At 55.4% G+C, this 57,671-nt stretch carries 28 protein-coding genes (1 of these 28 running past the window's edge); 10 read left to right on the top strand and 18 right to left on the bottom strand.

Annotated features, from left to right (window positions below):
* Positions 1 to 655, top strand: the 3' portion of a protein-coding gene (locus SFX18_18750) for a phospholipase (protein ID MDX1965191.1). 77 nt of this gene lie to the left of the window's left edge; the window shows 655 of its 732 coding nt (coding positions 78-732); the start codon falls outside the window, past its left edge; it ends in the stop codon at positions 653 to 655.
* A gap of 314 nt (positions 656 to 969) precedes the next feature.
* The gene (greA, locus tag SFX18_18745; protein MDX1965190.1) at positions 970 to 1,449 is read left to right on the top strand and encodes a transcription elongation factor GreA; all 480 of its coding nucleotides are present in this window, start codon (positions 970 to 972) and stop codon (positions 1,447 to 1,449) included.
* A gap of 157 nt (positions 1,450 to 1,606) precedes the next feature.
* Here the strand turns inward: greA and SFX18_18740 are convergent, their stop codons facing one another.
* From SFX18_18740 to SFX18_18730, 3 genes are read right to left on the bottom strand one after another with little or no spacing between them, the layout of a single operon-like run.
* Complete coding sequence (locus tag SFX18_18740) at positions 1,607 to 1,909, bottom strand: DUF167 domain-containing protein (GenBank protein MDX1965189.1); 303 nt, start codon at positions 1,907 to 1,909, stop codon at positions 1,607 to 1,609.
* Positions 1,910 to 1,939: 30 nt separating this feature from the next.
* Positions 1,940 to 2,656: a YggS family pyridoxal phosphate-dependent enzyme gene (locus tag SFX18_18735; protein MDX1965188.1), complete on the bottom strand. Its 717-nt coding sequence runs from the start codon at positions 2,654 to 2,656 to the stop codon at positions 1,940 to 1,942.
* 8 nt (positions 2,657 to 2,664) lie between these two features.
* A complete protein-coding gene (locus SFX18_18730; GenBank protein ID MDX1965187.1) occupies positions 2,665 to 4,851 on the bottom strand; it encodes a hypothetical protein in 2,187 nt (728 codons plus the stop codon).
* A gap of 187 nt (positions 4,852 to 5,038) precedes the next feature.
* Here SFX18_18730 and SFX18_18725 point away from each other — a divergent pair, with 187 nt between their 5' ends.
* Complete coding sequence (locus SFX18_18725) at positions 5,039 to 5,866, top strand: YdjY domain-containing protein (GenBank protein MDX1965186.1); 828 nt, start codon at positions 5,039 to 5,041, stop codon at positions 5,864 to 5,866.
* Between the two features lie 26 nt (positions 5,867 to 5,892).
* Here the strand turns inward: SFX18_18725 and SFX18_18720 are convergent, their stop codons facing one another.
* The 7 genes from SFX18_18720 to SFX18_18690 form a co-directional block, all read right to left on the bottom strand.
* Positions 5,893 to 6,372: a hypothetical protein gene (locus tag SFX18_18720; protein MDX1965185.1), complete on the bottom strand. Its 480-nt coding sequence runs from the start codon at positions 6,370 to 6,372 to the stop codon at positions 5,893 to 5,895.
* A gap of 469 nt (positions 6,373 to 6,841) precedes the next feature.
* Positions 6,842 to 8,365 carry a SpoVR family protein gene (locus SFX18_18715; GenBank protein MDX1965184.1) on the bottom strand — a complete coding sequence of 508 codons (1,524 nt, stop codon included), beginning with the start codon at positions 8,363 to 8,365 and terminating at the stop codon, positions 6,842 to 6,844.
* Between the two features lie 149 nt (positions 8,366 to 8,514).
* The gene (locus SFX18_18710) at positions 8,515 to 9,621 is read right to left on the bottom strand and encodes a DUF444 family protein (protein ID MDX1965183.1); all 1,107 of its coding nucleotides are present in this window, start codon (positions 9,619 to 9,621) and stop codon (positions 8,515 to 8,517) included.
* A 110-nt stretch (positions 9,622 to 9,731) separates the two neighbouring features.
* Entirely contained in the window at positions 9,732 to 11,774 is a 2,043-nt protein-coding gene (locus tag SFX18_18705) for a serine protein kinase (protein MDX1965182.1), read from the bottom strand.
* Between the two features lie 856 nt (positions 11,775 to 12,630).
* Positions 12,631 to 13,926, bottom strand: coding sequence for a hypothetical protein (locus SFX18_18700; GenBank protein MDX1965181.1), 1,296 nt, complete (start codon positions 13,924 to 13,926; stop codon positions 12,631 to 12,633).
* A 373-nt stretch (positions 13,927 to 14,299) separates the two neighbouring features.
* On the bottom strand, positions 14,300 to 14,695 hold the full coding sequence (locus SFX18_18695; protein ID MDX1965180.1) for a response regulator: 396 nt from the start codon (positions 14,693 to 14,695) through the stop codon (positions 14,300 to 14,302).
* Positions 14,696 to 14,845: 150 nt separating this feature from the next.
* A complete protein-coding gene (locus tag SFX18_18690) occupies positions 14,846 to 16,675 on the bottom strand; it encodes a hypothetical protein (protein MDX1965179.1) in 1,830 nt (609 codons plus the stop codon).
* Between the two features lie 405 nt (positions 16,676 to 17,080).
* On the opposite strand from SFX18_18690, the gene SFX18_18685 reads away from it, so the two are divergent.
* Positions 17,081 to 17,875 carry a BON domain-containing protein gene (locus SFX18_18685; GenBank protein MDX1965178.1) on the top strand — a complete coding sequence of 265 codons (795 nt, stop codon included), beginning with the start codon at positions 17,081 to 17,083 and terminating at the stop codon, positions 17,873 to 17,875.
* Between the two features lie 1,478 nt (positions 17,876 to 19,353).
* On the opposite strand, the gene SFX18_18680 is transcribed toward SFX18_18685, so the two are convergent.
* From SFX18_18680 to SFX18_18670, 3 genes are all read right to left on the bottom strand, one after another.
* Positions 19,354 to 23,556 (bottom strand): secretin N-terminal domain-containing protein, encoded by a 4,203-nt coding sequence (locus SFX18_18680; GenBank protein ID MDX1965177.1) that lies wholly within the window; start codon positions 23,554 to 23,556, stop codon positions 19,354 to 19,356.
* A gap of 601 nt (positions 23,557 to 24,157) precedes the next feature.
* Positions 24,158 to 28,003, bottom strand: coding sequence for a secretin N-terminal domain-containing protein (locus SFX18_18675; GenBank protein ID MDX1965176.1), 3,846 nt, complete (start codon positions 28,001 to 28,003; stop codon positions 24,158 to 24,160).
* A 489-nt stretch (positions 28,004 to 28,492) separates the two neighbouring features.
* Positions 28,493 to 31,585 carry a secretin N-terminal domain-containing protein gene (locus SFX18_18670; GenBank protein ID MDX1965175.1) on the bottom strand — a complete coding sequence of 1,031 codons (3,093 nt, stop codon included), beginning with the start codon at positions 31,583 to 31,585 and terminating at the stop codon, positions 28,493 to 28,495.
* A gap of 430 nt (positions 31,586 to 32,015) precedes the next feature.
* Between SFX18_18670 and SFX18_18665 the strand changes: the two genes are divergently transcribed.
* The 5 genes from SFX18_18665 (at position 32,016) to SFX18_18645 (ending at position 47,150) form a co-directional block, all read left to right on the top strand.
* The gene (locus SFX18_18665; protein ID MDX1965174.1) at positions 32,016 to 33,065 is read left to right on the top strand and encodes an Ldh family oxidoreductase; all 1,050 of its coding nucleotides are present in this window, start codon (positions 32,016 to 32,018) and stop codon (positions 33,063 to 33,065) included.
* 305 nt (positions 33,066 to 33,370) lie between these two features.
* Positions 33,371 to 39,271 (top strand): Ig-like domain-containing protein, encoded by a 5,901-nt coding sequence (locus tag SFX18_18660; protein ID MDX1965173.1) that lies wholly within the window; start codon positions 33,371 to 33,373, stop codon positions 39,269 to 39,271.
* Positions 39,272 to 39,416: 145 nt separating this feature from the next.
* Positions 39,417 to 39,953, top strand: coding sequence for a hypothetical protein (locus tag SFX18_18655; GenBank protein MDX1965172.1), 537 nt, complete (start codon positions 39,417 to 39,419; stop codon positions 39,951 to 39,953).
* A gap of 11 nt (positions 39,954 to 39,964) precedes the next feature.
* Entirely contained in the window at positions 39,965 to 41,074 is a 1,110-nt protein-coding gene (locus SFX18_18650) for a DUF1559 domain-containing protein (GenBank protein MDX1965171.1), read from the top strand.
* A gap of 673 nt (positions 41,075 to 41,747) precedes the next feature.
* Complete coding sequence (locus SFX18_18645) at positions 41,748 to 47,150, top strand: autotransporter-associated beta strand repeat-containing protein (protein ID MDX1965170.1); 5,403 nt, start codon at positions 41,748 to 41,750, stop codon at positions 47,148 to 47,150.
* Positions 47,151 to 47,310: 160 nt separating this feature from the next.
* Here the strand turns inward: SFX18_18645 and SFX18_18640 are convergent, their stop codons facing one another.
* The 4 genes from SFX18_18640 to SFX18_18625 form a co-directional block, all read right to left on the bottom strand.
* Positions 47,311 to 48,969, bottom strand: a complete 1,659-nt coding sequence (locus SFX18_18640) for a hypothetical protein (GenBank protein MDX1965169.1) — start codon at positions 48,967 to 48,969, stop codon at positions 47,311 to 47,313.
* A 137-nt stretch (positions 48,970 to 49,106) separates the two neighbouring features.
* On the bottom strand, positions 49,107 to 50,384 hold the full coding sequence (locus SFX18_18635) for a hypothetical protein (GenBank protein ID MDX1965168.1): 1,278 nt from the start codon (positions 50,382 to 50,384) through the stop codon (positions 49,107 to 49,109).
* Positions 50,385 to 50,473: 89 nt separating this feature from the next.
* Positions 50,474 to 52,213 (bottom strand): Hsp70 family protein, encoded by a 1,740-nt coding sequence (locus SFX18_18630; protein MDX1965167.1) that lies wholly within the window; start codon positions 52,211 to 52,213, stop codon positions 50,474 to 50,476.
* Positions 52,214 to 52,534: 321 nt separating this feature from the next.
* Positions 52,535 to 53,803 carry a HEAT repeat domain-containing protein gene (locus tag SFX18_18625; protein MDX1965166.1) on the bottom strand — a complete coding sequence of 423 codons (1,269 nt, stop codon included), beginning with the start codon at positions 53,801 to 53,803 and terminating at the stop codon, positions 52,535 to 52,537.
* Positions 53,804 to 54,235: 432 nt separating this feature from the next.
* Here SFX18_18625 and SFX18_18620 point away from each other — a divergent pair, with 432 nt between their 5' ends.
* A complete protein-coding gene (locus SFX18_18620) occupies positions 54,236 to 56,110 on the top strand; it encodes a universal stress protein (protein ID MDX1965165.1) in 1,875 nt (624 codons plus the stop codon).
* A gap of 74 nt (positions 56,111 to 56,184) precedes the next feature.
* On the opposite strand, the gene SFX18_18615 is transcribed toward SFX18_18620, so the two are convergent.
* On the bottom strand, positions 56,185 to 57,671 hold a 1,487-nt coding region (locus SFX18_18615), incomplete at its 5' end, for an ABC-F family ATP-binding cassette domain-containing protein (GenBank protein MDX1965164.1).

Here is a 57,671-nt window from a genome sequence, read left to right as displayed (position 1 = left end):
ACGGGGACCAAAGCAGATCCGCGCCCGCCAAGCCAATGTCGTGTCCGCCGAGCAAAAATTGCAACAGGCCAAGCACGAATTACAAGCCTCCCGCATCGCCGCGGACCAAAAGCAACTGCAGCTAAAAAGCGGCGAAGCCAAGATTTTGGATTTAAATAAAAAGTTTAACGCCGCCCAATCCACGCGCGAGTACCAGGCATTAAAGGACCAGATCGCCGCCAGTGAAATGGCCAACAGCGTGCTGCAGGACGAAATTTTGGAAATCTTGGAGAAAATTGACACCCATAAACGGTTGGTCGGCGAATCCGAGCAAAATATCGTCAAGGCCAAAGAAGAACTGGCCAAGGTGGAATCACTGGTAAAAGAACAAGAACCGGGTCTCCAGGCGGAGTATCAGCGGGTGGACGCCAACCTGAAAACCGCGGAAGCCACGCTGCCCGAGGAATACCGCGATCCGTATCATCGCATTGTCCATTCCAAGGGGGCCGATGCCCTGGCCCAAATCGAAAACGATAGTTGCTCGGGATGCTTTCAGCAGCAAACAGCGAATGTCATGAACAGTTTGCTGTTAAATAAAGTTGTCTTTTGCAAATCCTGCGGGCGGATGCTGTACTTGCCGGAGGATCGGGGACGCAGCCTCAAAAAAAACAGCTAGCAGCCTGTTTGGCCGCGGGCTAAATTGCTGCCATTCATGCTTTCCGCCGGGTGGTCTTCCGGCGAGTTGTATCCCGTAAAGGGGAAAATTCTTGAATGTACCTGGCTGATAAAGGCGGGGGCGACCTTCACGGGGAGGGGGGCTATCTTTACAATCCCGCCTCCAACCGCCAAAATATAGACTGTTCGGTCTCCCCTGTTTTGCGGAGGCCGTGTTTTTTTGCGCTACCTTGTTTCCTTATAGCACAGTTTAGAAAAGTCGCGATAATACCGACCTACCTCACCTGATTGCTGATTGCCAGAGGAGTGAGTGCCATGACGGATTCCGTCCCCATGACCAAGTCCGGCTACGAAAAGCTCAAGGCCGAATTGGATCACCTCAATAACGTCGAAATGCCCAAGGCCGCCGCGCGGATTGCCGCCGCCCGTAGCGAAGGGGACCTGAGCGAAAACGCCGAATACCATGGCGCGCGCGAAACCCAGGGTATGTTGCAGGCCAAAATCAACCTCCTAAGCGATAAACTGAGCCGCGCGCAAATAATCGATACCAGCAAATTGCCCAAGGATGAAGTTTCCTTTGGCTGCACGATCCGCGTCAAGGATTTGGATTTTGACGACGAAGAAGAATTCACGCTGGTTGGCGCGGGGGAGGAAGATTTGGACACGGGCAAGATCCTGGTCACCAGCCCCCTCGCCCAGGGTTTCTTGGGGCGCAAGATCGGGGAAAAAGTGGAAATCTCTGTTCCCAAAGGGATGCTGAATTTTAAAATTCTGGATATCCGCTTTGATGGTTAGATGAGGGATTATTTTCTCCCGGTTGCGCTAGTCCTTTGTCAACGATTCGTTTTCGGATGGGCTGTAGAGCGCTCGCCCACGGTTGGAGCGGCAAAAACCGTGGGCCAACGCGCAGCGGCTGATTTGCCTAACTCGAATCTTTAACTATGACACAGCACTAGGTTAATTCTGTCCGCAATTTATCACGCAGATCCGTTAGCCCCACCCCGGTGATCAAAAACTTTTTATGGTTGGCGGTGTCGCCCGCGATTAAATCCAATTGCCGCTGGGCCAATCCCAATCGCTCGCACAAAAGTTCCCGAATTGCCCGATTGGCCTCTCCCTTTTCGGGCACGGCCGTCACGCACACCCGCAATTCCCCCGCGTGCACGCCACGTATTTCGTTCGCCCGGCCGCGGGGTTGGGCCTTGACCCGTAGAATCAAGCCCGCGGCCGTTTCTTCGATGTCCGGTAATGCCATGGGATACTTTTGAGCTGATAATGGATTTATCTATTCGCGAGGGGCATGGGTGGTTCCTGCGAACAGCCCCGAGCCTATCCGCACCAGGGTAGCGCCGCATTCAATGCCAATTTCATAATCGTCGGTCATGCCTAGCGATAGCTCGGCTAATTGGATATTTTTTGGCGCGGTGAGTTGCAAGATTTCCCGCAAGTCGGCCAGCCCCAAAAATTGACGGCGGATTTCCGCCTCCGTGCTATTCACTCCGGACATGCCCATTAACCCGCGAATTTGTAGATGAGGTAAGTTGGCCAAGCGCGGGAGTAATGCGGGCAATTCCTCCGGCCAAAACCCATGCTTGGCCGGGTCATCGCTCAAGCGGACTTCGATGAGTGCCTGGCAAATTCGTCCCTGCCGGGCCGCGGCGGCTTGCAGGGCTTCGGCCAATTTCCAGCGATCCAAGGAATGCACAAGGGAGACCAGTGGTAGCGTGCGCTCAATTTTATTGGTTTGTAATTGGCCGATGAAATGCCAATTTGGCGGTGGGGATGTGTCCTGAAAGAGCGGCGCCCGCTCCCACAGGCTTTGCGGGCGGCTTTCGCCCAGGTCGCGGCAGCCAGCCGCCAACAACTCCTCGATGGCCTCCAACGGCGCGTATTTAGTAACGGCGACCAATCGCACAGCCGACGGGGGCCTACCTCCGCGCAAGGCCGCCTCAGCCATCCGGGCGTGAATCTCGGCCAAGTTTTCGGCGATGGTGCGCGGCATGGCCGGAACTATTCGACCTCGATAACGCTGGCGACTTCGCCTTTTTTGCTAAAGCGGGCGATCAAAAAATCGCTGCTCAGGTTATGTCCCAGCAAAGTCCGATTTGCCACGCGCCCCAAACTGCGATAGACCAGCCATTGCCGTTGGCCAATTTGGACGCGGTAGCCCGCCGCCACATCAGCGGGGCAAATTTTGCGTGTTTCGGCGACGGTGAGTTGCCGCCAAGTAACCGGTACCGCCAGTTGCTTTTGGGGGGTGGCAAGACAATCCAAATGCCACCAAGCCGGCACAAACAGGCTGCCGCCATAGCCCGTGCCCATCAGCTCCAGCGCGCCGCTATGTTCGACAAGCGCTCCTCCGCGCTTCTCCGATTGCCACTCGGACAATGCCAGGGGGAGCACGACCGCGCGGGGTTTACGCCCGGAAAGCATGATTTCCCGCGTTTCGGGAGGACGCGTCGCGGATATACCCGCATCCAAAAAAAACTTTTGGCGGTACTGCCAGTGGCGAGGCTCCGTGCCGATGACCGCGTCGGCGGTAAACAAAAAACGATCTTTCCGCGCTAGCGCGATCTGACGTTGGACTTTGACTTGACCGGGAAACGGTATCTCAATTTCCAAATAATCCACGTCGGCGTCACTCACCCAGCAGACTTCGCGCCATTCGCCCGTCGGCTGCAACAGCTCCCCATCGGCCTCCAGCGAAAAATCCCATACCCCGCTCCAAATTGTATCCCGGCTGCAGGCCAATTCGGCATGGACTTCTGTCCCTAAAAACTTTATCGCCACGCGCGGATCGCGTTTTTTCCAGGTGGGACGCAAAATCGCCACTTGCGACCATTCGCTATACACCGCGGGCCAATGGGGAGGGAGCGGGACTTCGGGTTCATCCTCGGACGTTTGTCGCTGGGCGGTGGAATTGGGAGTAGCCACGTTGCTGGCCGTTGGCGTGGCGGCGGGACTCTCTGGTGCACCTCCCCCCTCCGACGAAGAACTTGCCTGCCGCGGTAGTTCCCGCGGATCGGGAATCAGGCTCAGAGCCGCCCGACACAAGTCCTCAAAACCAAAATCCTCTCTAGCGCGCTCCCCCCGTCTATCGTTTTGTTTAGCTGAACCCGGCGCGCTCTGGAGCGCATGATCCGCATGGCCATTCTGCAAATGATGGGGGGCGGAGAGGCCAGACCCCGCAACAGCGGGATCCCCGCTCAAAACCAAGGAGCCATCCCTGCGAGTGGTACGCAGCAGTTCCCGGACAACATGGGGGTATTCTTCCACTACGGCATCGGGCAGTAAAGCCAATCCGCCTGCTGTTTCACTCTCGCCCTGACAGGCGATATCCGCCTGGTGCAACGCGACCAGCCTGGTCCAACATGCAACCAAAGGTCGAAAATGTGCCCAATGCCGTTGATGGGGCATTCCCGCTCCGTCCAAAAGTTCATCAAAAGCCCGCTCAACCGCGGCTCGCCCAGCGGGACGAAGCGCCTGGATTTCGCCCAATTCTCCCAACAAATAACCAAGTGTCAGGGGTAACTCCGCTCCCCAGAGTTGCTGGGCCAGGGGATCGGCTTCCAACGGCAAGGCCGCGGCATCCCGTGCTAGCCGGACCAGCGCCGCCAGGCACTGCCACCACAATTCGGCATCTAAAACGCCCAAGAGCCTGGGCAGCGACCAGGCAAACTCGATGGCCGTATAAGCCGTCACGGCCTGACTTATCAACGGCTGGATGGTGATATTGGGCGCGATGGCCGGGGAGCCACCCGCCTCCTCTAACCATTGCCATAAAGGAGCCAGGGAACGCTCGGCCTGGTCATATTTGGCTATTTTACGCTGATTGGCGAGTTGCCGCAGCCATTCTGATAAAGGGGACCGCGCTAGCGAACTGTGGCACCAAGTTAAGGCATGCTTACCCCGTGGCAGCAACTGTGCGAGCTGATCCGGGCGCCGCCGCTTTTCCAGGTATTTTTGCCAGGGCTTATGTAGCTGCCGCAGGGGCAACTGTGGGTCAATGGCCGCTAGTTCCCCGGGGCAATTTGCCGACCAAAGCGGATTCTCTCGCCAATTGGCGATTTCGGCCACCGTGGGACGGGGGATGTTAATGGACACCGTCTGGGGATTAACGGCGGTCTCCGTGGCCAGCATTACCGTGGAGTTGGACTTGGCTTTTTGTTTGCGGGTTTTGACTTCCGACTGCGACATAACAGCGTACTCTTGCATCCGTTCAAAAGGAATTATTTGGCCTCCGCCAGAGTCACGGCCGCGAAAAACCAAAAAGTGAAATTCCGCAACTTGCTCTGGAGTGTTCAGGCGGATTGGTTATCTTAACATGCAGGTGGATGAGCGTCATTCGACCTGTCAAAAATTTCCCTTTATTGGAAACTTCAGTATGCCGTCCCCTCTTTACGCCCGGAAACTGCCGCAGTTGTTGATAATTTGTTGGTTGGCGCTCTTGCCAGGATTGACCAGTGCTTTAGTCCGGGCCCAAGATGGGGAACCCCCGGAAGATCCCATCGACGCCCAGGCGGTCCCCATACCGGACAAACCCGCGGCGGATAAGGGGGACAAATCGTTGATTCGGTTGAACCCAGACTATGATGTCTGGATTGACAAAGAAAATAAGCAACTCATTTTGGAAAGTTACGTCTGCTTGCGGCGGGGACAACTGGAAATGTTTGCCTGCCCGCGCAAAACCAAAGAGCATGAATCAATCCTGACGACCCGCACCTCCGCTGAGGCGGTCCATGCCGCCTTGATCGCCCTGGGGGCCAAACCCGGTAACACTGTCAAATACGATCCCAAATATATCCCCGCCAGCGGCACAGAAATCGAAATTGAACTCTCCTGGAAAGACTCCGAGGGAAAAACCCAGACAATCCGCGCCCAGGAATGGATCAAAGACACCGCCACCGGCAAACCCATGAAACACTCTTGGGTCTTTGCAGGGAGCGGATTTTGGAAGGATGAAATGACCGGCAAACTGACGTATCTGGCCAATGCCGGCGATTTTATTTGCGTGTCAAATTTTAGCAGCGCGATGCTGGACCTGCCGGTTAAAAGCACCGATATGGCCGACGTGGGCCTGCAGTTTGAGGCCATGACCGAAAAAATTCCCGCCAAGGGAACGCCAGTCACGATGCGATTGATCCCCAAACTGCCAAAGGAAGCCCCCAAACCGCCAGCCCCGAACAAATCCGGGGATCAAAAATCTAACTAGGGATCAACTTTTTATAGGAGGGCATGTTATGGCGCCGCGTTGGCAAAATCCTCCGCCAACCGGGCAAAAACTTCCCGTGTGACTTGGGCGGGAATTACCTCGCGGGGGGCATCCTTGGCTTTGTGATACCTTACCAAGGAAAGCGTGCCCCCTCGTCGCACTAAAATTTCGTAATATGTGCTACCGTTTTCATCGCGCTGGGGGGGGACTGACCGCAATTGCACCAGACATTGGTCGGCGTCGACTTCGATGGGGCTGATTGGCTCTAGCAAATATGTTAATTTGCGCGAGAGAGACTCGGCCACGGCCTTTAATTCCGTCAGATTTGCGCGGGATAGTCGATCCAGCGTCACGGAAAAATCTTGAAACGCGACCGCCAATTGATCGGCGGCCGTCAGCTCCGCTTGGAACCGCACTGGTCCCGCCGACACTTGGAGTGTCCGGGGAAACGCCAGGGGCAACAGCCAACTGGCTAATTCACTCTGAATGGATTGACGTAATAACATGGGACGCCCCTACCAGGAAAGGCAGCCCGCCCTCACAGGTCTGTATCGGCCGGGGGAAGGAACAGGCTGCAACATTGATGCCAAAAATCTCGTTGAATGACTCTCCTCAATTCCATCATACGCACAACAGGCGCGGATAACGGTAAAATATCCACTTGCGGTTATGCGCGAAATCACACCAGGGAAAAGCTTAACCCCGGTCGCCGCCCAGTGAATAATTTCACAGAGTAGGCGAACCTTGTCCTAAGCTCTGGGTTATCCAGGATGACCCTGGTGTTGTCCGGGTTCACGCGGTTGCCACACCGCTAATTGAGACGAGCCGCCATTCCCTTCTCATATATTTTGACACGGCGAATAGTAGTCCGGGGACTACCCATTGACCGTGCCGCGGGCCATCCTGACCCGGGCTGATTGTTCGCTGCCGCCTTCGCACCGCCGCGCTTTCGCGCGGGAGTAAATTTGTTGACGATTATGCCGCCTCCGACAAATGTTCTTTGCCGTCATAGCTAAACACGGTCACTTTATCCTCGATGATCGTTTCGATGTGGACCGGCCGCCGCCACAGCCGCTCTAGATTTGCCAAGGTATCGCGGGCGTAGCTAATTTTTAAATCCACGCCGCAATGTTTGTGCTCGAGATACAGTTCCCCGCGGTTGCGGTAGTTGCCGTCGCGCACCTGGATGATGGGCCTTCCTAAATTTGTTAATTGGAACAGCAGCCGTTCTTTGATTTTAGGAAATTCCCGGCTCTCGATTTCGTAATTTTCGTGGTCCTGGTTATAGCCAAAGGAAAACAATTTATGCTCGCGGCAAAAGTCCAGCGTCAAAAATTCATCGATAAACGTCAGATCGTTATGCACGCGGCGGACTTCAAAGATTTTTTGCCGCCCGAGATTGGTTTCGGTATTCCAGCGGCGTTTGCGCTCATAATCGTCGCATTCGTCAAATTCCTTGCCAAAGCGACCCCGATTCCAGCGATCTTCGATATCCCGAAAAAGTTCGATGCCGATCTTGTAGGGATTCAACCGCGTCGGGCTGCTGGCCATTGTCCCGGAATGATGGTCGGCGTAGTTGATAATATCCGCCGGTTCCAACCCTTGTTGCGTCATGATCGTGCTGTGCCAATAACTGGCCCAACCCTCGTTCATAATCTTGGTCTGGGCCTGCGGGCTAAAATAATAAGCTTCATCCCGAATAATGCCCAAAATTTCCGCCTGCCACCCCTTGAGCGGGGCATGCTCTAAAATAAATCCCATGACGTCCCGCACCGGAGATTCCGGAAAGCTGCGATCCATTTCCCGTTCGTTGCGCAGGCGGTCGGACTCGGCTTTGAGAACCTCCGGAGGATTAATGTACTGGTCCATGTAGTCCTTGGCGGCAAATCGTCCCGCGCGGTACTCTTCCTCCGCGGCATCGCCAGGCGCTGGTTCGGCGCGTACGGTGGGGGGAGGGGATTTATCGGAATGCCGCTTAATAAACGGGGCGTGAATGTCAATTAAATCCTCGATGCTCAGACAGGCATCGATCCACTCTTCCACTTCGCTTGTGCCCACGCGGTCCTGGCAGCGACGGACGCGATTGGCGTGGTTGGCCATTTCATCCATCATTTTGCGGCTGGTTTGGCTGAACCAGTAGTTATTTTTAAAGAAATCGCAATGGCCAAAGACGTGGGCCATCACCATCTTTTGGTCGGTGGTGGCGTTGGACTTTAGCAGATAGGCATAGCAAGGATTATTGTTAATGACCAATTCATAGATTTTTTGCAGGCCGTAGGTGTATCCTTTGCACAGTTGCTCGTACTCCATGCCAAACCGCCAATGGGGATAGCGGTTGGGAAAGCCGCCATACGCGGCGACCTCGTGCAGTTGGTCCGCGTCCACCATCTCAAAAATCGTGGGAAAAAAATCCAGCCCATGACCAGCGGCATAACCCTCGATCTGGGTTTGCACCTGGGCCAGATAATCCGGCAACGGGGAAAATGGGTGGTTGGTCATAATATAGCCGTTAAAAGCCACAACTGATGTGTTATTGCCGCAAAAATTGCAAAATCATTACTGGAACAGTTGAAATGGATAATCTCGCATTCACTGTTGCCTTTCTTTATTTATTTGCGACCATAATTGTCTTGCATTTTTGTCGCAAATTACCGCCCCTTGCCCAAAAATTCCTTGATGCTGTCAAAAATGCCTTCCCGGTTTTCGATCTCGCTAAGCACCAGTTTTTCATGGGAATTGCCAAAAACCTTGGCCAGGGCCTTGATATACTCGCCGCTGCCATAGGGGCTTTCGACCTGGCCATAGCAAAACAAATTGATCTGGGGCAAAATCTCCTGGCCCAACAGACGAATGCTGGTTTCATTATCCTCTCCCCAATTATCGCCGTCGCTAAATTGAAAGACGTAGGTATTCCAATCGCTGGCGGGATAATCCTGGCGGATGATTTCATGGATAACCTTGTAGGCGGAGCTAATCCGCGTGCCGCCGCTTTCACGCGTGCGGTAAAAGGTTTCCTCGTCAACTTCCTTGGCCACGGCGTCATGGATGACATAGCGGTGAACGATGCCGTCATACTGGCTGGCCAGCCAGGTGTTAATCCAAAACGCCTCGGTCCGCACGATTTGCTTTTGTTCGTCCGTCATCGAGCCGCTAACATCCATCGCGTAAATGATGGCGGCGTTGGTTTCCGGCAATTGCACGGTCTGCCACGCGCGGTAACGTTTGTCATCGCGAATGGGGATCACCCGCGGGCTGCCCGAGTCATAGGTATTCGTGGAAATTTGCCGTCGCAACGCCTGGACATACGTCCGTTTAAAATGGCGTAGGGATTCCGGACCCGTCCGGCGGATGCTGGTATAGCGGGTTTTTTCTTGTTCCAGGCTGGCTTTTCCCTTAGGCTCGATCCGGGGCAACTCTAATTCGTCCCCCAAAATTTGCGCCAACTCCGCCAGCGATAACTCCACCTCCAAGATGTGTTCCCCCGGTTCGCTACCAGCGGGTCCGGGGGCGTCGCCATCCTTACCTGGTCCAAGCGGCGAGCCGACTTCTCCCGCCCCCTGGCCAACACCACCAGAACCATTTTTTCCGTAGCGAAAATGCGGGATATCCAGTTGCGGCAGGGGAATACTCACAAATTCCTTCCCTTGGCGCCCGATCATCTCGCCATGGTTGATGTATTTGCGCAGGTTCTCCCGGACCTTCCCTTGGACGATCTGCTTGAACCGGCGTTGATCGTTGTCAATATTGAGAACCATGGCAGGGTAGGGGATAGGGGGGAGGGAACAGGGAACGGGGAACAGGGAAACACCTAGTCACATATAAAATTTGGAACACACAAAATTCTTCATTCTTCATTCATCATTGTTTACTTAGCGTCTCCCCGGGCAAAAATGCTGGCCACGTAATTCAGCACGTCGGTCGCGCTTTCGTCATCATAGCCAAAGTCCCGGATCAATCGCGTTTTGACCACGTCAATCTTGGCCTGGGTGTCGGCATCCACCACCTTGCTGACCAGACTGGTCAGCTTGATCGTGTCCTTTTGATCCTCAAACAATTTCAGTTCGAGCGCCTTGTACAACCGTTCGTTCGACTTGTAATCAAATGTCCGCCCATCCATTAATAACGCGGCGATGTAATTCATGATTTCGCGGCGGAAGTCATCCTTGCGGCTGTCGGGAATGTCAATCTTGTCCTCGATCGAGCGCATCAGCCGTTCATCCGGTTCTTCCAGTTGGCCCGTGAATTTATTGCGAACTTTTTCCCGTTGGGTGTAGGCCCGCACGCTGTCGATGTAATTCGAACAAAGCCGCTTCAGCGCGTCCTCGTCGGCGGCAATCGCCCGCTGCACCTCGTTTTTCACAATGTTGGTGTATTCCTGCTTCACCACGCTGATCAACTCGCGGTAGGTCTGTTTGGTCTCTTCATGGGTGATCAGGCTGTGGTGTTTTAGGCCGTTTTCCAGCTCATTGAGCACCATGAACGGATTGATGGATTTTGCCTCGGGATGGACGACCAGCGCATTGGAAATTTTATCCTGCACATATCGCGGAGAAATTCCCAGCATCCCCTCGCTGATCGCCGCTTCGCGCAGTTCCTTAATGTTGTCCTCGGTAAAGCCTGGCAGCGTTTTGCCGTTATACAACTTAAGCTTTTGGAGCAGCGTCAATCCGGCGTTTTTGGGCTGTTCCAGCCGGGTTAACACCGCCCACATCGCCGCCATTTCGATGGTGTGGGGGGCGATATGCTTGCCCGCCACTTTGCGGCTATTGTAGTCCTTTTCGTAAATCTTGATTTCATCCGCCAACGTGGTGTTGTAGGGAATGTCAATCTTGACCGTGCGGTCGCGGAGCGCCTCCATGAATTCGTTGTTTTGCAGGCGGCGGTATTCCGGCTCGTTGGTATGACCCAGGATTACCTCGTCAATGTCTGTCTGCGCGAATTTTTTGGGTTTAATCTTGTGCTCTTGGGAAGCGCCCAGCAAATCGTACAAAAACGCCACGTCCAATTTCAGGACTTCGACAAACTCGATAATCCCGCGGTTGGCCACATTGAATTCACCATCAAAATTAAACGCCCGGGGATCGCTATCGCTGCCATATTCGGCGATCTTGCGATAATTGATGTCCCCGGTTAGCTCCGTCGAATCCTGGTTTTTCTCGTCCTTGGGCTGGAACGTCCCAATCCCCACCCGATCTTTTTCGCTCAGGATCACGCGCCGCACGCGCACATCCTGGATCACGCGCGTCCAGTCTCCGTCATACAATTTCAGCCGCTCATGATAAATGTGCCGGCAATAGGGGCATAATTCGCCCCGAATCTTGGCCCGGTATTCCCCTTCGGCATGTTGGGCGTTTAATCCTTGTTCCACATCGGGCCGAAACCGCTCTGGCACCAAATGCAGCGGTTCCTCATGCATCGGACACCAGTGAATCGTACTGCGATTTTCCAGATCCACCCAGCCGAGCGAATACAACGCTCCATCATCGCTTTGCGAATAGCGTTCCAAACCGCGCTTGAGCAAGCGGGCGATGGTGCTTTTGCTGCTGCCGACTGGACCGTGCAGCAGCAAGACGCGCTTTTCGATTCCATAACCCTGCGCGGCGCTTTTAAACGCATTGACCAGCGCGCCCAAGGGTTCATCCAGGCCAAAGACGGCATCCGCCCCTTGTTCCTCAGGATCGTCAAAAAAATTGTAATGGACGCGCTTTTCGCGGGCCATTTCGTAGGTGCTGGTCCCGTACGACATAATCATGTCGTACACCCGTTCAAACGAATTTCGCGTCACTTTGGGATCCTGGGAGACCAGGTCCAGGTATTCCTCAAATGAGCCAACCCAATGTTTCTTGCGAAACTGGTGCAGATCTTGCCGCTCTGCAATGAGCGAGACGATGCCTTTTCCAGCGGACATAGCCATCTCTCCAAGGGGGTTAAAGCCATCGGGGAAGGAGTGAAAGATTTATTCACACAACGCCAACGGCGACTATTTTGGCCAAATTGAGGAGGGTGCTGCGTTAATTAGGGTTCAAGCAAGTTTTCAGGCTTCCTTGCTCAGTTGGCCGCATCCTGCCGGCATACGCTGGCTAAATGCAAACCGACATTAAACTTAACAACCACAACATCCATCCCGACTCGCCCGCCACCCGCCATTTTTAAGCCCGAAATTCACTTAAGCGTGCCAGCAAATTTAGGGCCGCCTAATAGCACGGACCATTCGTTAGCAAGATAATTCCAGGCGGAATTTTTAAAATTTGGCCCTCAGCGCGCAGGAAAATCCCGGTGCCAAGAGTGCCACTTAAAAAAATGCAGCCGGGGAGAAAATCCGACCACGAACGGCAGAGTTGCGAAAGAGCGCGGAATTTGCGAGGTGCGTCGCGTAGCGGCACAATCGTGTTGGCAACTGAAGCTCTTCTATGTTCCAGTTGCGGCCCGAGGTGCTTGCTCACGGCACCTCACTTTCCCTAATCTAATTATTTCCATAAAGTTCAGATGAGGCAATAGAGAATTTCTATAATCATGAAAAAATCGAAATTGCCACGCAATTTATTTTTTTATCTCCAGCAAAAACAGGAATTGCCGGGGTTTCTGCCGGCCAGCGCTGCGCCCCCGAATTTTTTAGGATAGTCCCAGACAGTACCGTTTTGAGTTGGAAAAGATGTAAATTGTTTGCACGGGATAAATCCCTGTAAAACCATTTCCTTTGTTGTTTTGGACTGATGGCATATCGGCTCACCCGATCAGCTTCGCCACCTTTTGCTAACTTGCCATTATTTTCCCAAGCCTTTTTTTAGCCATTTAAATCCCACAGCTATGATTGTTGCAAAAAAGGCTAGTGCCGTCCCGATTTGCAGGATATCCATCGGCAAACCCGTGAACGCCAATAGCAACACCCAGAGGGACAACACCCCTCCTATAAAAATTGCAAGGAAGCCAAATAATAAATAGAACGGTGATTTAATGCTAAACCCCGCGGGGGATTTTGCTTGACTTGTCGGCGAGGAAAAAGATGAGGAACCCCCCCCAGGACTACCCGCAAGGGGGTGTCGCGGGCGGATGGCGGAGGGGTCCAAGGCATATTCCTGAAAAGTGCGCATGTGTGGACGTTGCGCGTATTTGCAAAACAACTGAGGAGACTTTAGACAAGGGAATGTGACAGGAGTTGCTTCGCCGCTGGGGTAGACACACAATTTTCCCAAGGAGAGTTTAACAAGCTCGATTCCCGCGATTTGGTGATACGGCTTGGCAAATGTCGTGCTGGTAATACTGCCGGTTTTCATGATTATCCGCAGATTTGTCAAAGCATATTCCGTCTGCAGGTAACGGATCAGGTTCAATATCAACAAAATAGGGGACGCCAACAGTAATAACCCGCAGATCAGAACAATAACGAGTCGCCGTGTCTGTTGATTGAGCGTCTGTCTTAAGGCGGGATCGCGGTTTAAACTGTTTTGCCTGGGTTGGCCGGAATATCTTTCCATTTGCGACATTCCTTGCTTGATATTCTCCACGGTTACCATTGTTTGAAAGGTTTGATACGCAATTACCGCCGCACAAATAAACAAGATACCCGGCAATAAAAAGATCACGGGCGAGATGCCGCTCCAAAACAGGACCCGCTCATTCTGGACTAGGTGTTTTTCCACAAAGCCGTTGCGGATTGGCCCGGAACTGCCGGGTAACAGCCCATTCTTATCCACCTCACCCAAATTCCACTCTGGCTCGACCAAAGCGGCGGTGATAATGGGTTCCTCTGGTAAAACCGAGTAATCCCGGGACTCCGCGGAATCGGAGGGCGGGGGAGGGGACGCGGCCACCGCCGCGCTAGAAAGCTTTGTCGCCCCTTCTTTGACCGTGACAGTGACCGCTGGTTGACGGGTTTTCCCCGGGTCTAATTCAGCAAATAATCCCCGGACTTTGCCAGCCGACATCCAGGGTCCCGCGTCAGATTCCGACAATTCGTGGTTCGGCTTGAGTTTGCCGGCTTGGGCCGCGGCCTTGATTTGTATAGAGCTAAAAGGCCCGGCAATTCGGTCCTGTATTCGCACAAAAAACTTCTTTGCCATGACCGCCCCTACCCCCGGTAAAAAAATCCTTCTCAGCGATAGTCATAGTATAAATACTTCCAAGTCTAATTTCAAATAATTTTCACGATAAATGTCCCGGGGTAGATCAGCAAATAAACCAGGATTGCGCACTAATAAAAATCGTATCCTGCCTGCTCATAGAATGGCCCGGAGCCAGCAAAAGGCCAAGACTAGTGCCCTATCAAGGATTCGTGGGCCCTAACAAGTATTCGTGGGCTATGTCAAGAATTCGTTTACGGGTGAGCCATGGGGGCGCTAGCCACGGCCAGAGCGGCAAAAGCCGCGAGCTAACGCCCAGCGGCTGATCTACCAAACCTGAATCTTTAACTGTGGCACAGCACTAGGGGGCAAATTATTCCACGCCCAGCAGTTTTTCCACGCTTTCCAGCAGCCGTTCCATCGCAAACGGTTTGCGAATGTAATCATCCACCCCCAGAGTTTCCGCATAGGATTTATGCCGATTTCCCTCATTGCCGGTGATCATGATGATTTTCATGACGCTTTGGTTGGGGTCGTCGCTGGTGCGCAGCTTTTCCAAGACCAAAAAACCGCTCCGCTTGGGCATCATCATATCGGTGATCAGCAGGTCCGGGCGTTCCGATTCGGCCAGGGCCAATCCGTGGTTGCCATCCCGCGCAATCATGACCTGAAAGCCGCGGGATTCCAGGGCTAGCTTCATCGATTCCAAGATTTCCTGGTCGTCATCCACCAGTAAAATGCGTTTACCACCCCGAGTGGTGTTATCCATAACCAAAAATTCCCCAAAATTTCCTGCTAATTGTCCAATTCAGCACCTGCAACTATCTTCTGTGGTAACGCTTTACCACGGCGAATGCAAGCGGCAAAGGGTGAAGAGATCGTGTTACTAGGGTTTTAACAATTATTCCCTGGCAAGTTGTTACTCGGTTTTGCGCTTGAGTGAAAACGCAATATAGTGAAAACCCGAATCATCATTGGTCAATACACCGCCGCTGGGAGCAAAGTATTTTTCCACGACCGAAAATGGCGGCAACGGATTTTGCTCCATGACTTCATCCAAGGTCCGGAAAAACCGGTTGTTTTCGCCGACTTGCTTTAACCGTTCCCGGGTTTGCTGCTGTTCGGCAATTTCCCACAGGTAACGTAAACTTTCCTCCGGCCGATCAAAGGTGAGAGCCCCTACTTTGGCGTCCCCCACCTGCCGCAATAGCTTGCTGGACATCAGCTTGTAATCCAGGCTTTCCGCCAGGGTGTCCGACGCGTCCTGCCGACCCAGCACGGTTTTCATTAAACCAGGATAATTGGACACAATCACACAATCGTGTGCAAAGGCGACGCACGGTTGCGGGCGGACGGAATCTTCTTCGTCCACGGGCTCAAATGTTTGATTCGGTACCGTAAATTGGTAATATGCCATGCCCGACCACGATTTCTTTTCCATCCGTTCCCCCAATTCGGTGTGAAACTTGGCTACGACTTGGTCAAACAACTTTTGAGCTTGTGCCAAATCGGTCACTTCAATCGCGATCAGTTGGTCCATATCGCGGCCAAAACGAATGTTCACTTCCGCCTGTTGATTTGTGACCTCGGCTCCCACTCCCCCGACTTCCCGTGGTATCGAAGGCCTGCGAGTAATCCAGGTACCGCGGCCCTTGAATAAGGGCAAAATCTCTTTGATGACATCCACCCCGATGTTATCCGACACATTCCGCTGAATTTCCTCCGCCACGCGGCCTTCGCCTTGAAAGCTATCCACGAGTTTCTCTATCGAATGAAACGCCGCGGGCACGTCAAAATAGATCGTGTTATAGGCCGAAACATTGCCCGGCACCCAGGTTTGGGGCTTCATATCCCCCTCTGTTAGGGCCAAGGCCTCGAGCACCCCCGCTCGGGGATTATCCAGTTGCAAGTGAATGTGGGCCAATGTGTCAAATTCGTCCACGGAAAAAGCAAGACTACCGCCGATCGCCTGCAATCCATCCAAACCCAAAGCGGGCAAAAAGGCCAAGGCCGCCGATGCGGAAAAGCTGGCTTTGGAGAACTCCTTAAACAGGCCAATCGGATCAACAAACCATGTGAATTGGGGGTCTTGGTCCTTGGCCCGGCAGGAGCGCATGATGGCGCCATATTTGGGGTTATTTTGTAGGTTTTGCTCGGCGATGCCTTCCCACTGGCGGAGAATTTCGCCCAAAACACCGACCTCCGTGGTAAAGACAAAGGTACCGTCCCTTTCCACTGTCGCAACTTCATCGACAATAACGGTATACCCCTCGATCTGTTCCTCGCGACGATCGGGTTCGGGATTGTTTTCGCGGATTTTATCCATGAGCTTTTTGGCGTTGGCCACATTATCGCCCGTGTCGATAATCAGCACCGGGACAGGCTGCCCCTCGGCGCGGGCGATCACCGCAAAGGCGATCTCTCCGGCGGGAATTTGCAGCATCTCATCCAGGCCGAGCGCGGTTTGATCTTTGACCTCTTCCACGGCATCGCGGGCTTTGCCATAAAGCTGTTCCACCAGGGGTCGCATTTGCGGGTCAGCCAACATACGGGCAAAACCTGTTTCGCGAAAACGACTCACAAATTCTGGCACATTGGCGACGCGCACATACACCAAGGTCTCTTTGGGCAACAGTTTGGTGCTTTCGGCCCGGGCGGCCCAGAGATGACCGGCCCCGTATGACCATCCCCCGACGCAGAGAGTTACGATGAAAAGAATTTTGCGTAAATGAGAGAGGATGTTGGACATTTTGATCCTAAAATCATGAGAAATCGCGTGTTACTACAAAAACCGTTGACAGGGGAGTAGTACCTGAAATCCGGGGAAAAGTTTCACATGATTTAATAAAAATAGCAATTTTCCCCATCAAACCTGGGGCATCAACGGGCATAAACCTTTACGCCTGTAGCATTTATTCGGCCCTCCCTACCAAGAATTCCCTGGATTCTTCCAGGCTAGCCACGGTAAAATGATGCAACCGTTTGTTTCCGGCTGAAAAAATACCTAGGGCCGTGCCGCCCCTCCATTTTTTTTAACGTTGATGGGGTCTATGCGGGAAACTTACACCAATTTTTTTGGTTAAATCCATAGCGGAGTCTTAGTGTCCCGCTTTGTCCGTATCCCATTGGCTTTTGTTTGGCAAAAATACTTCCTATGCAAACCTGCCTACGACTTTCGCTACTGCTGGGCCTGTTCGCTTTCCACAATTTGGCCTTTGCTCAATTTAGTGGGGGAACAATCAACGGGGGGGGTGCGTCGGGGATCGGCAGCAGTGGTATAGGCGGTGGCGGCATAGGAAGTAGCGGCATCGGTGGCAGCAGCGGCCTGGGGGGTTCCAGTTCGGGCCGATCAACATCCGGAGCCTTTGGCAACCGCAGCTTGGGTTCTAGCAGCACCGGGGGGGCAAATAACACCTTTGGCGGAACTCAACGAGGTGGCCTGAATCAGCAACAGGGTCAGTTTGGCCAAAATGGGGGCCTAGGCCAGAATCGCCAGGGACAGCAGCGGCAATTTGTGGGGGCGGATTCCGGAGATTTTGCCAATTTCTTTGGCTCGGTGGTTGGTGCCCAGCAAGCGGCTTTTCAGGGAATGGCCCGGCAGAACAATATGAATCAAGGGAATCAACAGAACCAAGGGAACCAGGGAAACGCCCGGTCTAAAAAAACCGTGCGGGCCATCCGCACCGTTCAATTTGAATTCGCTTCTCCCCAGCCCGAGGTCCTAACAACTACACTTTCGACGCGTCTGAATCGAACGAAGTCGCTCTCACGGCTAAGCGGCGATATTCAGGTGCAAATGGATGGCCGCACCGCGATCCTCACGGGCGTTGTGAAAGACCAGCGCCAGCGGGACTTAGCCGAGAGATTGTGCCTCCTGGAACCCGGCGTTTCCAAAGTCCAAAATGACCTGACCCTGCCGGAGGAGGTTCCTGTTCCCCCTGTCCGTTAGCAGTTTGACCATTCTGGGGAATTCCCCCCGCCGGGAACTTGCTCAGCGTGGGTTGCGGGGTCATGGGACCGTTCATGGGGACTTGAGGCGTGTATTGCTGCTGAAAAGCCGCTCCCCCGGTTTGCTGGGCCATCTGCGCTTGTAGCATTCGCTGCTGCATCGGGGTAAGAGCCTGCTGACCCCCCAATTCTTGCCAACTGTTTTGCATCGCCGTGCCGCTACCGCCATAAATCACATTGGTGGCCGCCGTCCCTCCGGCCTGAAACGCTGTACTATTTTGCACGGGATAACCCTGGACGGTCCCTTGCATCGGATTGGCCTGGGAAATCGTTTGATTGTAGGTAGCTATCGCATTCCCTGGGTTGACTCCATATCCAGCGGCGTTCCCGGCGGTTGATTGCCCAACCGTATTTTGTGTTAACTGTTGAGGCACATGCACCAGCGACGAATGTTGGCCCCGCAGGGGAATCGTCATAGTCTGTGATTTTTTCATGTTTGCGGCGGGAGTACCCGGCAAGTTCTGCACGGGTTGTGGTTGCGGATTTGGCGGGCCAAAATAATTGCCCGCCGGACTCAAATAATTGGCTGGTGTTGCATAATTTGACGCGGGATTGTTTGTTCCCGGGGCATAATACGCGGGTTGCAGCATTGCCGGATCATGTCCCGGAGGAGCGGCCATTCCGGGGGTGCCGGATTGCGGTAACTGGCCGGGTTGGCCCATAGCTCCTGGTTGGCCCATGACCCCAGCTTGGCCCATGAGCGCGGGTTGTCCGGGCCAGTTTTGCATGGCGGGAGAGGATTGATTGCCAGCCGCCATCCGGGCTAACTGATTTTGCTTAGCTTGCTGCTGAATTTTTGCCAATTCCGCCGTGACCCCCGGGAGTAAATGCTTGGTCTGCTCGGCCACGATGACGCCCCCCTTGTCCGGCATAAAGCGCACGATCAGGCTAATTTCCTTTTGCAGTCCTCCCACTTCGTCCCACGGCAGCCAAAAGCTATACGAGTGCCCCAACCTTCCTTTGCTATAGTGTTTGGCAAATTCCTCGCTACGAAACACATACTTGCGGTCGGGGGTGACATTGGTCGGTTCGCGATTCGTTTCGTCAAACGCGTACACAATCATCGTGCCCGAGGTCTTGATCGGGTCTTCCCCCTGGGCATAAAACATCACCCGCCCGCCAAAGCCGCGCATGGCGGGCTTGTCGGGGGAATTCATGATCGTATCCGTCCAAACGGCCATGATCCGCATGGGGGGGGTGCCATCGCTATCGCCCCAAGGAATTCGTTTGCTCAGGTCAAACGAACTGCAGCCGGTTGTGCCAGCCAAAAAGCCCACCCAAGCCAGCATCACGCCCAGGCGAAAAAAATGTTGCGTCTTCATAGCCCATCCCTGGATTGGAAAAGTACTTCCGTGTCCCGCGCCCCCATCCGTCAGAGCGCGGCAGCGTTACCTTAATTTGCGACCATCCACGTCAGCATTAGCGTGTCCAAAGTTGTAACAGTCCTTTTTTGGCGGTGGATTTTTCCCCCGCGGGGTCTGGCACATCCGGCGTCGCCGTCGTGGTTTTTGCCCCGTTCGATTCGGCAGTTGCGGGGTTACCAGCCGGGATGACGACTCCCGTACCCCGGGGTGTCGTCGGGGAGGTTCCCCCGTTAGGTAGGGGAACGCCCGGCACCGGAGCCGGCGGCGGCACATTTGTCGGTGGTTGAACTCCATTTCCACCGGCTGGCGTTCCACCCGGTAGAATCACCCCGCCAGGGCCGGGTACCGGACTAGGGGCAATGATCGTTCCGGGGGCGAACTCCGTCCCGGGCGTTACGACCGTTCCGGGTGCCAAGGTTGGAGATCCCGCGCCCGCTGCGCTGCCCGGGCTAAGCACCGCCCCCGGCGGCAGTGTCTCCCCCCCCATGACTCCGGGGGAAAATTCGTCGGGGAACAGAACCTGGTTTTCGCCATGGGGGTTAAGATCGGGATAGACCACCACGGTTTCGGCATCTAGCCATTCGTCTTTACGGCCCCGCAGTCCCGATGGCCCATTGATGCGGATCACATCCGCCAGACACCAGCTCATGCGCGACGCTTCGACCTGCTTGATCAGTTCGGCATCAGCCTGGGTGCGAACCACCCGCGGGGTCAGGATAATTAATAGCTCCGACCGCCGCATGATGTTGCTATCGTAACGGAACAAATGTCCCAGGATCGGAATATCGCTCAGGAACGGGGCCCGGCGGCTGAATTGCTGCTTGTTCTTGACAATCAACCCCCCGAGGATCACCGTTTGGGCATTCGCCGCGCTGACCACCGTTTCCGCCAAAATGGTGTTGATCCGGGGCGAACGGACGACCTGACCGGCGTTGTCAATAAAGATCGGAATGCCGTCCGCTTCGGGGCCAAGTTCGGATTTTTCCGCGGCGATGGACATCACAATCAACCCATCGGGACTAATCCGGGGGAGCACCCGCATGATCAGACCGACGTTTTCCAGAGTGATCGAGTTGGTCTGCTGACCGGTGACGGCCACGTTGACCGCGTTGATCCGGGGGACGCGCTGCCCAACCTGGATATAGGCTTCTTGGTTATCCAGCGTCATGATTTGCGGTCGGCTGAGGACCTCGACCCGGCGCTTTTGACTGAGTGCCCGCAAGAGAAAGCTCAGGCTTTCGCTGCTGGCGGATAACACCAACCCGCCAAAACCCAATTCGTTATTCACCCGGCCCACGTTAAAGCTCGTAAGACCCTGCGTGCCGACCGTGGAGGATTTGCCGATCGCCTGGGAACTACCGCTATTACCCAGTTGCTGGTTGTTAAAAGCAAAGCCGGGGGCATTCGTCGCGGCCAACACATTTTGCTGCTGGACCGTGGTGGCGGGATTGCCAAACGTGGTGGTCGTGGTGGTCGTAACCAGATCTCCCAGCAGGCTCCGGTCAAACAGGACCGAATCTTGCACGCCTACCTCGACGCCGAATTCGTCGTAGTTGTTCAGGTCGACTTCGGCGATCATGACCTGAATCATGACCATGGGGGGACGCTGGTCGATTTCCTCGACAATCCGTTTGACCTCGTCAAAGTAACGCGGGGTAGCGCTAATGATCAGGCTATTGCTGACCGGTTCGGGGACGACGACCACTTCGCGTTCGATTTGTTCAAATGCGCTGACCAGGTTTGCCCCGACCTGCTGGGTCAGTTGCCGTTCGCTATTCAAGAGTTGGGTAATCGCGTTGGCCACATCCTGCGCAGGGGCGTTTTTTAGCCGATAGACCGTGCTTTTGCGCTGGCGAATGTCGCTTTCGTCCAGGCGGAGCAAGATCGCCTCGACCACGTTCAAATCGCCGGACGATCCCGTGGCGATGATGCTATTGGTTCGCTGATCGACCGAAAATCGCAAATTGACCAGCGGATTATCCCCCGAGGTGTCTCCCGTGTTTTGGGCAAAATTAAACGCGGCCCCGCCCCGCTGGGTGTTGGTCGCCTGGATGCCAAACAAATTTTGCAGCATCGTCACCAGGGCGGTAGCGTCCCCGTTTTCAATTTGAAACACCTTGATCTGGGCCTCGGCGGTGGGGACCTGATCCAGTTCCTTGATCAGGGCTTGAATCAGTTCCATGCTTTCCGCCGGAGCCGTGACCAGCAATGAATTATTCCGTCCGTCAGCCACGATCCGCACGTCGGTCAGGATTCCCGACTTGAGCTGTTTCTTCCCTTCGTCATCGATGGTAAAGAATTGCAGCATGGTGCTACGAATCGCGCGCTGCTGCTGTTGGTTTCCTTGCTGGTTTTGACCACCGGGCTGTTGCTGGAACTGCTGAAAGGGATTGCCCCCTCCTTGATTTTGATTGCCTCCCTGGTTTTGCTGTGTGCGATTTTGCGTCTGCTGTCCGTTAATCGCCGTCTGCAACACGGGGGCCAATTCCTCCGCCAGTGAATATTTGAGGTTAAAAACCCGCACTTCGTTGATGGCGGAGCTGCTTTGCACGTCAATCCGCTTGATGAGGGCTTCGATTTCTTCCAGGTCGCGCAGACTGGCCCGCACGATCAGCGCGTTGGTCCGGTAATCCGCTGTCACTACCGCCCGCGTTCCCAGCCCGGTCCCCGTGATCGACGCCGTCGTGGCGGGTTGGCCCGTTTGTCCCGCGGCCCCCGGGCCGGTGGCCGTCCCCCCCAAGAAGGACTGCACCGTTTGCAGTACCTCGGTGGCGGCGGTGTGCTTTAACTCAAAAACCTTGAACTGGGTGTTCGGCTCGACCGGCTGGTCCAGCTTTTCGATCAGCTTGACAACCTCCTCGATGCTTTCCTTGCGGCCAATCAATAAGAGCGAGTTGGGCTTTACCAGGGAAGTGATACTGACCCGCCCGGCCCGCGGGCTAAGCACCTGGTCATATAGCGAACGGACCAAGGTGGCCATGGCGTCGCTACTAACAAATTTAAGCGGATGCAGCACAACCACGGGGATCGTCTCTTTGCTGCGCTCCTCGATTTCGGCAATGATCCGCTGCACGCGTTCCACGTCGCGCGGATTTCCCGTGATGACCAGCAAATCCAGACCCTCAATAAATTCAATCCGCACAGGACCAATCAACCCCGAACTCAGGTCGTCATCGGGATTTTCCGCCGTGGCGGGATTGGCATTTGGCTGGGCGAATGGGTTCTGCAGGGCCGGGGTGGGATTGGCCGGGTTTTGGGCGTTTGCCGCGGGGTTTGCGGCGTTGGGATCGTTGGGATCCGGAGAATTGTTGGGATTTGCCGGATTAGCGGCGGGCTGTTCCTTCGGTTGAAACAACATGCTGACAAAGCGATTGGCCTGCGGCGCGGCGCGGTCCCCATTGGCGACTTGCTCGCTAATGATCGACATCGCCCGCTGCAGGCTGCCATTGGCCAGGGCGTCGGGATTGCGAATGGGGACAACCCGCGAGTCGTCCTTGCCAGCGGCCTGCGCGGGTCGGTCGAGCGCCGTAAAAACCCTCCCCCAGGCCTGCACCAGCTTATCCGCGCCCGCGATAGTCAATTGACCGGTAGTGCGATTGACGCTGACCAGCGTGGGATTGCCGCCGCGACCGCTGAGGGTGTAGGTTGCCACGGAATTCGTGGGATCGGTCGAAACGGGCAACTGCCGCGCGACCAACGTGATCAAGGCTTGCTCAAATTCTGCCCCGGACAAATGCTGCAGCTTGATCACTTGTTCGCTGCGGGGACCAAAATCCGCCGCAGGGGAATTTGCCGGGGCTGGCGCACTGGCCACCCCCGGAGCGGGGTCAACCGCGGGATTTGCCGCGGCATTGTTTTCTAGTTGGGGACCTGCCACATTCGCGGCGGAAGCCGCCGGAGCAGGTTGAGCCTGGCCAATAAGCTGCGCTACCAGAGGTTGCGTTCCCGGAGGAGCCAACACCAATACCCGGCCCGTCCGGACATCCGCCGCCAAGGATACATTCGCATCGCGGGGAAGCTGGGTCTGTATTTTTTGGATGATGGCTTGCGGATCCCCGGTCCCCACAGGATAGGCCTGCAAGATAGGTTGCTCTACGGCGGCAGGGGCGGGAGCCGGTAGCTCGGCGGCGGGAGTCAGCGGTGCGACCACCCCCTGCGCCGTCAAGCGATACGCCACCATGCAGCCCATGATGCTGCAAGCTACGCCCATGAACAATTTTATTGCAAATTGTCGGTGTTCCGTCACGCGCTGTAACATGCGTATCCCTCATCCTTTGGCGAAACGATGCACATTCAACTTAGCCCTGCCAAGCGGCAATGGCTGGCGGGATAGTTCCGTTGCGCGGATTTATCCCACTGGTATAATCGGAAAAGTCAACCAAAATCATCAGGTAAATGAGAGAAATTAGCCAAACTTTGACGTGCAAATACGTTAACATGGGCATGTTGGCTGGCCCTGGCAACATGCTAGTGCCCCTAAAAGAGTACGGTTTTTTTAGGACTAAGAGTGCTTTTAATTGAAGCGGCAGTAACGACAACTTGGTTTGGTAACTTTTTCAGTTGTTTGTTGCAATGCAATCGCTGGGCTAGAGCTTAGACAACCGCTCCTATATTCGAATGAGCCGTAGTGTGCTCGACCACGGTTGTAGTGGAAAAAAAATGTAAGCTAGCGCCCAGCGGCTGATTGGCCTAACTAGAATCTTTAAATTTGACAAAGCACTAGGTTGCCGAGCAGCGACTGCCGAAGGAACTTAGGCCAGCGTGTTTATGTCTGTCATGCAAGAATTTATGTTTGTCATGTAAAATACGACAAACGGGTTTTTAAGTGCGACAAAGCCGCAAAGCAGCATTCAGGATAACTAGCGTCCGCGGCCACCCCCGCCACCGGGAAAACCACCGCCACCGGGAAAACCTCCACCGCCGCCAGGAAAGCCCCGACCCCCACCACCACCAGGAAAGCCGCCACCGCCGCCAGGAAAGCCGCCACCCCCACCGGGGAAGCCGCCACCGCCGCCGGGAAAGCCGCCACCGCCGCCGGGAAATCCTCGACCGCCCCCACCTTGAAAACCTTGCAGCCCCTGCATGAATTGGACTTGCCGCTGAAAGTCGTTCCCACCCTGATTGCCGCCACCGCCGGTGCCCGTGTTATTGCGGTTGGTATTACGGGCGGTTTGGTTGGTCATGACGTTCTCGCTGCCAATGATTTGGGTCAAGGCCTGCTGAACCGTCTGCGAGTTATACCCTTTTAGGCTAACCAGCGCCATCGCTTCCTTTGAACCGTTATCTTCTTGGTCAAGCTGCGCGACCAGTTCCTTAATCTCTTGAAAAATCGGCTCGGGCGCGGTGACGATGAGTGAATTTGTCCGCGCATCGACACCGATGGAAATCTTGGAGGTTTCCTCGGCCCGCCGCTGGTTATTATTGCGGCGATTGTTTCCTCCGCGCAACGCCTGGATGAACTCCTCGGGCGAAGGCTGGCGGGGTTGCCCCCCCGTACTGGTGATCCGGTCGGAGTACTGGGCCCGAATAATATCAGCCATGCTGCTGGCGGAGGTATAATACACGGCGATTAAGCGAGGACGGGAAACAATTTGCACTTCCTCGGGACTGCTTTCTTGATCGATGATTTTTAACAGTTGCTCGATCATATCGATGTCCGTGGGATTTGCCTGAACAATCAATGCATTCAGCCGCGCGTCCGGAATCATCGAAATCGTGCCGCTGGCCTTGAGCGTGGGTGAGCTATCCCCGCCCCCTCCGCCAAAACCCATCAGATCACCCATCAACCCCCCGCCAAAGCCCCCCAGGGCGGCGCCGGCTATATTACCCAACAGCCCCCCCCCGCCGCCACTTGAGGAGGATCCTCCCGTGGCAAAAATCTGCTCCAGCAATTCCGAGGTGACTTGCGCCTTGGCATATTTGAGGTAAAAAATTGTAAATTCGCGCTGGTTGGCCGTTTGTGGTCCGGCCATGCTCTTTAAGAGTGATTCAAAATCATCCAGGGCTTGCTTATCATCGCAAGTAATCATGATGCCCGCCGGACCAACCGAGACAATCACCGGAGGGGGTTCGCTGGGATCCGGGGACGCCGCATCTTCCGCCGATCGGCCTGGATCACCGTCCAAGGGTCGATCCGTGGGGTTGGCCGCGGGATCAGAGGGGGCCGTAGTCGACAGTTGTGCCACTGTGTAAATGCGGGATGCACGGGGTAAATTAGATACCTGGGCGGGGGGATGATGCCGCCGGACTGTTACGAGCGAGGGCGCCTCATAACGTGGAGCCTCGTATTGAAATGCCGTGGGGTTGCCACGCTGTTCGGAGGGTTGCGACGCCGGTTGGGGGGTCGCGCGAAATTGTGTCGGCTTTAAATCGGTCTCAGTGCGGATGGGGCCAGGAACACTGGGTTCGCGCGGAGAGCGCGGTAAACGGGGATCGGGCGCGGTTTCCGCCGGCGGATTGGCGATATTCGGCGTGCGCTGGGGATTTTCGGCGGACGGAGAAGGGGTTGTGCCGGGGGAGGAACTTGGGGCGGGATCCGACGGCCAGACGCGGCGTTCCTGGATACCGCTTCCCGCGTATATCGTACTGGACCCGGCGGGCAAACTGGAATTCGCGGGCGTGATCACCCGGATGCGGTTTTTGTGCAAGGCGGGCCAAACTTGCTCAACCTTGCCCAGCACGCTGCCGATCATCCGCGGATTCACCTGGACTAGCCGCACATTGTTTAGCTTTTCCTCGGTGGCCAGGGTGGAGTCGGTGACATCCCCTTCGCCCATTTGATTGAGCATTTCCTTGATTTGGGCCAACTGTCCATCGGTAGCGCGGACGATCAGTTGCCGGGAATTACCCTCCGCTTCGATCAAGGGCGCGCTCCCGCCGCTGGCCCCCTCGTACAAGCGGGCAATAGTGTCCTTGGCCACGATGGGATCAACCATCCGCAGTTTGATAACCTCGATCTTGCGGGAATCCTTTTGCATTTGGTCCAGTGTGGCCCGAATAGTGGCATGCTCGGCGGGACGGGCCAGGGCGATCAAATTGCCGTTTTGCGGATTGATCTCTAGCCGGACATCCGGCGAGGTCGAGAGCAACGTTTGCAGCACGCGCAAGAGGGCTTCGCCGTCGGCGGAGCCAGTGGCGTAAATTTCTAGCTGGGGAGAACCGTCTATTCCCCCCAAGCCATTCCCCGGTTGATCAACCACCTGCAAAATTTCTTTTACCTTGGCGATGCCATCGGGCCGGCCGCTGACAACCAGTGTTTTCGCGGCGGGATTGGCCAGGAGCCGAATCGAGCCATCCGCATTGGAACTGCGGTCAGCGGGAATATTCAATAGCTGCTTGACCATGGCCAGGGCTTCATTTGCGCCCGAGTGGCTAAGCTGGAGTTGCTGAATGGATTCATTCGTCAATTCCGCCGGGTTTTCCACGCGATCCAAGACACTCCTGATGGTTTTTAACCGGCCCACGGTGTCCGTGACCGAGATCATCCGCGCCTTGGGAAAATTGATGACCGAGCCTTGCGGGCCTAGGAGCAGCTTGATCTCATTGGAAGCCTCATCGGCGGTAAGGCGCTCCAGCCGAAATACCGTACTGACCATCTCGGAATTTGCGCGCTGTTCCAATTCCTTGGCATCGACAAACGGGACCAAATTTTGCGGAATGCCATCCTGCAAATTGATCACCATGAGCATCCGTTCGCGCCGCAACAGCGCGTAACCCTTGGTTTGTAAAATGCCGTTCAGCAATTCCAACGCCTCGGTCGGACTATAATACTTGGTGTCTTGGTAATTGAACGTGCCGGGAGGATAAACATCCGAGACCAGCGAAAGATCGGCCTGGCCCGCGAACCACTCAATCACATCCTTCCATGGGGTAAAGCGAAAGCTGAACCGCAGCTTCTCTCCCCGGGCAATGGCATTTTCCGGTGGTGCCACGCCATCGTCCCGACCGCGACCACGGTCATTAAAACGACGATTGCGGCCCGGGTTAATTTCGCTTGAGTCGCCCGCCGCGCTCTCACCCGCAAGGTTCTGGCTATCCGCCGTGCCTGGCGATGCGCTCGATTCCATGGGCATGGGGGAATTGGCGGGACTCGTCGCCGGCGTTGCATTCGTCGCAGCTACGGGGGGACTGGCCGCCTCAGCCGGGGTTGAAGCATTCTGCGGGATTTCTCCCCCGCCGTTGCCAGACATTTTATCCCAGGTGGACCGCTGCTCTTTGGTCAATAATGCCAGCAATTTACGGTCAAATTCGATCCGCACCGCGGACTGCGCAGCGGTGGAACCGACCGACCCGCCAGTTGCCTTTAGCTCATTTAATAACGCCTCGATTTGTGCCGATTGCTCTGGCGTGAACTTGAGGAGCGCGGCTATCTGGGGATCGGCCCAGGCGGCGGGTCCCCGCAAATCCAATTCCGCCTGATCCAACATGGCCAGCTGTTCGGGCGTCAGCAATGCCAAGCCCAGCTTTTCTGATTCAGCGCGAAAAGGGGCCAGGCGGGCCTCGCGTTCGGCGGCGGGTAGATTGCGGATTAAAAGGACAGTCTCTTGCACCGCATCTTCACGCTCATTAATGATTTGCGTCAACTTGGCCCGCACCTCGTCGCTCAGCTTTAACCGCTGGGCTACTTCGGGCTGGACAACCGTCGCCAACCGGCCCACGAAAGTGGCGTCCGCGGCGAAACCGCTCGTGCCAACCGTCAGAGCCAAAACGCAGCAAAGGGAATAAAGGGCGTAAATTGCAATTTTTCCACTATAAAAGCGGTCCGATAGCCACATATTTACTAAGCTGTGAGAAATTCGTGGCAAAAACAAGTTATTCTTCATGTACAAAATCCGTATTGAGTATCCAAGAGGATTCATCATCAAAGCTGATGCACCGCACAATTTCCTAGATGCGGCAAGCTTGTATTCTAATTGCTAAATTGCAATTTCCCGCCAAAATCACAAAAGCTGAAATTCCAGCCAGGGTAATTCCCTGGGAATTATTTGTATAACCCCAGAAATTGTAATAAGTTCCGGAAATCTAGACATTCCTGAATTTTTCAGGGGCAACTTATGTGCCGTATAACGTTTAGGAAAGTAGGCACTTAGCCTAAATGGCAAAAAACACCATAAACCTATATACCAAAACAATTTAAAATCACAATCCAATCAGTTTTTATCACGCATGCGCATTTACACTCGCTAGCACGAAAATTATCGATCCTCACCATTACCCCAATTTCCCTGATTTTGCTGATTTTGGTTTTGGTCCGGTCGGCCATTGCGGCCGCGATTTTGATTATCCCCCGGGTTAGACCCGTTTTCCTCATTATCGCCAAAGTTGCGACGGGGATTGTTACCCTGAATCGCCCGCATCAGGGCCAGTCGGGCGGCGTCGGTGTCCATTCCCTTGCCTAACTGGACGACGCGCATGCTGGTTTGCATCGGTTTAGCCGCCTCATCCAGGGAATTGATCAGTTTGAGCACGGCATTCATCAGGTTTTCCCCCTCCGTCGAAATGAGCAGCGTATTGGAATACTCGTCGATGCCGATCGACAGTTTCCCCTTAAAGCTCACTTGGGTCCGCTTTTCCTCGCCACTCCCTTCTCCCCCCTCGTTAAAAATGTAGGTGTCACCGGGGGGGCGTTTGGTTTCTTGTTGGCCACCGCCGTTTTGGAGGGCCTTGTCATTGGAGCTCAGCAAATCACGGTAAACATCCTTGACGGCGTCCCCCACGATTTGCGCCTTGGCGTATTGGAGGCGGATGGTGGTGGTGACGCGGGCGGATTGGGAATTCACCGGATCGGGCTTGTCATAGGCTTTGATTAGCTCCTCAATAATCCGCAGTTGTCCAGGGTCGGCGCCGCTGACCAAAATGGTGTTGGTATCCAGGTCATCAATAAATTTAAGTGGACGGCGTTTGGACAGGCGGCGCTGGGCCTCGGTTTTTTTGTTTTCCTCGCTGTCATAAAAATAGACCCGCCGGACGTTATTATTCTTGTCGTCTTCTTTTTCACTAAAGTAATCCTGCAAATTTTTTGCCACCCAGAACGAGCTGGCATACCGCAATTGAAAAATTTTGTAGTCGGGGCGGGGAGGAGCCAAGTCCAGCATCAAATCTTCGAGCAAATCCAAGGCTGCGGGATCGGTGGAGCTAATCAGCAGTTGATTATCGTAACCCCAGATAAGCTTGACCGGTGGCGTGGCGATCTGCGGCAAAGAAGACGCATCCGCGCGGTTGGCGACCGATACCGCCGCCTCACTGGCATGTGGCGACAACGATCCATCGCTCTGGGCAGAAGCTTCTGAAGTGCTGGATTCAGCCGCAACGGCGGGGCGGTCATTTCCCACGAGCGTAAAGCTGGGTGACACCTTTAACGGGATGGCCAGGGCGGTCTTGTTTACTTCCGGTGCCGGAACGGACGACGGAGTGGAACTGGCGGGCTTGGGGGGGTTGCCCGTGGAGGTCGTGGGTAGTGGTTCTAATGCGGGGTTGCCATTAAAGGGCTGATCATTTTTGGGGGCGGGAGCTGGGGGTGGCGCCACCTCCCGCGGAATAATCGTTGGCTCATTTTGAGGCAATTGCAACGGGTTGGGCGAAACCGTCGGCCAGGTCTTTTGTAATTGACGTAAAAATTGATCACGATCCAAACCCGCGGGGATATTGATCACCCGCATCGAGGAATTTATTTGATTCCGGTCGGAGATTTCGCCTAATTTAACCAGCAGATTTTCCACTTCCGCCAGTTCCAGGGGATTCGCCCAGATCAGCAGGCGATTATGCTCGATATCGGCATCGACGCGAAATTTGTCCTTGTCCTGGTCGTTTTCCTTTTGGTTATCGCCGTAGTAGTCAAAAAAGTAGCTGCGGCGGCGAGGTTGTTGTTCGTCCCCTTTATTGCCCGCCATCATAAAGTCGATCGTCCCCGCCACATAATCAGCGGGCAAGCGGCGCAGGGTGATCACCTCAAACTTACGTCCGCTCCCATCCAACCGGGTGATGAGCGCTTTAATGGTCAAATGATCGACAATAGAGGCGTAGGCCACGATTGATTTGTTTTTCTGGTCGATTTGCAGCTTGGTGGCCGGCTCTAAAACCCCCAGGTCGTTAAGCGATTTGACCACCACATCGGGATCGAGCGTCGCCAGCCGATAGACCTGGACGCGGTTCGCATTTGCCAAGATCTCTTGACTGGTTTGATTGGGCACATCCAGCAGCTTGACCGCTTGTTCAATAATGGCCATTTTGTCCGGCGGCGCGTGGGCCAACAGGCTGTTGGTCCGAATATTTGCCACCAAGTTCACCTGGGGTTTATTGTCTTTGGGCGGTGCCCCGCCGGATTGCTGCTGTTGCTGTTGCATCTGCATTTGCATCTGCATTTCTTGTTGCTGCATCGCCATCTCTTCCGGGGTCATAGCGCCCCCTTTTTTCTTCTTTTCCTCGATGCCCAACAGCGACATAACCTGCTCGCGCAGTTCGGCCGCGCGGACATGGCGGATGGTAAACTCGCGAACTTGGCGTTCTTGAACGGCGGGGGTTTGTTCTTGCTTGAGGAGTTGGCTTAATTGCTGGATGTTGAGCGCGGTATCAATAATTTCGACGCGATTAGTGTTTTTTAGCGCGGTGAGCACGCCATGCGGGCTAAGGAGCGGTTTTAGCTCGGCCACGGTGTCATCCGCAACCATACTGGATAATGGAAACGAAACTTTGATAAAGCTATGGGGTTGATACTTGTGGATATCGGCAGGTTCCACCCGTGGGACAAAGGCGGGATTAAGCTTTTTGAGGTTGACCACACTTAACACGCCGTCATTTTCCAACAGGGTAAAACCGCGGGCCAACAGATGCCGGTTGATTAAATCGCGCGTGGTTTCCACGCTGTGGGGACGCGTCATGCTCAGATTTAAATAATCCCCAGGCAGTTCCTGCCAATCCAAACTCATGTTGGATATTGTCGCCAACCAATCCAACACTTCGGGCCAGGGCTGGCTGCGAAAGTTGAACTGCACCATCCCCGCGGCATCGGGACGGACATCAAACTCCTTGGCATCCGGCTTTTCCCGTGGTTTGACATCTCCCCGGGTCAGTATTTTAAATTCCACCTGGTCGGCGGCGCTTTTGTCTCCTGGTTTTGGTTTCTCCCCTTCTTTACCCTTTTCTTTGTCCTCTTCTGGTTTTGACTCGCCAGGGTTTTCGGGGGCTTTGGTTGCTTCGGCGGTAACCGCTATGGGTACATCGCTGCCAGGCGTTATCATCACCTTGCCATCAGCAGTGGCTCCTTCGGTAAGCACCACGTCTTGGGCCACACAGAGTGGAAAGCCACCTACGAAATAGAAAATTCCAACCGCGACCATGGCTAGGCTAACCCGCCTGCCCAGATTAATAAGCCAGCCCAGATATATACGCCAGCTTGGAACTGCATATTTCTGCAAAATCCCGGTTAGACAAGATAATCTTTTGGTTCCGGGTGTTAAAAGTTCCCGTGGCATGCCTCTTCCCTTTGCAAGTGTGTGGTTTACCGCAACGTATTATTATGCCCCGCCCCTGCCGGAGAACTCAAGTTATTTTTGTCACAAGTCAGTAAATAGTGTCTCGCATCTGCTATAAAGTTCTAAATTCCAGGTCTCTGCTATCTACAGCCACCTGGGCGGTGTGACTTTCATGTTAGTTTTAGGTTAATTCTGGCATAGGGATTCCCACAGTTTTTTGAATGCCCCAGCATTTTTCAGATACATCATGCCTCAAATTAGTTCCGCTCAATTAACCCATTTTGCCCAGAACCTCTTGCAAGCCGGGGGCTTATCCGCCGCCGAAGCCTCCCTGGTGGCGCATAGTTTGGTTCAGGCCAACCTGCGGGGTCATGATTCTCATGGAGTCATGCGTATTCCCTACTATCTAGAAGCCCTAAACAAGCGGGAAGTCGTTGCCGGGGCAGACTTTACAATCATCCGCCAACAGCCGGCAATCATTCAGGCGGATGGTCATTGGGGCTTCGGCCAAACTCAAATGAGAAGATTGTTAGATTTGCTTTTGGATATGGTTAAAACCACAGGGGTGGCTGTGGGAACACTGATCCGCAGCAGCCATATTGGCAGGTTAGGGGAATATTGCGAATTAGCGGCGGAAGCGGGGATGGTGAGCATGCTAATGGTCAATACACATGGCCATGCCCGGCGAGTGGCGCCTCCGGGAGGCATCGCCCCGCGACTGGGGACAAACCCGCTAGCTTTTGGCGTGCCAGCCGAGAATGGGCCGCTTATCCTGGATTTTGGCACCAGTGCCACCGCCGAGGGAAAGGTCCGCCTGCGCAAAATTGCCGGTCAACAGGTACCTACGGGGTGGCTTTTAGACAATCAAGGGCAACCCACGACCGACCCCAACACGCTTTATGGTAGTCCTCCGGGAACAATTTTGCCCTTGGGGGGCGAACAGGGGTTTAAGGGTTTTGCCCTGGGGATGATGGTGGAGATCTTTGCCGGAGCGTTGAGTGGCGGGGTTTGCATTCGTGAACAACCGCTCAATCAGAATGGAAATTGCGTCTTTATGCAGGTTTTTGATCCGGCGGCATTAGGCGGCGCGGAGCATTTTCGTGACGAAGTGGCGCAACTGCTCAATTTCATACGAAATACCCCGCTAGCCTCCGGAGTGGAAAAGATCCAATTGGCGGGCGATCCAGAACGTCAGTGCCTGGGGGAACGAACAGCGCGGGGAATTCCTATAGACCAGGCAAATTGGAACCAACTCCTAACATTAGCGAGCAATCTAGGCGTAGAATTTTCACAATAATCTTTCCCGTGGAATAGATTCCGTACATAATCATTTCAAAATGTTCACAAACTGTTACAGTCAGTTGAGATTGCCAAACTGAACTGAATTCGTTCTGATAATGGCCAAAGGAACGAAGGCGAGCGGTGGCAGAGCAGGGAAGAATTTGTGATGACGCGTAAGTGAGGCGCGCGTGCTGACAAACCCTGGTGTGAGCTATGCCCCGGTTTTGTACCAACGGTCTGTTGGTAATCGGCAAGAACAGAGAATTCTAACCTATCGTGGGAATTCCATTGTGAACACCCACCATCCGGGAGTGCGCGAGCATGAGTTGGCGGAACATCAAGCAACTGCATTCATTTTTTGGCACTACACGAAAGTCTGCTCGCGGTCAACGGGACAAATCGTCCCGCGGTCAGCAGAATCAACTGCGGCGCTCCCGCTTGGCGTTGTGTGAGTTATTAGAACCGCGGATTGCCCTATGCGCGGAGCACGCGGGAAATGTCGAATTAGAGTCGCTCTCTGTCAACGGCAACGTTGCTAACTCTACCATCGCCAATTATGCCCCCCGCGAGATTCCCAACACCTGGTTAAAGGACGCCACGGTGGAAGGCTCTTCCACGGTAATTAGTTCATGTGAATTAACCACCTGTTTGGCCGGTCCTCAGAATCATGCCGGGCATGATCATGATGAACCCCCCGAAGGACAAAGCGCGGGCTTTGGCGGGTTTCAATGGCTGGGCGTTCCGATTACCTATGCCGTCACCGCGGCTGGCCTGCCCATTTTAAACAGCTTTGCCAGCGCCCCGGCGGATATTTATCTGGACTTTGACGGGGATACCGGCAGTGCCACGACCGCCTATGACACCGATGGCAACCCGGCGACCTTTAGCGTTAACGAACAAAAGGAAATTGCCGAGGCCTGGCGGCATATTTCCAACTATTTCGCCATGTTCAATGTGAACGTGACCACCGTCTATACCGCAGCGCGGCCCAAGGCTTGGCACATTTCGGGAAACAATATCAGCGGCGGCTATAGTTACGTCAATGTTTTTCCCAACAGTGAGGTCGAATCATTTAACCAAAGCGGCGACGCGCGAACGCGGCAATCGGGCATCGCTCATGAAGTGGGGCATAACTTTGGCTTGTCGCATCAATCCACTTATGACGCTAATGCCCAGAAAGTAGCCGAATATCGCGGCGCGCAGGACGATTATCACGGCGCGATCATGGGTGTGGATTACGCGGGATTGGTCAAGAAATGGTGGCTGGGACACCCGTCTGGCTCCCCCAGCACCCTGCAGGATGATTTGGCGGTGATCGCTGCTGATTTGGATAATTATGGCGGGGATGGTTATCGCGCGGATGATTATGGCGGGACGATTGCCACCGCCAGCGCGCTAACTAGCAGCGGCGGTTACCAGATCAAAAGCGGGATCATCGAGCGCCTGGCCGACGTGGATGCGTTTTCCTTTACCTCCACCGGCGGCAATTACACGATCAATGTGGGGATGGATTACCCCAGCGGCTTGGACGCCAAGCTGGAAATTCGCAATGCCGCCAACGCCTTATTGGCCATAGGCAACAGTCCTGTCTTTAATAACCAGACCGTCACGGTGACCCTGCCCGCGGGAACGTATTATGCGTTTGTCAGTAGCGCGGGAAACTACGGCGATGTCGGAACCTATAATATCGCGGTGGCAAACGCCCTCTCCACCCAATCGGCCAATTGGGCCAACCAGGATATCGGCGGCGTGGGGCACGCCGGATATTCCCATTACAATCCGACCACCAGCACCTTTACCGTGGCTGGTTCGGGGAGTGACATTTGGGGGACGGCGGATGAGTTTCAATATGCCTTTCAAAAATTGACCGGGGATGGATCCATCGAGGCCCGCGTCACCAGTCTCGATCCAACGAATGGCTGGGCCAAAACGGGGGTTATGATCCGCGAAACCACCGCGGCGAATTCCAGGAATGTTTTTATGCAGTTATCCTCGGCGAATGGCGCGCAAATGTCCTGGCGCGACACCGCGGGAGCAAACTCCGGCAGTTCCGCCACTAACGGCGGGGCCTTTACCCAGCGATATGTGCGCCTGGTGCGTTCGGGAAATACGTTTACCGGCTTTGTCAAAACCAACGCCGCCGATCCCTGGACGCTGGTCTCTACCCACACCACCAGCATGGCCTCGACGGTGCTGATCGGCCTGGCCACCACCGCGCATGAGGATCGCCTGACCAACCATGCGACCTTTACCGATGTGGCCATGACCGGCAACATTAGCGACGCCAACACGCTCCCCACGCTCAACGCCTTGGCCGCCCCCACGGGTTTGACCGTGACCGGCATCACCAGCACCAGCGTTAGCCTCAGCTGGACCAACGGCGCCGGCGAAACCGGCTACACCATCGAGCGTTCGACCGACGGCGTCAGCTTTGTCACGGCGGGGACGGTCGCGGCCAACACCACCACCTTTACCGATACCGGCCGCACCAGCGCGTTAATGCACTTTTATCGCATTCGCGCCAATGAAAACTCGACCGTTTCCGCCCCCAGTGCGGTCGTGAGCGCGACTACCCGCGCGGGGGCGGTGACCAATTTTACCGTTTCCACCTGGACCACAACCAGCCTGATCCTGGACTGGCGGGAAGTTGCGGGAGAGACCGGCTACCGCGTCGAACGCTCGACAAATGGGACCACCTGGAGCACCATCGCCAACCTAGCGGCCCAAATCCCCAGTTATACCAACACCGGGCTCTCGGGGACGCTAACCTACTATTACCGCATCGTCACTCTGGATTCCCTGGGGGATGCTGCCACTTCCACCGTGGTTAGCACCCAGACCCCGCTTCCCGCGGTGGCCACCTTTACCAGTTCCGCCAAGACCACAACCTCGGTCACGCTGAACTGGTCGGATTTGACGGGCGAGACCGGGTATCGACTGGAACGCTCGACCGATGGAGTCAACTTTACCACCATCGCTAGTCCGGCGGCCAATGTCTTGACCTACAACGATACGGGCTTAAACCTGTTTACGAAATATGTGTATCGCGTGCGCGGCATGAGCGGCGCGATTTTAGGTTCGCCAAAGGATCTGGCCGTGGTCACCAATGGCAATTCCCTGCCGCTTCCCTGGACCAGCACGGACATCGGGACCGCGCCTTTTCCCGGTCAGGTCCATTACCTGAACGGTGTTTATTCGGATTACATCGGCAGTAATGATGTCTGGGGCACCACCGACAACTTTCGCTTTACGCGATTGACGGTCAGCGGGGATGTCAGCATTATCGCCCGCGTGGACAACGTGGAAAATGTGGCCGCCTGGGCCAAGGCGGGCGTTATGATCCGCTCCACCACCGGCATCAACTCGCAGTACGCGTTTGCGCTGATCTCAGGCGATAGCGGCGCGGCCTTTCAGTATCGGACCACCACCGGCGGCAACGCCAATGGCACCACCGTCGCGGGCATCACCGATCCCCAGTGGGTGCGTCTCACGCGCGTGGGAAATGTGTTCACCGCCTTTTATTCCCCCGATGGCACAACCTGGACCCAAATGGGGACCTCCCAAACCATCGCCATGGGGACCACCGTGCAAGTCGGCCTGGCCCACACGTCGAATAACGGTTCCGCGACCAATCCCGGGCGGGCGGACTTTTCCAATGTGCGAATCGTTAATCCGAACGTGCCCGCCGGGGCAAATCCCGAAAGCTTTACCATTAACGAGGACACCAGTTTACTTGGGAATGTGCTAACCAATGACATCGATGTCAACGGCAACACCCTGACCGCCACGCTGAACGCCCAGCCCACCAAAGGGGACGTCACGCTAAACGCAAACGGCAGCTTTACCTACATTCCCGACGCCAATGCCACCGGGACCGATACGTTTACATATTTCGCCTTTGATGGAACGGCCAATAGCGCGCCTGGCGTCGTTACCATTAACATTACCCCCATTAACGACGCGCCGCAGGCTAATAATCGGACCCTTACCGTCGCGGAGGATGGCGAATTTAATGGCATTCTCACCGGCAGCGATCCCGATAGCATCGATTTGACGTATTCGGTGGTGGGGCAGGGGACCAAGGGATTCTTTACGGTGGTAAATCCCGCAAGCGGCAGTTTTCGTTATACGCCCTTTGCCAACGCCACCGGCAGCGATAGTTTTACTTTTAAGATCACGGACGACCTAAACGCCGTCTCCAACACCGCCACGGTCAGCGTGACCATTACCCCGGTCAACGATCCCCCCGTGGCCAATAATCAAAGCATCGCGCCGACAGAGGACACCGTCTTTAACGGCATGCTCACTGGTAGCGATATCGATAGCGCGACCTTGACTTATGCCGTGGTGGACCAGGGGACCCTGGGAACGGTGGTTGTGGTGGATCCCGCCACCGGCGCGTTTACTTATACTCCCCTGCCTGACGCCGCCGGGCCCGACAGCTTTACCTTTCAAATCACCGATGACGAGGGGGGACTTTCCACGGTGGCCACCGTCACGGTCAATATCTCCCCCATCAACGACTCTCCCGTCGCCAATGACGGCGTGCTCACCACCGACTATGAGACGCCATTTAACGGCGCGCTGACCGGTAATGATGTCGATAGTTCTAGCCTGACGTACGCCATCGTCGCGCAGGGGACCAAAGGGACCGTGAACATCACCGATCCCGCCACCGGGGCATACACGTACACCCCGCTTCCCGGCGAATCCGGCGGCGACAGCTTTACCTTTCAGATCACGGACTCGGCCAACGCCACGTCAAACATCGCCACGATCACCGTCACGATTAACCCCAATACCACCCTCGCTCCTAATCTGGATTTTGACAACGGCCTCATCACCTTTACCGGTCGTGCGGGAGTGGCCAACACCCTGTCCCTAGCCCTAATAAACGCTGGCGCCGAATACCAGCTTACGGACAATGCCCAGGTGATTATCCTGACCAACGCCGCGATGGCGGCGGGTTGGACCGGCGGCGGGACCAACACCGTGACCGGCCCCGCCGGCACGGTCGCCTCGCTAACGATCGCCACGGGCGATAACCCCGATACGGTCACACTGGGCCCGTTAGGCCACGGCCTCACGGTGACGGGGGGCGGGGACGCGGGGGATACGCTGGTTTTTAATGGTTTGCTTTCGGTCGTGGGGGGCAACTTGCAGGCCAGTGGCTTTGACACCATCAGTCAAAACCTGGGGGCCACGCTGGATGTTGGCCCGACCGGCACGATCAATCTGTCCGCCGCCAGCGGGATCATCCTACGGGACAACCTGACCGCCGCGGCGACCACCCTCAATCCGGGGGATGGGACCAGCGCCGTCAGTATTGATGGCGTGGTCGCGCTTGCCGGGCCGCTTACGTTGGCCGGGTCAAAAAATGTTCTGGTCAATGCCGAAAAAACCCTTACCGTGGCCGGACTCCGTGCCAACAACTTAACTTTGGACCCGGGAACCGAAGCCACGCCCACCCGTTTGGTTGTCCAACCTGACGGCGGAGCCACGGGACTGGTCGTGGTTGCGGGGGTCTTGACGTTGGGAAACAACAGCACGCTGGATCTCAACGATAATGATTTGGTGTTGTTTTATGATCCCCTGGGGACAAATCCCCTGGCGACGATCACCGCGGCGGTGGATCAGTTTTTTGCCGGGGGAACCGGAGTGCCGGTCATCGGCAGCACCACCGTCCAGGATAGCGGCGGCACCCGGGTGCTGGTCCCCGTGGACAACGCCATTGCCAATTTTGGCGACATCGCCGCGCCCTTTTATGACTTAATCTTGGGTGACAGCGGCGCGGGGACGGGCTTTAACCAGATTATTGTTCGGTTTACGTATCCCGGCGATATGAACCTGGATGGCCAGGTCAACGGCGGCGACTATGTGGTGATTGACGCAAACTTAGGCTTAGCCACTCCCGGTGGTGTCGGCGGCTGGATCCTGGGGGATAGCGACTTTGACGGCATGGTCACTACCAGCGATTACGTGGCGATCGACAGCAATCTTAACGCGGGAGTGGGTAATCCGCTTTCCCTGGGTGAGATCTTGGCCAGCCTGGGAGACGACGTTTCGGATTTCAACGGCGAACTCTTATTGTCGGATAATAGTCTTGCCACGGATCAAGCCGCCGGTCTGTTATGGCATACACCACAAGCGACAAATTCCCGCCAACGCTTATCCAAAAGCGCCCGCGAACAGTTCTTTGCGTCCAATATGATTCTGGAATAAATTCATTTCCAGCGGGTAATTCCGGCAATTTGGGAAAAGACTCCGCCCCCAGAGCGGAGCCAAAATTGTTAGCAAATGATGAAAAAGCTGGATTTTGGTTTTTCTTGCTTGTGTAAAACGGCTCTCTGTTTTTATAACAAATGGCATGTTTCAACACTCCCTTAGCAACTCCCCATCGGTTTTGGGCGAGCAGGATGATCATTTTTCCCGGCAGGGCTTGTCAACCCGCGCCAGCAATGGAAATTGGTTGGCGATTTTTGCGTCTTTTTGCTTAATTCTGGCGGTGTCTGGTTGCGGCGAAGCCCCCCCGGCCACGGTCACGGGGCAGGTCCTGGTCGATGGCAAACCGGCGGAAGGGGTGCAGATGATGTTTGTCGAGGACATCGATTACACCGCGGGAGATCCTAAATACGGGGCTTGTGTTTCCCAGGCGGGGGGAAATTTTTCCGTCACTTATAGCAAAGGTGAAGCTGGCCTTCCCGCGGGAAATTACAAAGTCCTCTTTTTTTGGTATGTGGACGGAGCGGGGAACACGCTTCCCCCCAACAAAAAGCCGGATGAAGTGCCCGGGGGACGGCAAAAACTGTTAGAGGAATACACCAAGGATAAAACCACGCCCGAAAAAGTCGTGGTGGATCGGACCGGGGGAAAATTCACATTTCAACTCAAATCCAAGAAATAGGAACTTTCCGCATGAGCAGGTCCAGCTTTGCCTACCGACTATTCCCCGGATATTTCCCCTCAACGGCCAGCATGCGCCGGGGCTTTACCCTGGTGGAGCTACTGGTCGTGATTGCCATCATTGGCATTTTGGTGGCGCTACTGCTTCCCGCGGTGCAGCTTGCCCGCGAGGCCGCTCGCCGCACCACCTGTCAAAACAACATCAAAAACCTAGGCATTGCTGTCCATAATTATTTGGATGCCAATAAAATGTTTCCTCCCGGGGCGGAGCGAAACATGAACCTGGAATCCAATCATGGCTACGGGGCGCATTGGAGCGCATATATCCTCCCCTATATCGAGGAAAATCCCACATTTAAAGCCTTGGTTTTTGCCAGTCAGGTTCAATCAAGCGAGGGGGCCAATTGGGCGTCCCAGGGTATTGGTTATCCCAGTGCCACGCTGGGGTCACCCGATCCCACCCAGCGTAACGTGGCCGCGTGCGAAAAAATCATCAACTTATTTCGTTGTCCCTCGATGGCCATTGAGCAAAATTATCTTAATATATCCGAAGCCAGTTGGACGGTCCTGCGCCGCGTCCCGGCAAGCTACGTGGCCAATTGCTCGGGTTTGATCAAGTTGGATTATGATCACCGCGTGGGTCGCCAACCGGAAAATCAACGCTTTTGGAATAAAACCGACGGGATTTTTTATAACGGCAGCAAAACCCGCGTGCGCGAAATAAACGATGGAATGTCCAAAACCGTCTGCCTGGGCGAGGTCCTCCCCGATCCGCGGGTTAGTCGCCCCGGTACTGGTGAAGATCCACTGAACACACCCGGCCCCTTCCCGGAAAACTCCCAAAAAGACCACTGGTTTATCGGTGGAGATGACGCCGACGAAACCCGCGATGTGTCAGAGGTCTGGGGGACCACGGCTAATCCGATCGGTCTGACCAAGGAACACCGCCCCTGGGGGGAATACGAATTTAGCTACGGTAGCAGCCACGGTGGCGGGGACGCGGCGCATATCCTGATGGCCGATAGCTCTGTCCATTTAATTCAAAATTCCATTAATCCCAAGACTTTCTCGGCTCTGGGCACGCGCAACGCCAAAGACCAAACGAGCGACTTTAGGCCGTAACGAAAGCGCTCACGGTCCTAATCTTAATCGCAAGCCATTTTCCCAGGGTTGTTCGCTGCCCTCCAACCCGTGGGCTTTGTTACAGAACCGCTTCGCGGTATACCCTCTGCCTCTCGGAGAGGGCTGGAGTGAGGGAATCTACCTCTACGCGGTTACGAATCTCAGCCCAGTGTTGCCGCGCAGCGGCTACCTAGGGAATACTCCCTCTCCCTTTGGGAGAGGGCCGGGGTGAGGGAATCTACCGCAACGCGGTTGCGTCATCCGGTATTATCCCAATAATGCTGAGTGCCTTCATAAAATGCTAGCCGGGCTATGTTTATTTGGACAACGCATTAAAGTAAAGCTAACAATTCCCTAACAATACTTGATTTAGACTCTGATTTTGCAATACACTTGCCCTTAATTGTTTGAGCAGTCTATTTGATCCACGTTAAGATTGTCGATTAGGCAAATTCAAACATCCGCCAAATCATTTTGTAACAATTCCTGCCTATATTCTGTCCTGTTACAAAAATTCATTCACCACACCTTGCACTGTTACAAACGGGGCAAACCGTTGTTGAACCCTCTAGTCAATCTGGCAACAGATTGATTTTACAACTGCCTCCCGGGCAATTGTGCTGTCACGGGATTATTTACTTGTTTTTGCCCAACTTTCTCGATTGAGGACCACATGGATCAAAAATTTTGGAACTTTTTATTGGGTCAAACTTCCGTGCAACTTTATTTGGCCAAGAATTGGCGCAAAGCGTTGCTGCTGGGCCTGGCCTCGGCGGCGGGATTTGCCGGTTCCGAAATTTCCTCTCCCATGTCAGCTCATGCCGCCGATGGCAGTTGGCTCTTGACCACAGGGGGTTCCTGGAATGATCCCGCTAGTTGGACCGGGGGTATCGTTGCCGACGGCCAGGGATTTACCGGGACATTTAGCACGGCTCTAGGAGCCGCGGCCAGCGTCACCCTGGATGGCGATCGGACGATTGGCAACTTGGTCTTTGGCGTGGTGCCGGGGGGGGCGGCTTCGACCCGCACCTGGACGATTAACCCCGGCACACCCACGACCAGCAAGCTCACGCTGGACGTCGCGGCGGGCAGTCCGCAGATCACCGTTAATAACAACCGCCAAGTGACGCTCAACGTCCCATTGGAAGGAACAGACGGCTTTACCAAGACCGGTGCCGGCAATATCGCTCTCACCCAACCGAGCACGCTATCGGGGACCGTTTCCCTGAGCCGTGCCTCCGGTTTTGTGTCAAACAACAACCGTTTTGGATCATTGCGGGTGGGGCATCCCCAAGCATTGGGAACCGCCAATATCGTGCTGGTACCGGACGCCGCGGCTTATAATGCGCTCAATCTCAACTTTGCCACCGGCACCATGACAAATAATGTCACCTTGCCCGCCAGTGGCCCGCAGATTGAACTTACCTCCAACATCAACCTCGAACCGACCTTTGGCGGCAAACTGAGCGGCGGACACTCGGGGATGATCCTGCGGATCAGCAACTCCGACAGCGTTGCCAAGGGGGGGATTATTTTTAGCAACCCCGCGAATGACTTTACCGTCGATCAGATTTTGCTGTTTCGCGGGATGATGGGCGTGACCGCCAGCAGCGCGCTGGGCAATCCGACGAACCGACTGGTGTTGGACGTGACCCGCGGCGGCGCTGGCCAGGAAGAATCCGGCCTGCACTTTTTGGCAAATAACGTCAACCTGCCCAATCCGGTCGGTCTGCGGGAGCACACCGTCATTAATGTGAATGGCAACAACGCCACATTATCGGGGGTGATCGAGGATTTTACCGGTGGCAATTTTGAACCGACATCGCTTTTTAGCTCCAATGGCGCTGATCCCGGCACGCCGGGATTTGCCTACATCCCCGGTTCGCTCAAGGTGACCGCCGCCAACCTGCATACAAAGGAATTTGATGTTTATCCCCAAGCCAAATACATCATTGCCAATGCCAACGGCATGGGTGACATTGTCCGCGGCACCGATGTGGTCAGTGGCGGGACGGTCGCCCTGGAATCGAGCGGGGCGCCGGTGACATTTGCCGATGAGCCGCTGACGATTGACGGGATGGGCTCAAGCCTAGGTGGGACCCCGGCGGGCGCGCTGGAAAACCTGGCGGGTGACAACACCTACAATGGTCCGATCACCATCACCAAATGGGACATCATCACCGGCGGTTTAACCAAGGGATCCGGTCCGACCACCGCGTCCATTGGGGTGACCGCGGGGACGTTAAACATCACCAGCCCCATCGCGGAAGACGGCCTCAACGCCGGCTCCGGCCTGACCAAAGTCGGCCCCGGCACGCTGACCCTCAGCGCGATCAATGGCTACACGGGTCCCACCACGGTCAACGGCGGTACCCTGGTCGTCGCGGGAACAGGCGGCGTCCTCAGCACTGCTTACACCGTGAACTCGGGGGGCGTACTGGATGTGTCGGCCAATGGACTGAATCTGGTCGCGGGGAACACCCTGCGGGTGGGCCGCCAGGGAGCTCCCGCCAATGACGTCATCGGCAATGTAACCCTCACTGGTTCCACATTAGAGATCGGTGCCAGCGGAGCCAGCAATGTCCGCACCGCCACCTTTGCCAACAACCTCACGTTGGACGGCACCACTCTCAAGTATGACTTGTCAAATTTGACAACCGTTGGCGGCGGGGTGAACGATCTAATCAACGTCGTGGGTGACTTGACATTGAATAATGTCAACCCCATCCAGGTCAATCGCTTTAACTCGTTTTTGGCTAATGGCACCTACACCTTGCTGACCTACAGCGGCACACTGACCGGCAACGCGGCCAATCTGTCGCTGTTTGGCGGCGGCGTCACCCGTCAGGTCTTTACCTTTGACACCAGCATTGCTAATCAGGTCAACCTCAATGTCTCCGGCACTCCCGCTAATTTGGAATGGCGGGGAGATGCCGTCAATAACATTTGGGACCTGAATAACGGCGGTAACAACGTCTGGAAAAACCTGACCGCGGCCGGCATGCCGCTCGATACGTTTTTTGACTTGGATACCGTTACTTTTAACGATAACGGTTCCGCCTCGCCGAACGTGCAAATTACCGCTTCGGTCAATCCGCTCAATACCATCATCAACGCCACTACCAAGAACTATGTGTTTGACTCGGTCGGTGGCAGCATTGGCGGCGTCGGCGGACTTACCAAGACCGGGAGCGGCAATCTAACGCTTAATGTCGCCACCAACAGCTTTACCGGGCCGGTCTCGCTCAGTGGCGGGACGGTGCGGGTCACATCCATTTCCGACGCCGGAATCGCCAGTTCCCTGGGTGCCGGTTCATCCCTGGCTTTGGAAAATGTCACGCTTATTCACACGGGCGGTTCCCCCAGCTTTTCCAACAAGGCCCTGACCATTGGAACGGGAAATATCAGCATCCTGGCCAACGGCAGTTCCCTGTTTTTGACCAATACCACCCCCGCGGTCATGCAGGGAGCGGGTCCGCGCACGATCACCCTGGGGGGAACCGTGGCCGACGTTAGCACCTTTGGCGCGGGACTGTCCGACAACGGCGGCCCGGTCTCCATCATCAAGAACGGCCCCGGTACCTGGGTCTTGGCGGGTGATAACAATATTTCCGGTCCGGTCACCATCAATGCCGGGAATCTATCCGTGGGTAATGGCGGGACGACTGGCAGCCTGGGAACAGGTGATGTCACGATGGCCCCTGGATCGGTCATTGACTTTAACCGCAGCGGCACGCTGGTGATTCCCAATAACATCTCCGGGAATGGCTCATTGGTCTTTACCCCCCCCACGCCCAGCACGTTTGAATTGGGCGGTAACAACACCTTTACCGGTGGCGTGACCGGCAATGAACAAACCCGCTGGGTGTTGCGGTCCGCGACGGGTTTTGGCACTGGTCCGGTGGTCATGAGCACCAACCTGTTCACTGGTAATTCCAACACACTGCCTGCCATCGGATTCCGCTTTGACAATAACACCTCGCACGTCGTGACCAACGACTTTACCTTTAGCTCCGCCGAATTCCGCTTGAGCTTCTTGAACACCACCGGCACGCCGACGTCATCCAATCCGACGGGCGTACAAGTGACGATGTCGGGTAAAATCACTGGCGGCGGCCCGGGGGCCCGATTCTTTGTGGATGCTACCGCCGGCGGCAACCACGGCAACGCCCTGGTGTTGACGAATCCGCTGAATGACTTTGTGGGGACGATTCAAAACTGGCGCGGGACGCTGGCCTTTACCAGTGACGCCGCGTTGGGCAACCCCGACAACGACCTGGAGCAATTTTCCGAAAATTTGGCTGGCTCGTTCCGGTTTGACGCGCCTAATATCGTGCTCAACCCGCTGCGGGAAATCTTTATGCCCGGCTCCGAGAACGCCCGTCCGTTCCTCACGCCAGGTGTCGATGGCGAAATTGCCGGACCGATCCACGGGACGGGCACCTTTATCAAGCAAGGGAGCGGCACTCTCACCCTGTCGAACCCGGCGAATGATTTTGTCAACGATATGCTGCTGCAAGGGGGCTTTGTCCGCGTGGCGGTGGATAGCGCCCTGGGGGCGGGAACCGTCGACTTTGCCATGCAGGGGGGTGGCTTGGCCACGTCCGCGGGTTTCACAACGGCCCGCAATATCAGCGTGCAAACAACGGGCGGCATTAGGACCGATGGTGCCCCCAACACGACGACCCACACGGGGATTTTGCAAAACCAAGGGATCTTTACTAAGTCCGGCGCGGGAAAACTTGTGTTGCAGGGCGAGCAGGACTACAGCCAGCTGAGCACCGTTGCCGTGACGGAAGGGACGCTGACTTATGATTTGGCGGTGGCCCCGACCAATCCGATTGTCAATGTCGAATTTCAAGCGGCGGCGGGGGGAACCTTGGAACTGGCCAACGCCTTTTCCATTTTGAATAATCCCAGTTCCACCACCAAAATCGACGGCACCCTGCGCAACACCACAAATCAGGTGGTCAGCACCAATCTGGTCTTTGGGAATAATGCCGCAGTTCAGGTTGGCCCCGCCACCACGCTCAAACTGGAAGTCACCGGCCCTAACACCAGCACCGTCGGCACCGGCGTCACCGTGGGTATCGCGGCTGGCAGCACGCTGGAACTCTCGGGCAATGTCAGCGCCCTGGGGACCAGCGGCGGAAATGCCGCCCGCGTGATCACCAGTTCCAGCACCAGCACGCTCAATGTTAACAATGGTGATCATGTGGTGGGCCACGTCAGCGGACCTGGGGCCGGTGCCGGAACGGCGGTTGGACAAACCACGATTGCTGGCACGGATTCCTTGACCGTCAACGGGTTGCGGCAACAAAAACTCTCCCTGGCTCCCGGTAACGCCGGAGAGTTTACCCGACTGACCGCCGCGGAAGTTGACGGCGGCGCCAATGGCCTAATGATTGTCAATAACACGGCCCTCAATGGAGGGACCGGGATGCCAGGCTTGTTGATGAGCAATGAGAGTTACATCGACTTAAATGACAACGACCTCGTGTTATTTCATTCCGACAACCTCGTCGATCCCAATCCGATTGCGACCATCACCCAATATCTTGACAATTATTACACGTTCGGCTCGGCTCCGGGCAATAACGTGCCGATGATTGGCAGCACCACGGTGGATAATTCGGGCGGGGGACGGATTCTCATCGCGGTCGATAACGCCAACAGCCAATTTGGCAATGTCGGCAATCCGTTTTATGACATCACCCTGGGTGACGCCAACTTGGGCATCGGGTTTAATCAAGTGATCGTCCGGTTTACTTATCCGGGCGATTATAATCTGGATGGCCAGGTGGACGGCGCTGATTATGTGGTCGTAGATTCAAACCTAGGCGTCGCCACTCCCGGTTTGTCCGGGGGTTGGACGCTGGGTGACGGCGACTTTGACGGAATGGTTACCGCCGCAGACTATTTGCCGATCGATAGCAATTTTGGCTCGGGCGTGGGAAATCCCCTCTCCATTTCCAACCCCGCGGTCACCGCGATTCCCGAACCCAGCACCTGGGTATTGGGTTCGTTGGCCGCGGTCGGCCTGGGCATTTTGTCCGCTCGCCGCCGCAAGGCCTAGGCAAGCGTTCCGCGGTGGCTTTTTCCGTGATAAATTAAACGATAATCCAGATAGCTTTTATAACAGCGGTTCCAGGATGAAGATCCTGGAACCGCTGCTTTTTTGACGGGATGGCTGGTTAGTCGTTTCCAATAGCCTCGCGCTAGCGCGGGGAGATAAATCAATCCGCCAAAACCACATGGATCAAGTACAGATAGTTTAGGGAATGGTCCTGGCTCAATTGATCGGCCAATTCCACGAGCCAACCGGGGGGATTGGCGTCGCACATCAGCAACGTCGCCAAATCCTGCGGACCAACCCGCTCATGCAGGCAAAAGTTTAATATCCATCGCCGGCACGCCGCATAATTGATCCGCGCATGATCCTTAAAATGGGCCGCGAACAGATCGAGTAAATAATCACTATCTTCCGGCGCGGGGCGCTCTCCGCCAAAGCGATCACAGGACCGCAAGGCCCGCCGCAGCAGGTGGATGGTTTCGGGCGCGATGTAGTTCAAATTATCAAACAGCGCAAGCGTGTTATCCGTGTAGGCCAACATTTGCTGAAAATGCCGTAGCGCCAATTGTTCCAGCAGATGCGGTTCGAGATACCAGCACGAAGCCAAAAAATCGACCAGTGCCGGGGGAAACTCCGCATGGCGCAGTTTTTGCCAGGCGGGCAAGACAGTCCGCAACCAATCCAGCTCTTCAAATAAATCCGACTGACGATGATACAAATCCCCCAGTTTTTCTAATTCAGCAAAGCACACCTCGCTGGCATGCCGCGCTGAATCCTCCGTCCTCCAGGCCATGATGCCCACTCCCCGCATCAATAACTGTGCCCACAAATCAGCGTGATCGGCCGCCAGGACGGTATACAGCCGGTCTAAATCATTAATGATGATCTCAATATTGTTTAGCGACACGGCGGCGCTCCACCGCCAATGGGCAAAACTGGCCAAGGCCCCCGGCGTGGCCGCAAACTGCCAGATTTCCTCGCAGCGCGGGGTCCCGATCTCCGCTGGTCTGCGTTCTAGCTCGCGACGGTATAACTCCCAATTGGCTCCGCTTAGGCCGTTGGCGCGGAGCGCCGCAATTAACCACTCCAGTGGTTCCCGATTCTTATCTAGTTCAGGATGGATGGACAATAACCAATACAGCCGCGTACAAAGCGGTCCATTTCCCCGGTGGCGACTTTCCCACTGGCAGAGCCGGTGGTAAGCTCCCGCGACATCTCCCCGGCGTGCCTGGTTCCATACTTGCTCCAGGCCGTCTTCCCAACCGGCGTCGCCGGGATTGAGCCAAGGCGAGGCCGCTGGCGCGCGGGGAGTCGCTAAAATTGATTCGCGATCGGCGGTTGGGGCCATTTCGGCCGCAAGGGGATTTGCCGGGGGTAAAGTATTCCGTGCGTCTAACCCGGAATCCTGTGTCGCAGGCGATTCAGCCGCCGTTTTAGCCCCAGTCGCCCCGGGTATCTTATCATTGGCCTCGTCCGGGTTTAAAACCTCGCTAGGTTCGGTCGGCGCAATAGCTGAAAGAGGAGTGGCTGACGCCGCGGCATCTTCTCCGCCAGCTCGAGATTCCGGGGGAGTGCCGGGAGAAGAAACAACCGGAGGAGCATATTGACGGCGCTGATCGCGCCACTGGATCATGGGCAAGCTTTGTTCGTAGGCCTCGCGAATCCGGCGAAAATGATCGGGAAAACGCTCGGGCTTGAACTTGCGGATGAGCGAGGTATAACGCCGCTTTAGCTCCGTGGCCGTGGTCTGGTCGGTAATACCCAACAATTTGTCAGGTTGACTCGGCCAAGCCGAGAGATCTTCTGGCAAATCGGGGGTCATGGTTGATAAAAGATTGTTTTAAGATAAATGCTTGGTTAAAAAAATCATGATTCCGGGATGACATCCAGTAGTAAACAGGCTTTTTTGGCGGATTATCCCCAAAACCATTCAAAGATCAACTCCGGCCCCCGTCCATGCTATTCAAATGGATTCTTAAGCGCTGGCGGTGTAGGCGAGGGACTCTCGTCGGTGGGGGGTGAAACGGGTGAATCAAATGGATTATCCAGTGGGTCTGCTGGAGTATCTGTGCCAGATGGGGAATTTGTCGAATCAGCGGGGGTTTCCGGTAACTCGTCATCAAATGGGGGACGCTGTTTTTCACTGTTCAGGGATTTGCGCAGTTCGGCGGCACGTTTTACTGCTTCATTGACGCGCTGTTCTAATTCGGCCTGATAGCGCTGCAATTCTTCAGCCGAGCTATCCATCGGCTGCTCGGGCATTTCCACATCCAGCGGCGGGTATTGCGGATCCAGTTGGACGCCTTCACGGACGGTGTAACGACTGTTTTGGGTGGAATTTCGTTGTGGGGGGACTTTCCGCGAAGTGTCGGTAATTCCCCGCCCCACGCCCATGATAATAGCCGCCACAATAATTGGCAGGACATACCAGGGCATTTTGCTGGTGGCTTGGTCAACGGGCTTGTCCGGCAGAGAATTTCGCGAGGGGACCGCCAACTGTACCGTGTCGGAACCTCGCGGCACTTTATCGGCTTGCATGCCGGATAACAGCGTGGTCGTCCACTGCTGTAACGCTGGCTGGCGGGGAGTCAACTTGGCCACCGCCTGGCGGATTTCTTGGATATACTTTTTAGTATTTGACACCGCTTCCGTTGCGATTTTACGTGCCGCGGCCCGGCGGCGCACCGCGCGTTCCCGTGGGGGAAGCGGATAAATTTCTTGTATGTACCCCTGGGCGGTCGCCTCAAAGGCTGTCAGGTACTTGGGGCTTTGCGGCTCGTATTGCAGTCCCTCGAGCAAGGTCAATAACCGCGCGCGAACGCGGGGAAATTTTTCGCCGGCGGCCATTAACTCATTAAAGCGAGCCTGCCGATTGGCCGGAGTCAACAAAAAGTAATCCGCACATAACCGATCCACTAGTTCGGCCAATTTGCTTTCCAACTCTAGCTCATAGATATCGCAGTCGGCCTCGTACCAGGATCCCCGCCGCGACAATTTTTCTCCGGGCAACACGCCTAACGTCTCCGCCGCCTGCAGGAGCGCCAGCGGCGGGACAAAATCTTCTTCCCGCAATAATCCCAACAGCCGTCCCTTGTCCCGCAGTGGCCCCGGAGCGGAATTTGGTTTATCGTCGGGCTGGCTCCCGCTTGAATTTTCCTGATAGGTGTCAAAAATCCCTTCCGCCCAAGCGACACGGCTGGGAGGGGTCAGGGCGGATGGTGTTTGCGCGCTGGACATAAAAAAAACGATAACGCAAAAAAGCCCTCCCGCGGGCCGTCCCAGGGACATCATCTAAAATGCGGTAAACAACGAGTTTGCTCAATTCCTTAGTCGGAGTTGGAAATTTCGTCGGAATTTCCTGGATCCACATGGTCCAAAAACTCGATCAGTTCCTCGCGAAAGCGTTCGATAATGATTTTATCCCCTTGATCCAAGGCATCCTCAAACCCGTCCAATAGCGCGGTCAGATGTTCCCGCCCATGCAGGGACAGTTCTTGATAGACGCGTTCGGCCCGCCGCAGCAGCAGCCGATTTTGCGCGTCTTCCCGGGGATGCATTTTTAGCGCCTGCATGGCGTTAATCGCGGATTGCAGTTCAAACTCGGTCATCGTGCGGGCGTGTTTGGTGATCAGGTGCGTCACTTTATGGCCCGTCGCCACCACGGTGGCCTCGATCTCCAGCACGCCATTCAGGTCATAGGTAAAGCGGATATCGATCTCTTGCCCCTTGGGCCCGCGAACGATGTTTTCCACCGAAAACTCCCCCAAAAATAGGTTGTTTTCCACCCGCCGCTGTTCCCCCTGGTAGACCTTGACCACGATGCTAGTTTGGTTGTTATGCACCGTCACCACCCGTTCCACGCGGCTCACCGGAATGGTAGTGTTGCGGTTGATGATGGGCATGAAATAACCCTTGCGCAGGTTGCCCCCAAAATCCTTGGATGTTTCGATCCCCAATGTAAAGGGAGAAACATCGGTCATCACCAGATCTCCCACGCTTTCATCATTGGCAATGAGCGCGGCCTGCACGGCGGCTCCCAGCGCGACGACCTCGTCGGGGTTCAGGCGGCTATGAGGTTCGCCCGTAAATAACCGGCGTATCCGTTCCGCAAACATGGGCATGCGCGTCGCCCCGCCGACAAAGATGACTTCATCGACTTGATGGCGATTTAACCCCGCGTCCCCCAGGGCGCGGCGGATCGGCAGTTCGATTCTGCCCAACAACCCTTCCGTCCATTGGTCAAGCTGTTCCCGCGTTACGGCAAATTCCTCGGCCTGGGGGGACAACTCCCCTTGTAAATTAGGAATTTTCACGGTTGTCGCGGGGACTTTACTCAGTTGGCATTTCGCCTGCTCGCACAGCCACAACAGCCGCGACACCAACCGCGGGGCTTCCAGTTCCGCCCGCTCAAAATGCATCCCCCGCTGCTCCAAAATCCGGGCCGCTAGGGTGCGGGTAAAGTCTTCTCCCCCCAAGATACTCTCACCGGCAGAAGCCCGCACCTCAAGCGCCCCCTCAAACACTTCCACCACCGAAACGTCAAACGTACCGCCCCCCAGGTCCACCACCACGATAATTTTGTCTCCCTGGGCGTGCAAACCATAGGCCAGGGCCGCGGCCGTCGGTTCGTTAAGGATACGCAGCACGTTCAACCCGGCGATTTTGCCCGCGTTAATGGTGGCCTTTCGCTGATTGTCATGAAAGTAAGCGGGGACGGTGATCACGGCCTGGGTGACCGGCTCGCCAAAGAACGCCTCGGCGTCCTCTTTGAGCGAACGAAGCACCAAACTGGATAGCTTTTCAGGAGTAAACTCTCCTCCCGGAAAAGCCTGTTTCCAATCGGTCCCCATATTTCGCTTAAAGACCGTAGCGACCCGCTCGGGATGGAGAACCTGAAGTTCCTTGGCCGCGCGACCGACCAAGATTCTGCCATCTTCTTCAAAGCCGATGGCCGAAGGGGTCAGCCGTTCTCCCACGGCGTTGGGGATCAGGCGCGGCCCGTCAGGCGCCATGTAGGCGACCGCGGAATTGGTGGTGCCCAAGTCAATTCCGATAATTGGGGACATAGTTCCGAAAATTTCAAAAAAATCACGGGGTTGATGCCTCGCCCCTGGGGCAAAACACCAACCCGACAAAAAATATTCACAGCCACGCTGGCTCCATGAGCATCTGCCGCCATTGGCCGTGGCAATCAAGCCCATCGTGCCAGCAAAATAGAGAATTGCCACTTAATTATGATAATCTTTTAACCGGCAGGTTCAAACGGTTTTTGCGTTTACCAGAGAAATAACCCGCGGGAGCATGGAAAAACAGAGGCAATTATCTATACGATAAAAATCGTCAAGAATTCGCGCGGTAAAACTGCCGTGCCGGTCAATAGAGTCCCCTTAATCCCGCCGACCGCTGATGACCGGTTTTTTTTGATTGGCGGCGTACCAGGCGCGCCACGCGGGTTGATTGTATTCCAGTTCGTTTTGGCCGGTGATTTTAGTAAGGGCCGATAAAACCTGAAAATTTTGGATTTGCTCTTCGATGATTTTGGGCTTGCCCCCCACGCCAAAACCACCCCCGCCCCCAGATGAAAACGTGCTGCTAATGGCTCCATTGTCGCCGGCACTGATTTGGTATTTATGTTTGGTGATCAGTGCCTCGATAAGGACCGGTACCGCGGCGGGGTCAGCGATCTCCCCCAGGGCATAACCGGCCCGATTGACCCGCTTATTATCCTTACTGCGCAGTTCCGTGGCCAAAAAACCGACCGCCTGGGGATGGTGGCCCGCCTTTAATAAGTCCAGCGCCAGATCGCGCAGGTTTTCGTTTCCTCCGCCCATGGCCAGATTGACCAGGACCTTAACCGCGTCGTTGCCGCCGGTCCGGGAGAGAGCCTCCAAATAAAGGACCAGCATTTGCTGATTGGAGTCGGTCTTGAGCGATTGCAATAAGGCGGGAACCGCGTGCGGGTCGTTGAGTTCCTTAAGTTTTTGTAATGCCTCTTGGGCTTTTTGCGGGGGAGAGCCCCGCAGCGCGTCCGCCCGCAATTTATTTAATGTGGTGAACCATTCTTTTTGCTTGAGTGCTTTTTGACGGGCCTGTTCGATCACTTCGATTTCTTGCGGCAGCAGCCACTTCCCTTTATACAGCACGTAACCTTCAGCGATCATCTTGTCCTCTTGACGTTGCCATTGGCCATTCACCTGGGCGTACCCCAAGGCGACGCGGGCATCGCGATGGTTGGGGTCTAACTCGATCACCCTTTGTAAATGGACCTCGCGCTGTTTATTTAGATTTTTGACCCGGCACCATTCGGCCAATTCCCATTGGCCCGCCACGGTGTCCGCCGCGGTCACCCGGAGTTGCTCATATTGGTCATCCACCGGAGACGTGGGAATATGCCGCTTGACCAGCGCGCTATTGATTTCTAAAAGTCCGCCCGATTTTGTTTGGATGCGCAAGGTCTGTTGGGGTGTGGCGGGCTGGTTGACCAACTCCCCTTCGATCTGGCCGTCATTTTCCAGGATAAAAATGTCCGCGTGGGCGGGAGTTAACAAAAAGGCCCAGCAACTGGCGAAAAAAGCAGTAAATCCCCTCGCCAAGCGGCGGATGTGGGTGTTACTGGAAGCATGCTGGGTTGAAGAGCGATTAAGGGTAGGACTCATGGCAATAATATGTGTAAAACACCAAATCAGTTTGATGTGTAGGCGGGATATGTTCGCCGCGATTAATAAATTTATTATAAATACCGCCAAAGTATCGAGGCAATCACATTTTACAAGCACGCGTAAACAAGCGAAATTTTCCGCTTACACCAACCGACTTAGCGGAAGATCAGGGTTGCACAGGACAAACAACCGTCAATTTGCGACCCGCGTTAGTGAATTCCCGAGACTTCCCCGGGTATTTTTTTGGCAATTTAGCACATCTTTACACTTTTTTAATGCCCAGCACGGATATTTAAACACAGTTTTAACACCGAAAAATCAAAGAGTTGTTAAATTGGGACAATCATATCCGGCAGCGGATGATTGCTATTCGTTTTAATCCGCCAAGGCTTTTTGCCTTACATTTTTTCGAATATTACTTTACTAATCATGTTGAATACCGGCGAACGTCCCCGGCAGTTGCATTGGTATCATGCCGGACCGATGCTGTTTGGCGATTGGGGTACCAGCAGGCTTTATGTACTGGGCCTGGCATTTTTTTCCGCTCAATTCGCGTCGATCTGGTTTTTGTTGGCAATGAGCGTGCTGCTGGTGGGGGTGGGGTGGGCTTATGAAGTAATCTGCCGCCACTATCCGGAAGGAGGGGGAGTCTATTCCGCGGCACGTCAACGTTCACATTTTTTGGGCGTGGTGGGGGCGTTGCTTTTGTGCGCGGATTATGTCGTCACCGCGTCGCTCTCCGCGCTGGACGCGTTTCATTATTTGCATTTACCCCATGCGGAATGGTGGGCCGCCGGGGGGATTTTGCTGATCGGGGCGATTAATTTTTTTGGCCCGACCAAAGCGGGAACCTTGGCGATGTTCGTCGCGATAGCGACTATTGTTTGCAGCCTGGCAATCGCGGTCGCCGCCGCGCCGCAGTTTGGGTATGCGAAAGTGACCCCCCCCACCGGCAATTTTACCAACTGGTGGACGCAGTTTACCGGCTTGATTTTGGCGATTTCCGGGGTGGAAGCCGTTGCCAATATGACGGGCATCATGGTAAAGCCGGTAACCCGCACCGCGCGATTATCCATTTATCCGGTGCTCTTGGAAATTGTGGTCTTGAATTTGGTCTTGACCGTGGCAATGCAAGCGATTCCACCCGAAATTTTGGGAGTGGGCGATCCCGAGCGAATGGAACGGGTGCGCGACACTATGCTGCGCGTTCTGGCGGAATATTACATCGGTCCCACGTTCGCCGCTGTGGCCTCGATTATTTTTGCCTGCCTCCTGCTCTCTGCGGTCAATACCGCCGTGACGGATTTGGTCAGCATCCAATTTATGATGTCCCATGATCGCGAATTGCCTTTGGTCTTTAGCGGCTTGAATCGCTGGGGCATGCCGGTGCTGGGCTTGTTACTGGCCTCCATTTTTCCAGCGGTCACGGTCCTCATGGTGCCGGATGTCAGCCATTTGGCCGATTTATACGCCATCGGGGTGGTGGGAGCGGTGGCGATTAACCTCTCTGCGTGCTCCACGAATCGAAATTTGGATTTAAAGCCATACGAACGTTGGCCGATGTTGGCGCTGGCGATTTTGATGATTGCGATATGGTGCACGATTGGCTATGAAAAGCCACACGCGCTCATGTTTGCCGGATCGATAGTGCTCGTCGGTTTGTTAGCGCGCTATTTGGCGCACAATTATCGAAACATTGGCGCGTGGCTACTCGAACCGGTGAATACCTTTATTCCCACGCCGCAATTGGAATTCGCGGGTGAAACCCGTTTGACATACCGCGGAGCCGACATTGTCCCCGCCTTGCCCACCGCCACCGCCTCTTCAGCAGCGACGGCCACCGCCTCTTCATCAACGACGGCCACAACCAAGCCAGATGTCGTGGAGGCTACCGGGACGCGAATCATGGTATGCACCCACGGCAACCTCAAGCTCTTGCAGAGCGCCGTGAAGCAGGCCAAGGCCCAAAATGCCGAGTTGCTGGTGTTGTTTATCAGGCATTTAGCTGTTCCCACGATGGGTCCGCTGGGGCCAACCCGCGGCGAGGATGATCAGGACGCGATTCGCCTGTTTGCGGCGGCGCGGGAAATGGCCGCCGAACACGACGTGCCTGTCTATTGCCTATATGCCTTGAGCCACGATCTGCCCGATACGATCTTGGATATGGCGGTCACGCATGGAGTGTCGGTTTTGATGATGGGAACATCCCTACGCGGCGGATTGTGGCGCGCCATGAAGGGAGACACCATTCAAGCCGTGGCCCAATATCTACCCGAGTCGATCCAACTGATGATCGTGGCCTGAAAAGAATAAGTACGCGGACATTTCGGCGGACAAATGCGCTTCAGCTTGTCGGCGGGGAGGGATAGCCGCTAGCTTCACTCTCCCTCGTTTAATTCCTCTTGCAAAATGCACCAGCGGTTTTCCATCTCTTCTAACTGGGTCGCCAACTCCACCACTTCGTTATGCAGGCGGAGCGCGTCGGCGGGATCGGTCGCCTGCAAAAGCTGCGCGTTGGCTTGCTTTTTACGCGTATCCAGGCTGGCCACGGCCCGTTCCACCGTGGCTAGCTCCTTGCGAATCTCGCGCTCGTTGCGGCGAACGGGCTTGGCCTTTACGGTTACCGGCGTTGGCTTGGGTTTTTCCGTACCGGTGGACTTTACGTCGCGCGGCGCTTTGGACATGCCGCTGGCTTGCTCCCGTTCCCCTTCCTCAATCTCTTGATTCACGGAATACAAGTACGCTTCATAATCGCCGCGGTAGTTGGTCACCTGCCCGTCACGCACTTCGACAATGCAGGTCGCCACGCGCTTCATAAAGTGCCGGTCGTGGCTGGTAAAAATGACCGTCCCCTGGTAGTTAAGCAGCGCTTCCGCCAGCGCCTCGATCGTGTCCACATCCAAGTGGTTGCCCGGTTCGTCCAGGATCAGCACGTTGTACTGACTGAGTAACAATCCCGCCAGACACAGCCTGGCCCGTTCCCCCCCGGATAAAACCGAAATTCGTTTCTTGACCGCTTCACCGCGAAACAAGAGCGCCCCCGCCAGGTCCAAAATCTCTTGCGATTTGGTCCCCGCCGCGGCGTTGTATTCCAGATACTCCAGCACCGTTTGCTTGTCCGGCAGGCTGGTGTAAACATGCTGGGCGTAAATACCCACCGCGCAGCCATAGCCCCAACGGACCTCTCCCGCCAGCGGCGGCAGGGAGTCCACAATCGTCCGCAGAAACGTAGTTTTTCCCTGGCCATTATCGCCGACGATCGCCGCCCGCGACCCATGCTCGATATCCAGGTCGATCCCGCTGGCAATTTGTCGTTCGGCATAGCCCATGGCCAGATTGCGGCAGCGCAGGGCCGGTCCCTTGCGTGGTTCGACCTGCGGCGCGCGAATGCGGGCGGTCGGCTCATCCGCCGCGATGTCGGTCAGTTCGAGCTTTTCTAGTTGTTTGCTTTTAGACCTGGCCCGCGTGGCCGTGCTGGCGCGGGCTTTATTCTTGGCGATGAATTCCTCGAGCTGTCGCTTTTTGGCCAATACGGCGGCATTGGTCCGCAGGTCGTGCTCCAGCCGTTCCTGTTGATACTGCAAAAAGGCGTCAATTTTGCCGGGAAACATCGTCAACTTGCCCCGGCTGAGGTCGAGCGTGTGCCCACAGACCGCCCCCAGAAACGCCCGATCGTGCGAGACAACCAGACAGGCCTCGTCATAATTTCTGAGAAAATGTTCCAGCAAAATCTGCGTCCGCAGGTCTAAAAAGTTGGTCGGTTCGTCCAACAGCAGCAAATTTGGCTCGTGCAAAAGGAGCGCCGCCAGCTTGACGCGGGTTTGCCAGCCGCCAGAGAGTTTGGTCACCGGCCCCTCGAGGTAGG

It is taken from the genome of Pirellulales bacterium (assembly GCA_033762255.1).
GTDB lineage: Bacteria > Planctomycetota > Planctomycetia > Pirellulales > JALHPA01 > JANRLT01.
Note: the sequence above shows the minus strand (reverse complement) of the source record. Positions and strands in the feature narration are given on the sequence as shown.

Coding starts and splice junctions, on each gene's coding strand:
- greA (MDX1965190.1), top strand. CDS start 970: ATGACGGATTCCGTCCCCATGACCAAGTCCGGCTACGAAAAGCTCAAG.
- SFX18_18740 (MDX1965189.1), bottom strand. CDS start 1,909: ATGGCATTACCGGACATCGAAGAAACGGCCGCGGGCTTGATTCTACGG.
- SFX18_18735 (MDX1965188.1), bottom strand. CDS start 2,656: ATGCCGCGCACCATCGCCGAAAACTTGGCCGAGATTCACGCCCGGATG.
- SFX18_18730 (MDX1965187.1), bottom strand. CDS start 4,851: ATGTCGCAGTCGGAAGTCAAAACCCGCAAACAAAAAGCCAAGTCCAAC.
- SFX18_18725 (MDX1965186.1), top strand. CDS start 5,039: ATGCCGTCCCCTCTTTACGCCCGGAAACTGCCGCAGTTGTTGATAATT.
- SFX18_18720 (MDX1965185.1), bottom strand. CDS start 6,372: ATGTTATTACGTCAATCCATTCAGAGTGAATTAGCCAGTTGGCTGTTG.
- SFX18_18715 (MDX1965184.1), bottom strand. CDS start 8,365: ATGACCAACCACCCATTTTCCCCGTTGCCGGATTATCTGGCCCAGGTG.
- SFX18_18710 (MDX1965183.1), bottom strand. CDS start 9,621: ATGGTTCTCAATATTGACAACGATCAACGCCGGTTCAAGCAGATCGTC.
- SFX18_18705 (MDX1965182.1), bottom strand. CDS start 11,774: ATGTCCGCTGGAAAAGGCATCGTCTCGCTCATTGCAGAGCGGCAAGAT.
- SFX18_18700 (MDX1965181.1), bottom strand. CDS start 13,926: ATGGCAAAGAAGTTTTTTGTGCGAATACAGGACCGAATTGCCGGGCCT.
- SFX18_18695 (MDX1965180.1), bottom strand. CDS start 14,695: ATGGATAACACCACTCGGGGTGGTAAACGCATTTTACTGGTGGATGAC.
- SFX18_18690 (MDX1965179.1), bottom strand. CDS start 16,675: ATGTCCAACATCCTCTCTCATTTACGCAAAATTCTTTTCATCGTAACT.
- SFX18_18685 (MDX1965178.1), top strand. CDS start 17,081: ATGCAAACCTGCCTACGACTTTCGCTACTGCTGGGCCTGTTCGCTTTC.
- SFX18_18680 (MDX1965177.1), bottom strand. CDS start 23,556: ATGTTACAGCGCGTGACGGAACACCGACAATTTGCAATAAAATTGTTC.
- SFX18_18665 (MDX1965174.1), top strand. CDS start 32,016: ATGCCTCAAATTAGTTCCGCTCAATTAACCCATTTTGCCCAGAACCTC.
- SFX18_18660 (MDX1965173.1), top strand. CDS start 33,371: ATGAGTTGGCGGAACATCAAGCAACTGCATTCATTTTTTGGCACTACA.
- SFX18_18655 (MDX1965172.1), top strand. CDS start 39,417: ATGTTTCAACACTCCCTTAGCAACTCCCCATCGGTTTTGGGCGAGCAG.
- SFX18_18650 (MDX1965171.1), top strand. CDS start 39,965: ATGAGCAGGTCCAGCTTTGCCTACCGACTATTCCCCGGATATTTCCCC.
- SFX18_18645 (MDX1965170.1), top strand. CDS start 41,748: ATGGATCAAAAATTTTGGAACTTTTTATTGGGTCAAACTTCCGTGCAA.
- SFX18_18640 (MDX1965169.1), bottom strand. CDS start 48,969: ATGACCCCCGATTTGCCAGAAGATCTCTCGGCTTGGCCGAGTCAACCT.
- SFX18_18635 (MDX1965168.1), bottom strand. CDS start 50,384: ATGTCCAGCGCGCAAACACCATCCGCCCTGACCCCTCCCAGCCGTGTC.
- SFX18_18630 (MDX1965167.1), bottom strand. CDS start 52,213: ATGTCCCCAATTATCGGAATTGACTTGGGCACCACCAATTCCGCGGTC.
- SFX18_18625 (MDX1965166.1), bottom strand. CDS start 53,803: ATGAGTCCTACCCTTAATCGCTCTTCAACCCAGCATGCTTCCAGTAAC.
- SFX18_18620 (MDX1965165.1), top strand. CDS start 54,236: ATGTTGAATACCGGCGAACGTCCCCGGCAGTTGCATTGGTATCATGCC.